Here is a 57,671-nt window from a genome sequence, read left to right on the forward strand (position 1 = left end):
GTCACGTACAAAACCGAGTCTTTATAATTATGCGCGGTGGGGGCGTTAGACCCCTCAAAATACCATTTCTCCGGGCGGACAAACGTCCAGTTGTGCAGGTCGGGCGAGTACCAGTAGCCCATGGAGCGGGTTACAAACATATAGTAATCACCACGGAATTCCACCACGGTGGGATCTGCGCCCGAGCGGTATGACAGACTGTCAAACCGCGTGGCGTATGCATAGTCCAGATTCAGCGGATTGCAGTACGTCCGCTGCAGCAACGCTTGTGCCAATACGCCGTGAGCGATGCCAGACAAGGCCGCCGCACAGGCCATTATGATGATTGCCCGTTTCATCAGTAAGTCCCCCTATACAGGTGATCGATGCGCTTCTGATAAATTTTTTTCAGCGGAATCTGCATCCCGCCGGTTGATTCCAGCCAGTCCCAAAGCTCTTTCTTCAACTGACCGGCAATCTCCTGCGACTGGGGATCGCGGATCAGGTTGTTCATTTCATACGGATCATTATCCAGGTCATACAGCTCATTGGCATCCCATAGCCCGTGGTTAAAAATGTATTTGTATCGGTCGGTGCGTACGGCAAAGATAGTGGGCGTTTGCGGGAATGCCCATTCCCAATAATATTCGTAATACACCTTATCGCGCCACCCTTCGATAGACTTACCCTGCAGTAACGGCAGGAAAGAGTAGCCCTGCATCTGCTCCGGTTTTTCCATACCGATCAAGTCGAGGACGGTAGGACCGATATCGACATTCATCACCATCTGGCTGATTTTCGTTTGCGGCTTGACCAATTTCGGCGACCAGGCCAGCAGCGGTACCCGCATAGATGCCTCGTACGCGTTCCGCTTGTCTATCAGGCCATGTTCACCGAAAAGGAACCCATTGTCACCCATGTAAACCACCAGTGTATTTTCGGCGAGGCCCCGCTCCTCAAGCCAGGCGATAACAGCGCCGATGCTCTCATCAACGCTGCGGAGCGTCTCGCAGTACTGGCGATAGAAATCCTCAAATACGATCGCTCCATCGTACATATAATCCACGCCATGCCAGCTGTATCGTTGTTTGCGCACCCATTCCGGTATATCTTCCCGGTTCACCGGGCCATCGTAAGGCGTTTCGGTACCCACCCGCATGCTACTGTCTGTCGCGGTCAGGTACATGGAAGGCGGGGTCACAACCGGCATGTCTTTATAAGTCCCCCGGTGCCTTTCGGCAGGCTCGAACTCAGCATGCACGCCCTTGTGAGATAGGTACAGGAAAAACGGCTGCTCGCTGTCTAAGCTGTTAAGCCAGTCGATGGCATATTCGGTCAGCAGATCGGTCGTGTAGCTTCCTTCGGGCTGCTTCACTTCCTCCCCGTTGATATTGAACGTCGGCGAATAGTACACCCCCTGCCCCCTGAAGCTCACCCACTGGTCGAACCCGGGCTGTTTACCCGCACCTTCATTACCCATATGCCACTTGCCGAAAAACCCAGTTTTATACCCCTTTTGCTGCATATACTGCGGAAAGAAGGTGAGCCCTTCGGGCATGGGCGCATTGTTATCTACAATGGTATGCGTATGCGCATATTGACCGGTAAGAATAGACGCCCGGCTGGGCGAACAGAGGGAAGTAGAAACAAAAGCATTCTCCAGGTGCGCCCCTTCCCGCGCCATGCGGTCCATATGGGGTGTTTCCAGATGGGGTACCTTGTCCATGAATCCCATGAAGTCATACCGGTGGTCATCGCTCAAGATGAACACCACATTATACGGTTTGCCGGGCTGGGCATATCCTAAAACCACCGCCCCCCAAATACCCAAAAACAAAAAAATCCTTTTCATCAGTCGTTTGTTCTATTCAACCCGTTTTACTTCACTCCTCGCGGACACCCCGTTTTCATTGATCGCCTCGATGGCAAAGTAGTAAGGCTTTTGGCTGTCCATCGCCTTGTAATAATACTCGTTGGCACCATGCACCATGATGCAGTTGTACAGCTTATCCGGTGCCAGGCCGGTATAGATGTTGTACGCATACGCGTCGTCTACGGGGCTCCACTTGATCCACGCACTACGCTTATCTTTTTCCGTGCGCATGACGATAAAATCCTCCACCGAATCAGGCTTGCGGCCCTGCCCCCTCCCAAACACGCGAAGGCCGCTGATGGCAAATTTTCCGGTAGGCATGTGTATGTTTTCCAGCCGGATATACCGCGCTTGTACCGGAGCCTCAAGTTCCACGTAATCATGCGGGACATCGGTATCATTTTGGCTCTTATCTACCAGTATCTTCCAGCGTTTGCCGTCCTCCGAGTAAGATAGGATGTATTGGTGATATATGCCCTGCATTTTACCTAAATAGGCACTATCTGCATCCTGATCGGCATAATTAATCTGGACGGCGTGTACGGTACTGACGGCTCCAAGATCACTTTGTATCCATTCGCCCTTATCGCCGCTGGCGGCGCTCCAATAGGTCTTCATGCTCTCATCCACGGCATGGTTTGCCGGATACGCCGCGCCAAGGGTGGAAGACACTTGCACCGGCTTGTTGTAATTGAGCAGCATCCAGCCCGTAAACCTGCTCCGCAGATGATCAGTAGGTCCGTCGGGCAGATAATGCGGATAATCCCCAAATGCGGTGTTACAATACATCACACCGTCAGCATCGAACCCCGCGGGCCACATGCCCAGCCTCCGTTCGAAATTATTTTTTACGCCTAAGACAACGGTTGCCACATGCCAATAGTTGCCATCGTTATCCTGGAATGTCGCCCCATGTCCCGCGCCCCGCGAAAAGCCACCAGGTTTATAGCTCAGTGGGTCAGACTGTGTTGCAAACGGACCCAGGGGGCTGTCACCAACAGCCACCCCATCGGCATACCCGCTGAACTCAGTGCCCGGGGCTGCATATTGCAGGTAATACTTACCGTTGTGCTTGGTCATGTGGGCCCCCTCGATAAACGGGTCGAGAAAGGTATTATCCATGTATTCGCCGAAGCGCTGCCAACCGTAGCGCCAGTCTTCCAGCAGATATAGCTCCTTACGGGTGCCTATCGGTTCCATGGTCTGCCGGTTCAATTCGATGCCGTAAAGTGGATAACGGTTGCTGCTACCATTATACATGTAGAAGCGGCCATCATCATCTGTAAAAAAATCCGGGTCCCAGCCGCCTATGGCGAACGAGTCGACCAGCGGCTGCCACTCGTTGGCCTTGGGGTTGGTACTCATCCAGATGGTAAACTTGTCCGTATAGGTAGAGCCGAATACAAGCATGGTATCGCCCACGATTCCCACAGCCGGTGCACAGAGCTCATCATACACATCCCCGTTCCACGGACGCAAAAATTTCTTGGACACAAAGTTCCATTTCGACAAGTCGCTGCTCCACCAATAGCCCCACTGATTGGTGCTAAAGAGATAGTAGTCGCCCTTGTAGTTCACAATGACGGGATCAGCCGTGGCGCGATGCCGCCCCCATTCCGAAAAATTAGGAATCGGTGTATAACCATAGTCGATATTTATCGGATTGCAGTACGTGCGCGGTACCTGGGCGCGGATGGTTCCGCTGCATAGCAACCAAGCTCCAATAACCAACCAACCATATTTCCAATGATGTTTCATGCTTTTTATGCTGTATGCGTTATGCCTATAGCTTACGGTGTTCTGACCACTCATCACTGCTCACCGACCATTCACCACCGATCACGGATCACCAACTACCCATTAAATCTCCGGGCTTTCGAATCCCAGCTTTTTCAATCCTTCTTTAATTTCTGGTGCCCCCATAAACAGTTTCCAGAGCAACCCACTGCGGTAGTTTTCAATCATCACAGGTATCGGCCCCTGGTCGATTGCGAGGTAACGTTGGGGGAACCAATCGGCTGTTTCGCTGTACGCATCATAAAATCCGTATTTGCCCCACACCTTATCCCCCAAGTGCTCATACAAGTAGCGTATTACCTCCATACTGTATTCGGGCGTGTACGGAAAAGAAGACAGCGCCGCCGTAGGCGCAATGACACCCAAGTCTTCGTCGGGATTGTGAGCTGCGTACCCCTTTATGGAATAGCTTGCCGTGAGCCCCCAGGCATTGGGCCCATACCCTTTGAAACCCTTCGGGTTTTCGATACAATACTCACGATGGATAAGCGCATGACTCGTGTTGAGCTGCCAATAGTCGGCGTACCGGTCTTTCAATCCCTTGGGATTGAGGCCGAGGTACGAATAGTGCGACCAAAACAGCGGCCCTACTCCCGTGCTGTCCCTGACGTTGTGGCGCAACTCAATCGGGTGGCCATAACGTTCGGCATTTGACTTAATAGCGCCTCCACGGGCCCACCCTTCATGGTACACTTCAGCAGGGACGCCGTGGGTCGGCGAAGAGGCGGCCAATATATAGGTAATGAGGCATTCATCATAGCCCCTTATGGGATGGTTGGCGGCCCAGCCCGCCGTGGGGCTCCAGTGCCAGTACAGCACGTTTTGTCCGCCTTGGCGATACCAGTCCCATTCAATAGCTTTCCAGAGGGCATCGGCGCGTGCAGCCAATTGCTTTTCGTATTCATCGCCCTGCTGGAAATATTCCCTCACGCAGATCAGCGCCTGCGCCATGAAAGCGGTTTCTACCAAATCACCGCCATTGTCATTTTTGCTGAAAGGCTTTGCCTTACCCGTTGGGCCTTCAAGCCAATGTGGCCAAGCGCCATGGAAGCGGTCGGCTTTTTCGAGGTAACCAATGACCCGCTCAAATCGCTCGACACCTTCCTGCCGCGTGATGAATTCGCGCTCGATACCCACCAATAGTGCCATCAGGCCAAAGCCACTGCCACCGATGGTAACGACATCCTCGTCATTCTGCGGATATTCACCATCGATATGGATACGCTCTCGCGCCATACCCGACACCGGCTCGGCACCTTCCCAAAAGTATTGGAAAGTTTGGCGTTGCACCAGGGTAAGCAGGGAATCGTCGGATAGTGAAGTCGGTTGCCCTTCATTATTTGTAGGTGTTGTATGACAGGCGAGAAACAGCCCAAACAACGCAATTGATAACAAAACTCTCATTCGGATTAAGAAAATTAAATAAAAAGGACAGATGGATGTTACCAACACCGTCCTTGTCAAGGATTACCGGTAGTCCGGATTCTGCTCAAGTACTCCACCGGAACGGTCGATTTCGACCTGCGGAATTGGGATGAACCGATGCCGCGGTTGATAGCTCGTCTTACCCGCCGCGTGGAACGTCTCCACGTCTATACCCCATCTGACCAGATCATAGAAGCGTTCGTTTTCCATACCCAGTTCTACCTGTCGCTCATGCCGAATGGCTTGGCGAAGCTCCTCTTGATCGCGTGTAGTCACCGGCGGCAATATATCAACATTCGCTCCCCTGGCACGGGCCCGCACCTGTTCGAGGTATTCCAAAGCCAAATCCGTATTCCCCATTTCGTTTGCGGCCTCCGCAGCCATGAGCACCACATCAGCATACCGTATCACCCGAAAATTAAACCATTGCCCTTGGCGACTGCCGGTGGATCTCCGGATCGATGGATTTGTATACACCTTTTTGTTCCAGTAATCTCGTTCAAGTCCGCCGGGAATACGTTCGCCGTACGGCGCGTTCACACTGTCGGAATAAAGTACCGTGACATCCTTCCGCGGGTCGCCCTCTTCGAATGCGCTCAATAAGATTTCATTGGGCACATTCCAACCCCACCCCAGATCGAACTCGCCTGCTCCCCGAACACCCTGCCTGCTAGCCAATGTGATGCCTAGGCCCGTATTATTTTGCGTATAATGGGCCTGAATTTCAAAAACAGACTCCCTGCTGTTTTCGCTTTCCTCCCGGAATATCATATCGTAAGGGACACTTAAGTCGTATTCGCCAGATGAGATAACCGCTTCAGCCGCAGCTAATGCAGCGCCCCAACTCCCCCTCGCTAAATGCGTTTTTGCCTGCAAAGCCAACGCCGCGCCGCGTGTAATCCGTCCGCTGAACCGTTCTTCCCACCGATTGGGCAGTACGGCAACGGCAGCGTTCAGGTCTTCATCAATCAACGCGTAAATCTCCGCAATGCTCGATTTGGGTACGATGGCTTGATCTTGTGTATAGATCCTGAAATCTATCTTCGGCACTTCACCAAATGTGCGGACCAAATTGAAATAGGCAAACGCCCGGACAAACCTTGCCTCACCGACATTGACAGCAGTCAATTCCGTTGGGTTTTCCAGACTATCTGCATCATTGATCAGGTTGTTGGTCAGCGCAATCAAGCTGTAATGATTGGTCCAATAATTATTGATCAACCAGTAATCCAGCGGATAGCCAAAGTCATCAAATATCGGCCCTGCTCCTGCCTCGTCGCCGACACCTCCGCCGATATTGGCATCATCTGCCCGGATATTGTGGATAGCCACATACGGAAGGCCACTTGTACCTTCACTCCGCAATCCAGCGTAAATACCAAACACCTGTCCTTCCAACGAACCGGCAGGCATATCATCCTCGGTCCATCTACCAAGGGGCTCTCCACCAAGCCAATCTTCTCCACATGCGGTTACCAGGATTGTAGACAATATCCCCAGTGCCAGGTAAGTCAATCTTTTTCTTTTATATTGCGTTTTCATGTTCAATAGCTCTGTAGGTTAGAAATTCAGGTTAATACCAAATGTATAGATGGCGGGCACAGGATAGGTGCCATTATCCACGCCAAATTGGATGGCAGACCCTCCAATTTCCGGCGTATATCCGGTATTTTTAGCAAACGTGAAAGGATTTTGCGCATTGACAAACATCCGGACGTTCTTTAACCGCAACCGTGTTGCCACTTCTTGGGCCAAGTTATAGCCAAGCTGTATATTCCGGATACGTACGAAACTACCATCTTCAATAAAATACGAAGATATCTCTCGGTTGTTGGCACGCGATGTATTCAGTATCGGCTCCCAATTGGATGTACCCACACCATGCCAACGGTTCAGACGATCTGCTTGGAAGTTAAACTGCGCAAACTGATTACGGTTCCAATCACGAAAAATTTCATTCCCCTGTACACCCATCACCTCCACGCCGAGATCAAACTGCCGGAAGGTAACGCTTATATTGGCTCCATAGATGAAATCGGGTGTAGGATTACCAATCATTGTCCTATCGCTGGCATCAATCCGGTTATCGCCATTGATGTCCTTATAACGGATATCACCCGGCAAAAAAACGTTGTTGCCTGATCCCATAGCATTTGTGGGACCTGCGGCAACCTCAGCTTCATTTTGAAAAATGCCATCGTGGACATAGCCATAGAAGTACCCGATCGGGTAGCCTACCGTGGTACGTGAAGCGTTTCGCAAGATCTGATAGCCCTCATTCACCAAGAACGTCACTTCATTAGATAGGGTGGTTAGATTGGCCCCAACCGAGAATGACCAATCGTCATTAAGTTGTTGGTTCCACGAAGCTGCTAATTCGATGCCATGGTTTTTGATGGTTCCCTGGTTTGAAAGTCCAGGTTTCGTGCCCAAAATACCTGGCACCTCCACCATGATATGCCTCGTCAGTTTATTGTAGTAGTTGGCTTCCATCGTAAGCCGACTTGCAAAACCGGTAAACTCAAAACCGGCTTCCCAAGCTGTGACAGTTTCCCATTGCAAGTTTGGATCAGGGATATATTGCGGCTCATAACCGGGGAAAATATTGTTTCCAAATACAGCGGAGCTGTTTGCAACCAACAAGGGAAACATCGGATATCGATAATCATCACCGGTATTTTGATTTCCCAGCACCCCCCAAGAACCTTTAATTTTCAGGTTATCAATAAACGACGCCTCCGACAGGAAGTTTTCCTCACTTATCACCCACGCCGCGCCGACAGATCCAAAGTTTTGCCATGGATTACTTTCGATAAAGGCTGAGCTTCCGTCTCTCCTAAATGATGCATTGAGCAGATATTTACCTTGGTAATTGTATAGCACCCGACCTAGGTAAGAAATTGTCCTCCGTTCCCATGCGGTGCCGTTACTTTCCTGTGTATCCGTAGATCCGATGCCAACAAACCATTTATCCGGATCATTGGGTATCGGATCACCCGATCCCTGGCCGCGCCTTGCGGTTAGTCCTTCAAAACGGGTGCTATACGTTGTATATCCAACCAACGCAGTGAGGGAATGTTCACCAAACGTATTTTTGTAAGTCAACAACCAGTCTGTTTGCAATTTAGTCATGTTGTTTTGTCCTTGGTTCACATCGGTGAGCAATCCTACACGATCGGTTTTATCATCCCCCGTCAAATCAGGATTGTAATAATTCCTCAGCGGCGTATATGACCTATCCTTGTTAAAACCAAAGTCCCCGAGGAAGGAAGCCCGGAACGTAAAGTGCTGCAAAAAATCAACCTCACCGAATACACTTCCCACGCCGCGATATTCATGGCGGATAAAGTTACCACGCCGCAGCTCTACATTCGTCAACGGATTACTTATCTGTGCCCGCTGAAAAAGCGGCAAGGTGTGATACAGACCATATTCTTCATTAAATACCGGGGCGATAGGCGCTGCGCGCAATGCGCTACCTACCGCGCTTTCCATAATATCCTGTGGTGGAGGCAGGTCAGCGTGGTAGGCATTTAAGTTTACGCCCACCCGGAAGTTATCGGTTATGCTTAATTGATCGTTGATGGTAACGGTAATTTTATCCAGTTGCTCATGCTTGATTATTCCCTGGTCAAGGGTATATCCCAGCCCCATATAGAATTTGTTTTTTTCCGAGGCTCCGCTTACGCTGATGTTGTTGTAGTTAAGCATCCCCGTTTGAAAAATCTCATTCTGCCAATCCGTATTGGCTGTCCAGCCATTATAGTTAAACGGTGTAGACCCCTGGTTAGCCAGTTGCTCATCATAAAGCATCCGGAAGCCCGCAGCATCCGTCATCGCCATCCGGTCTACGACACTTTTGAAGCCTACCGTTGAGTTAAAATTAAAGTTAAGCTGACCGGCCTTGGCCTGTTTGGTTGTGATGGCAATGACACCGTTCGCACCCCGTACACCAAAGATGGCCAACGAAGAAGGATCCTTCAGGATTTCCATAGACTCGATATCTGCCGGATTCAAAAAGTCAATGTTGTCATTTAGGATACCATCTACCACATACAAGGGCCTCACGTTATTGATGGAGTTCGTACCCCGGATTCGTACGTCCGGCTCCTGCCCTGGCCTACCAGAGTTAGTCACTTGCACGCCCGATACGCGTCCTTGCAATGAAGCCACCGGATTTGCTGCCGGCCTATCTGCAATGTCAGCTCCGCTCACTCGAGCAATCGATCCGGTCAAATCCCGTTTTTGGGCAGTACCGTAACCGATGACCACCACCTCTTCCAGTTCGGTGCCCTGGTCCTCCAGTACAACATCCACCGATGTGCGGCCAGCTATAGCCACTTCCTGCGTAGCAAAACCGAGGGATCGGAAAATCAACGTATCCGTTCCTGCTGCCTCAATGGAGTAATTGCCGGTTCCATCTGTTTGGGTGGCTGCCGATGTCCCTTTTACCATAACGGTGACACCAGGTATCCCCCCCGACGTCAATGCGTCCGTCACTTTCCCGCTTATTCTGTTCTGCTGCCCGTACACCCAGGCAGGCAACATATACAGCAACAATAAGCAGCATGTAAATAAATTCCTCATGTCGTTACTCAATTAAATTGGTTACTTAATCTTTCTTTAATATAGTGTGTTTCATGACCCGACTTTACGAGTTCAATTGGTTTTAAAAAATACAGCCCGCGAGCAGTATTGTTTTGCAAAAGTCTGATGTATGGCCAAACCCAACAAAAAAACAACTTACACATCCCTACATCACTCCTAAAATAATTTCTCATTAAGGAAATAAAATCGAAACAAAAAATTAACAATCAATACGTTACAACATAAGCCAACCTGCTCAACCACTGTTAATGTGTGTACAATTTACACTATAGGAGATGAGAGGTAATGATGTAGTAGGTGAGGTGCGATTCCGACGCATTTAGAGCTCCAGAAGAAACTCCGTAAGGTTTTTGTTATGGGGAATATTGAGTTTCTTCCGCAGCCTGTACCGTCTGATTTCCACGCCGCGTGTCGTGATATTGAGTAAGGATGCTATTTCCTTACTGCTCATATTCATCCGCAAATAGGCACACAACTTTAAGTCATTAGGTACCAATTCGGGGTAATCAGCTTTAAGTTTTTTGAAAAAATTTTCATGCGCTTCGTTGAAACTCTCTTCGAAGACATTCCAATCCCGTTCGTCGCTACGTGCATCTTCAATGATTTTATTGATTTTGCGAAGCTGATCATTGGATAATTTTCGCCCGTCGCTATCCCGGAGCTGGAGCAGCTCATCATGCACGTTATTGAGGAGTTCGTTTTTGTATACGATACTCATTGCTGTATTAGCCAATTCGCGGTTTTTGCTGGCCAGCTCCCGCTCCAATTGCTCATTTTTGAGCTTCATGAGCCGTTGTTCATTTTGCTCGGCCTCTTTTGCCAGTGCTTCCCGTTGCTTTCTATCCATATTGGCTTGTATCAGCTCCCGGTGCTTTTGGATTTTCTGGCGATACCATCCCCTTCCCGCGAGGAGGATAAGCACGAACGACAGTGCGTATACCATCAGGGCTATCCAAGATAGGTACCATGGCGGCAGGATGGTAAATCTGAATTCGGTAATACCGGATTGCATACCGTCGGGAGCCATAGCCCGTACCTTGAAGACGTAATCTCCGTGCCGCAAGTTGGTAAAGTCCTTTTGGGCGGCTTCATCCCATTCAGACCATGTACGGGAGTAGCCTTCCAGGTAAAACTGATAGCGCAGGGGAATCGCGCTATACCAGGGGAGCGCGTAGCTTATTCGAATATTGTTGTGCCGATAGGGGATTTCGGGAGCCGCATCGGCGGTATACTGTGCACTGGAGAGGCTATCGGTAATGTTACTCACGGTACGGATAAGCGGAAGCGGCAGGTGGGGTTTAGCCGCCACCGAGTCGACTGTTTGGTAAATTGCAAAACCATCGTCCAGACTGATCAGGTACACCTTATTTTTGACTCGGTTGATGCTTTCATAGAAATTCATCATCCGGCCATTGAGGGTTGCAAACTGCATGGAGTCTACTTGAATCGATCCTTTTTCCCCGAAATGGACCCATGAAATACGCCCGCGATTGACAAACCAGTACCGATTAGCGCCCGCATGAATGATTTTATTTGAAGCGGCGAAAGATCCCAGTTGCCCATTTAACTGGTCATAAGCATAAAATCTGTCGGTAATGTCATCATATCGATAGAAGCCGCTATCGGTAGCAAATACCGGACGCCCCGCTAACATAAACACATTGATAAAGGCGCTCTTCGGCAGTCCACTTGCCGAATCATACACCTGGGTATGCTGCACGCGTGCAAACGCGTTGTCCAATGTGAGCAGTCGCAGCCCTTGGTAGCCGCTTGCCCATACCCGGTTGTCCGATACCGGCTCGATAAATTGTGAGGGGTCATTATATCCGCTGATGCGGTGCGAAAATTGCCAGCCGCTCGCGGTTCTGTCAAACACCGCCAAGCCGGTATATGTACCCTGCAATAGCCGATCCGGCTGGTTCGGTAGTCGCCTAAGCGCCCAGCCTCCCGTCACAGATGACAGGGGTACCAGTTTATTGCCAAGCACATTGTACGTACCATCGTTGTGGCCACATAGCAGCTGGCCATCCACTACCGAGAGGTCCCACACCTGGCCCTGCGACCCTGCTACCAATGTAAACGTAAAAGGCTCGTAGCTTTTGCCAGCAGGCCACCGGCTGTAAAACAGCCCTTGGTTGGTACCCAGATAGATGTTACCCCCAAATATCCGGGCCGCATACACGGTGCCTATACTGCCACTGTTGTCTGCATAGTAATAAATTGGCGCGTTGATTTCGATCCGGTCGATGCCATTGTCGAGGCCAACCCAAATATTCTGCTGGCGGTCCGCATGAATCCCCAACACCGTGTTGTTCTGCAAACCATTTCCCTTATGAACATGCTGTACGATATGCCCCTGTTCGTCCATAATCACCACGCCTTGGAGTATGGTGCCAAATGCATAATAGTGCTGCAACACCCGCATACCATTATTCAGCTGGGCTGCCTGCAGCAAACCATCGGCGGCATTATGCCATTTGCGGATGGCGGATGTACTATCCATCAAAAACAAGCCCGATTTAGCGGTACCGATAAGCACCTCATCACGCCCGAAGGGCAGCATTGTCAGGATATTTGCCCCATTTAATAGGTCCTTATCCTTTAGGGCGACCAGTTCACCGTCCTTTAGCTCATGAAGGCCCGAAGGTATAAGCTCAATGAACATACGTCCCCGCACATGATGCAAAAAGAGGAATGGTTCGCCACGCCCTTTGATGGCCTGTAGGGCATTATCCTCATAAATATACAAGGTAGAAAACGACTGAAAAAGCACACGGTCGCCATCAATGATAATTTTCCATACCTCATCCCGCACCTGTTCATCACCTCCCAATAACCGACTTATGGACGTATAGCGCATCTGTCCATAGCCCGAATCCTCCCAATACCCAAACTCGGCCAATCCTCCGGTATATATCCGCCCGGCGCTGTCTACCGCCACGCTCCGTACCGTGCTCTTGTTCGGCAGGTGGTGCAACGCCCAGTATTGGCCATCGAAAACCAGCAATCCGTCAGCATTGGCAACATACATGATACCATTTTTCCCCGTAGCGACAGCCCAGTTTTGATTCCCCGCTTTGTAGTCCGATTTGGCATATTGCTGCACCAACGGCGAACCGATGCGCTGGATTTCCTGCGCAGGTGCCAGACCAACAGAAAGGAAGACAATGAGGGTGGCTAACGCTTTCAATATGCGAGCTCGGCGATGCATATGGCAAACATAAGGATTTCGGACGTGAACAAAAAACCACCGCCGATTCACATCAGCGGTGGCGAACCACAAATTTATATGCCCAAACACACTAAGGCATATTTATACGGCTTTTTTCCTCACTCTGACCATCATTACGGCGGGCGCCGTTTTTCATGTTGCCAAAGCTGTAGGTGAAGGTAAGCCGCGCAACCCTTGTCTCGTTCTTTTGATTGATAACCGTATTCAAGTTTGCATACTGCGTACGCACGTCCTGTACGCGGGTATCAAAGATGTCGCTTACGGAAAATTTCAAATTTGCTTTTTTATTGTAGAAAGACTTATTCAGCCCGGCATCGATAGACCATTGCGAACCGATACGGTAAATGCTATAAACCAAGGACGATTGGTAGTTGACCGATGTCTCGGCAGTCAAGGTCGGGAGAATGGTAAACGTATGGTTGCTTCTCAGCTGCCAGGCAAACTGTCCTTGGCTAAGGTATTCTCCACCCAGCGGACCATCAAAACCCATATAAAAGGCATTCAAATTGGTGTTGGTATTCCAGAATTTGGTCACCTTTACCGGCACATTCAAATTGCCATACCATATTTCCTGCTTAGCCAAATTATCGCGTGTCACCCATGTACGCTTAGTTACATCATCCTGTCCCATCGACTCGGCAATAACGTCATTCGTGCGGTTATATCCGGCGCTCAAATGGTACTTCTGCATGAGTGTATACGAAAAGTCGAAGGCATGGGTATATTCGGGCCTTAGGTAGGGGTTACCCTGTTCGGATGTATACTGGTCAAGAAAATACTCGAACGGATTGAGGTTGCCATAATTTGGCCGATTGATCCGTTTGCTGTACGAGAGGCCGGTCTGATGATTATCCGAAATGTTATAGTTGAGGAATACGCTTGGAAAAAAATCAAGATAATCCCGCTTGATGCGATTGGCCATGGTGATGGAGTTGCCATCAGACACCGTGTATTCGCTCCTCAACCCAGCCTGGATGCCCAGCTTGCCTAAGGTGGTGCTGTAATTTAAGTAAGCCGCGGCGACCTGTTCCTCGTACAAGAAATGGTTAGTGCGTCCCACGTCATTCTGCCATACACCGCCAACCTGGTTTTCAAACCGCATATCGTTGTCTGACGATACGTTGCTGTATTTCATTCCGGTTTCTATCTTGTTTTTATTTCCCTTTCCAAAGGGGTGGGTATAATCTACCTTAGCTACGCGAATATTGATAATCGTAGGCATATTGCTCCGCGACAGCAAAGGCTGCCCCTTGATATCGCCCGACGGCAAGTAAAATGTATTGTTGTAGTCGGCATCATTCCGGTTTGAAAAGCGCGATACATCGACGTCAGCTACCAATTTCCGTCCATTGCTATCAATGGTAAACTGGTTATTTGCGTTGATTGCAAAGCTACGGTAGCTACCGTCAAACAACGAAGAAGTAAACAACGTTGAATCCGGCGACAAGATGGTACGGCCTATCAACGTATTACTCGAATTATTATTGTCGTTCCCACTGGCGTAGCCACTTAGCAGTACGCCCACCACATTGCGGTCGGAGGTGTTATAGTCTACCCCTGCCCGGTAGGAGTGGTTTCTGTTCCTCCGGTTGAACTCGGTATATTGCTGGAAATCGGTGTTGACATCCTGCTGCACGATAGAACGGAAAATGCCTATCTCATTACCACCTTCGTTGTCCATGTAACTATAGGTACCAAACACGTTTAGCCGGTCCACTTTGTGATTAAGGTTCAACGACGTGTTTGCCTTATGGCCAAACCCGTATCCTGTGCCCGCGGTAAATGTACCATTCGTGCCTGCCATCCGGTTTTTCTTCAGCACGATATTGATCATGCCCGCCGTGCCCGAAGCGTCATATTTGGACGAGGGATTCGTAATCAGCTCAATGGATTTGATGGTATTGCCATCCGTATTGCGCAGAAAGTTGGCCAACTGCTCGGCAGACAGGTAGGTCTGCTTGCCATCGATCATGACGATCACACCCTGTTTTCCCATCAGGCTGATGTTGTCATCCTTGTCTACAGTCACGCCTGGTGACCGCTCCAAAATATCCATTGCCGTATTGCCGGCGGCCAGCGTGGAATTTTCCACGTTGACGACCATCATGTCGGGTTTCCGTTCTACCAGTGGCCGCTGCGGTGCTGTCACCGCCACTTCATCCAATACCGTATTGGTATTTTTCAGGACCAAGGGAGCAAAATTCTTTGCAGCTGTCGCCGACGCGATTTCTACGACTTCGCTCAAGGCGTCTTCATATCCCACCAATACGGCCCTAACCAAATATGTACCCTGCTGCACCCCGGTAAACATGAAGTTTCCGGTTTCATCGGGGAAAGCCGTTTTTACCACTGACGAGTCCCTTGCCGCCAATAAATTAACGGTGGCTAAATCCAGCGGTGCGTTCTTTTCATCGAGCACCCGGCCCGCGATAGAAGCCTGTTGGGTGTACGCTGCAGTCGCCAGAATTGTCGTAAGAAGAAAGGCTATAAGTGTGTGTTTAAAATGCTTCATGTTGCTTAGTAACTGTACAGAACCCCCCTTATCAAAAAGCTCACAACTTTTTAATTAATTGAAAAACTGTATTTTATATGATTTTTATTCTAGAACTGTATGGTGCTGTTTGTTATCTGTATTGTATCTGTATTTTTATTTTGTTCATATGACGCAATAAGTGGTCAAAAAGTTGCATGGTACGTTTTTATTTTTTTGCTACGCAGATACAAAGCACTTGATTTCGTTCACTATCACCAATTATTTTTGACGAAATGCCTATTTGGGGTGACGAACAGTCGTTTTTTCATCAGTTCGATGCCGAAGTGTCTGCGATACTGTCGACCTGCATGGTATCGACAGCCCCAGGGGCCTCTTCAATGGCCGACGGTGCGATCGCACATTTCAGGCCCGATTCAGCCATTATCCACTCTGTTTTATCGGGTGCATTTCCATCTGCATATCCATAAAGCCCTTCACATTGGTTAAACGGCAAATCCGATACGTGACGGCGCAGCTCCCTGTCAATAATAAGCCTTGTGCCTACCGGGATGTTCAGTTTGAGGTAAAGCCGTTGATCACGCATCAGCTCTTCATTTGCAATATTGAAATGACTGTCGAATATCAAGCTATCGCCCTGTTGCTGGAAGTGATAATCAATTTTACCGGCACGTTCGGCAGCCAATTCATAGGTAGCACCGCGTGCTACATATTCGTAGGTGACCGAAGGAGTCTGCGTGGAGTCGACTTTGACAATGCGCATGTGCATACGGCTTTGCCATTCCAGGAAGTTGCGGTTGCGGATGGTGGCACGGTGCCGGATGCGCGATGCCCTATCCAATGAATCATTTTGGAGCCGGATGACGGTGAGGTCGTTCTTGGACAGGTAATAAACCGGCTGCCTTTCCAGCGGCTGTTCTTCCACTACCGTGCTCTCCTCGCGGAAGTCATTGACGGTCCGCGTAGCATATACGATAGTGAATCCTGCCGCTATCAGCCATGCGGCGAGCAGTATGAATCCAGTATACTGGCCCATCACCGGTCGATTGAATAAGATACGGATAATTAATGCCACAAGCGCTATGAATGGAATCACTGCTACCACCAACGCGCTAATCAGCACGGGAGTACGGGAGCCCGGTTCAATGACGTTCAGCGGAAACATGGCCATATCCGTGTCCGCTCCGAGAAAGCCGAAGGAAGCCACGATACTGATGACCAGTACTACCAGGCCGCCGCATAAGCCTACGATAAACAATACGCCGATGACCTTAGCCAATACGACAAATGCCTTTACAAGAAAATTGCCGGCCGAGTCCAGACCCCTTCTAAGCCCTGCCTCGGCCCCGGTAAAATTTGATCGGAGGCCCTCCATTTCCTCCTGAAAACTGCGTTTGAAATTCTGCAAATTGGGCGCTTCGCCCCGCATAGCCATCCGATCTGCACGCGTACGGGCAAGCGGCATGACTATCCATAGGATGATATACAGCAGGAGACCAGTACCCCCAAAGACGAACAACAGCACGAGGATAAGCCGTATCCAACGGGCCTCGATACCGAAGTAATGCCCAAGGCCGCTACACACCCCGCCGAACACCTTATCGTCAGGGTCGCGCATCAGCTTCCGTTGCCCGCTCATATGGGGTATCTCGTATGATGCTTCGGTGTAGGCCTCTTGCTGGTCGCCGGTCTCGAAGTCACTCACGCGTCCCATTTGGGCGATAACATCGTTGACATCCTCCATAGTGATGACTTCCTTCTTACCCTGGAAAATCCGCTCATTAAACATTTCGGCGATCCTGTTTTCGATATCGCCGACAATTTCGTGGCTGTCAGCCGTGTGTCCGAAGTGCTTTTTTACATCGATCATATACGAGCGAAGCACTTCATAGGCATCTTCCTCGATGTGGAACACGATGCCGTTTATATTGATGATGATGGTCCTGTTCATTTTCTTGTGGTTTTTATCGTTTACTGTCTGATGTCTGTTACCTGTTTATTTGATGATGTTTCCTTCCTACTTTCCTTCACCCTGCCGACCTTCCATGGATGTCTGCACGGCAAAGACCAGCTCTTCCCAAGTGCTGTCTAATTTTCCAAGCACCTCTAGCCCCGCTGGCGTAATTTGGTAATATTTACGGGGTGGGCCCGATGTCGATTCTTTCCAACTGTAGCTCAGTAAGCCGTTATTTTTAAGCCGCGTCAGCAAAGGATATAAAGTACCCTCTACCACCAGCAGTCTTGCTTTTTTGAGCTCGCCGATGATGTCTGAGGCATATATCTCGCCTCGCGAGATAATGGAAAGGATACAGTATTCCAGTATCCCTTTCCTCATTTGGGTCTGCGTGTTATCTACTATCATAATACAAAGATATATGTTTTGGTTTGTACTATGCAATACATAGTAGTATATAAAAAATCAAAACCCTGATTATCAGCAACAAAATTTTGCAAATCCTCAGCAATCATAAAAAAACGCCCCGAAAAACATTCGGGGCGGTTACATGTCCGGATAAGTTATTCTCGTTCGTTTAGCCTTTATTCTTTGCTGCTATCAATATCCAGGATTCTGTTGCAGATTTGGATTGACCGCTATCTGTTGGCTTGGGATGGGGTATACCAAACGATGTGGTTCCGAAGCAGTCGTCCGTACCTGCCCCGGTTCCAAGAACTTACCAAAGCGGATCAAATCCTGCCTCCGCCAGCCCTCCCAATAAAGCTCCCGGCCGCGCTCATCAATTAAATCATCCAGCGAAAGCGTGGCAAAAGGTGCTGCACCACGATTGGTCCGTATCGTATTCACCAAGGCAAGTGCATCGGCGGGGGTACCTGTACCACCGCGAAGTATCGCTTCTGCTTGCATCAACAGCACGTCGGCATACCGGAAGACCACCCAGTCGTTATTACGCTGTCCCGAAAGCACACTGTAGTCAAATGCATACTTCATGACGCGGATGCCTGCGGTTTCCAGGGTAGCTCCAGATGTGCGGATGGTTACTTCCCGTGTAAACGATAGCGGTTGGCTGGAAGGATTCCTGGCGTTCAACGGGCGGCCGGTACTCATGTTGTATTGTTGGCCGATGAAAAAACCTACATTCCGCCGCCGATCCGGGTTACTCATTGTGTCTGCCGGATATTCGTAGTAAATCCCCAGCCGCTCATCACCTTCATCATATAAATCATAAAAATCCGAAAGGGTACACCAACCGTTCCAGCCACCGGGTACCATGTTGTAGTGGGCCACCGTATTCCACGTCCGATCGACGGCCCCACCCCGTACTCCGTTTTCGTTGTACAATGTAAAGATGTTTTCTGTGGATACGGCATGGTTATTTGGCGCAAAATTATCGAAGTACCTGCCAGGAGCAGAGACGGTATAGCTGTTGCTGGCCGTAATCTGATTAGCCAATTCGATCACCTGATTCATATCGGCCGCCTCGAAAGTTGGGTTTTCCCTGTTCAGGAATACACCCTTATTCAGGTATAACTTCATTAACAACGTCCTCGCCGCATTCTGGTTGGCTACATACGCTGCACTTGAGCTGGGGAGGTCTCCCATGATCGCATTCAGTTCGCTGGCAATAAAATCGATGGCCTCCTGCGTTTGCAATGTCGTAGGATTTGTCCGAAAATCATCCAAATCTTCCCGGTAAGGCACCACACCCCAGAGGTTCAGCACATCAAACATGCTCAGTGCCCGGATAAACCGCGCCTCGGCGGCTTGCTGTGCCGTCGGGTTGTTGCGTAATACGTTGGAGGCCTGAAACTGTGCTGTTAACAAGTTAACGAATGTATTGTTCATGTACGCGTTATCGGCGTTCCATGTATGGAGGTGGATAGCCCGATGCATCCCATTGTCATCCCAGTCGCCGCCACGAGTAGGCGCGATGGCCGCATCGGTAGATATTTCCTCCAACACCCAACGTTGCTCCTGTTGGTAAGGCGTATTCAAGGCCAGATAGGCTCCGATCAATAAATCCGAGGTATTCACGTCTGTCCCACCTTGTTCCAACTCACTTCGAAGCTGTTCGTCCAAGTCGGTACAGGAAAGTGACAGTCCCGCAATGACCAATAAAATGGTACGATATAATTTAATTGTGTTCATGATTCCAAGTTTTGCTACAATGAGAAATTAACACCTAAAAGAAACGTTCTGGCAGGCGGGTAAGGGAGATACTCAATACCCAACGAAGGCACTCCATTGGTTGTACCGTCGGTATTCACTTCAGGATCGAATCCGTTGTAACCGGTGAGTACAAACAAGTTCTGCCCCGTGAGCGATACATTCAGATTTCTGATGGTGTTGCCGATGTTGCCCACGTTATAGCTCAACGTCATATTCGACATTTTCAGAAAATCTCCTTTTTCCAGATACCGGCTGGAAGGTGCCGCCGAATTGGAGGTCGATTCTCCCGCCTGCATATCAAAGAAACGGCGGCCAATATTCCGGTTAGACAGGTTATTCACGCCCAACACCGTGGCCATGGTATTGTTGAACAGGTAGTGGCCAAACGCACCATGCATGTTGACATTGAGACTAAACCGTTTATAGCTAACGTCGGTGGAGATTCCCAGTAAATACTTAGGATTGGGACTTCCCAAATAAAACTTGTTTAGTGCAGGATCCACATCCGTGCCCACCGTCCCATCGAGGCCTCTATATATGCTGGTTCCGGTTGCGGGATCAATGCCTTCAAACTGCGCTAGATACCACACGTTGAGCGGCTGCCCACTCACCATCCGTTGTCCCAGTACACCGGAAAATCCCTGTCCCCGAAGGGCTGCGGTTTCATAATAACCAAGTAGGCCGTCCACCCGGTTCTCCAGATAAGTCGCGTTCACGCCCAGATTCCAATTCCAGTTCTCGCGTTGGACAACATTGCCCATTAGTGCCAATTCCACACCCTCATTAATGATCTCTCCATCCAAGTTGACCCATATCCGGCCGCTGGGAGCTGGTTGGGCGAGGGTTTGTTCAAACAGGGCATCCGTGGTTGCCTTGCGGAAATAGTCGATTGAGCCGGAAAGCCTGTTTTGGAACAATCCAAAATCAATGCCGGCATTGATGGTAGCCGAACTCTCCCATCGTAAATCCGGGTTACCGTAATTGGCTTGTGCAATACTCTGAGCACTGAACACATAACGATCCCGCGAAGCGCCCGATGGAAACTCCTGATTACCCGTCTGACCCCATCCCAAACGTAGCTTCAAGTTGCTGAAAAGTCTATTCCCCTCCATGAATGCTTCGTTGGAGATGTTCCATGCGAACGCGAGGGAAGGAAAGTTGGCGTATCTATTGTTCTCGCCAAATTTCGTAGAGCCGTCTCGCCGAATCGTCCCGGTAAACAAGTAACGATCCTGGTAGTTGAAAGTTGCCCTTGCGAAGTACGATTGAAGTTCATTGGTCGGACTCCTGAAGGAGTTGGCATTTCTATTATTGGCAATGGAATACTGTAAATAGTCAAAATAGTCGAGCCCTTCCAAATCAGAGAAGCCACTGCCGCTCACTGAATTCCACCGGGTATCAAAACTCAAATATTCATAGCCCACCACGGCATTAAGGCTCAAGTCGTTTGTAATTTCCTTATCAAACGACAGCGTATGCGTGAGCTGGTGATTGGTTTCGGTGTCGTTTCCGATAAAAGCAGAGCCGTTGTTCACATCGGTTGGATTGATCATTCCGGCAATAAACCGCCCCGTGCGTCGCCCAGCTTGGTGGGTGAGGCTGTACATGAGTTTATACTCTAATTCATCGGTAATCTTGAAGGACGGAGCGATGCTGGCCAAAATAGTATTTACCTTGGTAATATCTTTATATGCGGTCAACGTTGTGAGCGGATTTCTCAAATCGGGCGACTGAAACGCCAACTCGCCGTTGCTATCCCGCAAGGGCAATGTCGGGTTCCATTGGAGCGCTTGGGAGATCACGTTGCCTGTAAAGCCCACATCCACATCCAAGGGTGCATTATTTTCATCCGTCTGCGCCGCCAAAATATTAAAATCCAGCCGTAACTTCTTACTCTCCAAAAACCGGAAGTTTCCACTCACGTTGGCAGTGTACTTTCTCAATCTATCGGTCTCTATGATTCCATTTTGATCCAAGTAGCCGAGCGAAATCCGATACCGGCCATCCTCATTACCGCCCGAGATGTCCATCGAATAATTCTGCGTAACTGCGGATCGGATGATAGCATCGAATGCATTTTCATTGCCGCCGAAATCTGAGGTATTATCTGGCGTATAGAATTGTAAAGCCTGCCTGAACTCGTCAGCATTCAGCACCTCCGGCTTTCTCAGTACGTTGGATATACCGGTCGACGCGAGCACGTTCAGCGTAGGTGAACCGGCTTGGCCACGCTTGGTGGTAATGAGTACCACGCCGTTTGCACCACGCGAGCCGTATATCGCTGTAGCAGACGCATCTTTCAAAATATCCATGCTTGCGATATCATTGGGGTTAAGGTAATTAAGTGGATTGCCTCCGTCAGAGCTATATCCCCCCTGTCCCCCTGGACGCGCAGAGGTACCAGATAAGGGAATCCCATCCACCACAAACAATGGGTTGTTCCCTGCACGGATGGACGAGTTCCCCCGAATCCGCACGGTGGTGGAGCCACCAGGCTTACCAGTATTGTTGATGACCATCACACCTGCCGTCCGGCCTTGCATTAACTGGTCGGGGGCAACGATCACCCCCTTGTTAAAATCCTTGGGCTGCAACGACGCGACCGAACCGGTGACATCCTGCTTTCTGGCGGTGCCGTAGCCAATGACTACCACTTCATCCAGGCTTTCGCCACTGGATACCAGGTTGAAATCAACCAGTTGCTCCGCGCTTGACACCGTCACACTGCGCTCCATGCTTTGGTAGCCAATAAATGACACAGACAGGGTGTATGTCCCGTAAGGGACGTTCGTAAACGAATAGAGTCCTTCGGCGTTGGTACCCGCCTGCCTGTCCAGCTCTTTGATCACCACAGAGGCTCCCGCTAGCGGCTGTTGGCTTTCGTCTACTACTTTTCCTTGGATGCCTCCTGCTTGGGCATACCCAAGAATTGGACACAACAACGCCAGCCACAGCAGGGCAATGCCGACGCTTGATTGTCGATTAGTTAATGGAAATGTGCTCATAATTTATTGCGTGTTTTGTTTAATTAATTGGCTAAGCATAGCGGTTCATTATAACCGGACAGGGCTATTAAACGCGCACCGCGTTATATAGCTGACACAATAACAAATGATAAGAATTATTGTTTTCGGGTTAGGTGATTTTTTTGTAGCCGGTTAACCCTGCTTCCTAAGCAAGTACTTCCGGTAGCGATGCAGCACGAAGAGGGCAAGCCCCACGGCTACCGCACCGGTGGTAAGCGGATGTCCCTGCGGCAGCACGAGCAGGCAAATGATACAGAACACGACGACAAAAAGATATACGTAGCTAAAATAAGGGTGGGTGATGATTTGTTGTAATTTCTTCATGGCTCGTACAATACAACTAGTTTACCGGAGTTATCCGAATGCCTACATCGGCGACCTCGCGAAGCGGATTTTCACGCATGTTCTGCTCGATGACAAACACATAATTGCCCGTATCCGGAAATCGTACAGCTTCCTTGATTAGCTGTTGGTGGGCGTACAAGCTTCCGCCGCCACGACCCAGCCAACGGCCGTCCGGTTCGGCAAGGCGCAATTCAAAGCGTTCGGTTGTATCGCTTCCATCGGGGTGATGTTGGTGCAGGAGCACGAAAATATTGGAATACTTATAATCCGGCGTATGCCGGAGATTGAGATAGATGTTATAGTGCTTGCCGGCATCCGTAATATGCGCCGTCAGGCGGGGCTGATCATCGTAATGCCATGCGCGATCAGTAATGGGCACGTTTTGGTCCAACACCGCCGTATCCGTGCAGGAAGCGGCAAATATCATCATGCCCAATAATCCGTACCGTGCAGTCAAAAGGTAGCGCATCTGTCGTTAGCTGGCTTGTCCATTGGGTTGCTGCCCCCCTGCTTTTCCTTTCCGGTTACCCCGAAAGCGTCTTTTCGGTTTAGCAGGCTTTCCGTCTTGCGTTTGATTTTCAGGCGTTTTAGGCGTAGCTGCCTGCTTCTTCGCCGGTTCCTTCCGGCTTTCGGGTTTGTTCCGGCTTTCAGGCTTATCCTGTTTTGGCTGTTCCTGCCCCGGCTTCGGTTTCTTCCCTTCTGGCTTACGTTTATTCTTTGCCTGCTTACGCTTTTTCTTGTTCCGCTCATCCAGTCGCGTCAGGCTATCCTGCCCCACTACATTTTCGTAGTCATAATTGACCACCTTCTCCGCCACGGCCTCGATGACAACGGCTCCGATATCTTCCGGTTTTATTCCCTCTTTGTTCAGGTGGTGGATTTCCTTTACCCTATCGGTTGTTAGTGGAATCCAGTTTTCTTCGCCGGGGTAGCTAAACCACATCAGTTTCTTGAAAATATCGGTCTTCTGGAGGAAAGCCACACCTTTCTGGGTCTCTATCCGTTCGATGTTGTTGGGAATATCCTTCAACGCGTCCATGTAGCTGTCCAGCTCGTAGTTGAGGCAGCATTTCAGTTTCCCGCATTGCCCCGCGAGTTTCAGCGTGTTGAGCGACAGGTTTTGATAGCGGGCGGCCGACGTGGATACCGTCTTGAAGTCGGTAAGCCACGTAGAGCAGCAGAGTTCCCTACCGCAGGATCCGATACCTCCCAGCCTGCTGGCCTCCTGGCGCATACCGATTTGGCGCATCTCAATCCGGATACGGAATGCCTCGGCCATGCGCTTGATCAGCTCACGGAAGTCCACCCTGCCGTCCGCGGTATAATAAAAAGTAGCTTTTGACTTATCGCCCTGGTAATCGACATCGCTGATTTTCATGGACAGTCCCAGGTCGAGCGCCAGCTTACGCGCCCGGTGCATGGTTTCCCATTCGAGGTCCTTGGCAGCCTGCCATTTCTTGATGTCGGCGTCGGTCACTTTCCGGTACACCTTTTTCGTCACGCTGGCTGGGTCTACGTTGTTTTTCTTCAATTGCAGCCTGACCAACTCTCCCGTCATGGACACATGGCCAATGTCATATCCCCCGGTATTGGGCTCTACGGCCACCATTTCGCCCATCTCGAGGTAAAGGTTTTCGTGGTTAACGTAAAAGTCTTTCCGAGACCCCTTAAACCGCACCTCCACGATATTGAAGGGTTTATAATTTGTTGGCATGTCCATGTCGGCCAGCCAATCGTATACATCCAATTTATTGCATCCGCTCGTCATGCAGGCGCCGTTGTTTTGACATCCTGCCGGTGTACTTCCACACCCTCCGCCGGATGAGCAACTGCTACATCCCATAGTTATCGCTATATGTTGAGTCCGCCAGCTGGCGGAACGTTTGATATTTATATATTAAAACCAGTTGCAAAGATAAATCTAAAAATAATATTTTCGGATTCGCGTTGCGTTCGACATGATAGTACGCCTCCTCAAACAGGCTGATAGCCCGTTCGATCTGCGTCAGCTGGTAATGCTTGCTAAACTTCTGTGCAAAATCCCATTCGGCACCGGGCAGGTGGACCAATCGAGTCATCCCTTCCTTCAGCAACACCACCTGCCGCATCATATTGATGGCGTAAAGTAAGAAACTTTTTTGGTTTTCACGTCCCATTTTCGATAATTCTTCATCACAGGTTTTGATCAGCGCAGCCCCGGCGTCTGTCACACAGTAGCGTAGCCAGCGGATCATCAAATCAAAATGCCCGTTTGTATCGTCGCCCAGCAGGTTGAGCGCCTGTTGCACACTGCCATTGCTGATGAATGCGATTTCGTCGGCCTGCTGCTTGTTTAACTGCCGGCTATTCATCAGGTAGCTGCTGATCTCCGCATCGGCAAGGCGGTTTATCTTCACCAATTGCGTTCGGGAGATGATGGTGTTCAATATTTTTTCCTGCTGTTCGGCCACCAGTAGGAACAGTGTCTTTGCCGGCGGCTCCTCGATGAGTTTCAGCAAGGCATTGCCCTGCGTATCGAGGTATTCGGGCAGCCACATGATGAGCACCTTATATTCGGCCTCATAAGCTTTCAAGCTTAGTTTTTTGATGATATGATGGGCCTCGGCAATATTGATATTGGCCTGTTTATTTTCGGCATCAAGCTGACTGCGCCAATGGTCAAGGCCAAGGTATGGATTATTCAAAAAGGCCTTCCGCCACGCGTCCGCGTACGTTGCTGCCGTATCTTCCTTGTGTTTGGCAAAGAAGGGATAAGAAAAATGCAGGTCGGGATGGATAAGCTTATTGTACTTGCGGCAAGAGGCACATTCGCCGCAGCTGTCATCAGGCTGTTTGTTGTCACAATTGAGGTACTGCGCATAAGCCACGGCCAAGGCTAAGCTTCCACTGCCCTCCGGCCCAAGAAAAAGCTGTGCATGGCTGACGCGGTTTTCTTTTACGGTGTTGATGAGGCTTCGTTTGATGACTGCCTGTCCGATAATCTCGTTGAATAGCATTCGGTATCTACGCTTTCCTCCTATCAGTTTCCAATTCCATTCATCGCTGTCAAGATAATCGGGGGGCCATCGGTCACCACAATAGTATGCTCGTGCTGAGCTACAAAACCACCTTTATCTCCCACCAAGGTCCATCCGTCGTCTGCCGTTACAGCGTGTGTAGAGCGGCTTGATATAAACGTTTCGATGGCCACGGTGGTGTTTTTCCTAAACCGGTTTCGATTAAACCGATCATAGTAGTTGGCTATCTCATGGGGTTCTTCATGTAACCCCCCGCCAACGCCGTGGCCTGTCAAATTTTTTATGACGGTATACCCCGACTTTTTCGCTTCGGTTTCAATCAACCGGCCAATATCAGCGATGCGCACCCCACCCCGGATATGGGCGATCGCCTTTTGCAAAATACGTTTTGAAGTATCTACCAACCGTTGATGCCCATGGCTATCCTGCCCCAAGACGAATGACCCGCCGTTGTCGGCCCAAAAGCCGTTGAGCATTGCCGAAACGTCTATATTTACCAGATCACCCTCTTGCATGATACGATGCTGGCCAGGTACCCCATGCGCTATTTCGCCGTTCAGGCTAATGCAGGTGCAACCCGGGAACCCGTAAGTCAAGGTCGGTGCCGGTTTTGCCCCCTGCGCTTCCAGGAGCCGCCGACCAAAATCGTCCAGCGCCTTGGTCGTCATACCGGGCTTTGCATAATCGCGCATCTCCCGTAGTGTTGTGGCGACCACCTCACTGACGTTTTTCATCCCAATCCATTCCGATTCACTCGTGATTGACATCGTTTTTATCCTTTTTGGTATTCAATAAATGAGCCCAACGGGGCCAAATTTTTCAAAGGTACTAAAAAGCAATGACTACACCACATGGATTTCGCCGACCAAATACCGCCTTGCCTGCCCGCTTATCTCCACCCTATCTCCTAAGTATCTGCATTGGAGCCATCCTCCACGGGCCGAAAGCTGCTTGGCTACCAACGTGTCTTTACGAAGCTTGTCTGCCCAATATGGGATTAAGGTCGTATGTGCAGAACCCGTCACCGGGTCTTCATCAACGCCCGATTGCGGGCCAAAAAAACGGGAGACAAAGTCGACCTCATTGCCTGCGGCCGTAATGATGACACCCCGGGCTGCCAACTGTGCGATCCGGCCCAAGTCCGGCTTAACCGACCGAACTTGGGCTTCGTTTTCGAATACCAGCATGTAATCGGTTTTTCCCCGGTAGGCGGCAAGGGGCACGATGTCAAAGCCTGCCGTCAATTCAGCGGTCAGCGCAGCTGGCTCCAGCACGTCGGTCGGAAAGTTAAGGGTAAGGTACTCGCCCTCACGCTTCACCGGGAGCGTTCCGCTGCGTGACGAGTGAAAACGAATGGTATCTCCGCCATAGCCTTCGTAGTTGAACAAGACGAAGGCTGACGCCAACGTCGCATGGCCGCAAAGGTCAACCTCCACGGTTGGGGTAAACCACCGGATTTCGTAGTCACCTCCCCGGCGTACATAGAAAGCCGTCTCTGCTAGATTATTTTCCATAGCAATTTGCTGCATGAGCGTATCGTCCAGCCAGGCATCCAATGGACATACCGCAGCGGGGTTGCCGGAAAATACGCGGTCGGTAAAGGCATCGATTTGATAAATTTTTAGGGTCATATGCTAAGCTAATGGAACAAACTTAGGTAAATTCGGTTTTATCTCCAATACACTCACCCTTCCGGATAATTATCATCCGGCTCATGCAAGCCACATCGCCATTCAGCAAACAGCTACCGGATGCAGCTTGATGATACCGTAATGTTAGCCGATTATAACCGTTTATAAACGGATATATCCGTTTATCATCCGACTAATTGCCTTTCGGTTGCCCATTTTTGCTCCGTCGATGGCATTGGAAGTCCATCGTTCGTTAATCGCTTGTTTCACTAATTTGTATTACTATCATGAACACGTTAAAAAACAGTGTACGCCTCACGGGATTTTTAGGTAGCAATCCCGAAGTCAAAACCTTCAGCAACAACAGAAGCTTGGCCCGCGTCTCCATTGCGACCAACGAGCGGCATCGCAACGGCCAGGGCGAGTGGGTCTCGGACACGCAGTGGCACAACCTCGTTTTTTGGGGTAGGCAAGCAGTCTTCGCCGAGAAGAGCCTCACCAAGGGTTCTGAGATTGCCATCGAGGGCAAACTCGTCAACCGCCAGTACGTAGATAAGGAGGGGATCACGCGTTATGTCACTGAAGTCAATGTAAATGAAGTGCTGTTGCTCAGCCGCAAGCCCGAGTGAGGTCGTAGCGACAAGCCTGCCTGCGGTAAGCAGCTCTGCTTACTGCAGAGTGAACTCGCGCCAACGCGCCCGATGCCTGCACGCTTGCAGGCATTGAGGCACATTGGCCCGCGGCACGTGGTTCATCTTTCTTTTTGATTGGCAATTCGGGTAGGTTTCATTAGCTTTGCCCCGAAACAAATCGCTTGCATCCATGATTAAAAACACCGCCCTCACCGACGTACACGTAGCCCTGGGAGCCAAGATGGTCCCTTTCGCCGGTTTCAATATGCCTGTCCAGTATTCGGGCATCAATGACGAACATGAGACCGTCCGCAACGGCGTGGGCGTGTTTGACGTCAGTCACATGGGCGAATTCATCCTCAAAGGCGACCGTGCAATGGATCTGGTGCAAAAGATCAGTTCCAACGATGCATCCAAACTTTATGACGGAAAAGTACAATATGCTTATATTCCCAATGAGACCGGCGGCATCGTGGACGATTTTCTCGTTTACCGCATCGACGAGAAGACCTACTTCCTGGTCGTCAACGCCTCCAATATTCAAAAGGACTGGGACTGGATCGCTAAATACAATACGTATGGCGTGACAATGAAAAACATCTCGGATGAAACTTCTTTATTTGCCATACAGGGGCCAAAAGCCGCGGAGGCACTGGCCAGCCTTACGGATATTGATCTGGCCACCATGGAGTATTACACGTTCAAGAAAGGCACGTTTGCCGGCGTCGACAATGTCCTAGTGTCCGCTACGGGCTACACAGGGGCCGGCGGCTTCGAAGTCTATGTGGCTAATGAACACGCTAAGGCCGTATGGGACGCCATTTTTGAGGCCGGTGCCGACTACGGCATCAAACCCATCGGGTTGGGGGCACGTGATACCCTACGGCTGGAGATGGGCTTTTGCCTTTACGGCAACGATATTGACGACACGACGTCGCCCTTGGAGGCCGGGTTGGGCTGGGTGACCAAGTTTACCAAGGATTTTGTCAATGCCGAGGGGCTAAAAAAGCAAAAAGAAGCTGGCCTAAAACATAAACTGATTGGGTTTGAGCTGATGGACCGCGGCATAGCCCGCCATGGCTACGGCATCGTGGATGCCAACGGCAACCCCATCGGGCGGGTCACGTCAGGTACGCAGTCGCCCACGCTTAAAAAGTCCATCGGCTTGGGGTACGTTGCCATTGACCATGCCAAGGAAGGCAGCGACGTTTACATTGAGATACGAAACAACCGGGTGAAAGCCGTGGTTGTAAAACCTCCGTTTGTCAAATAACGCATGGCCCCTAAAAGCATCCGTGTTTGCCTGAGCCCGGCGTTATTGCCCTTTTATCCGCTTGATGACACCATTGCTGTCGTTATCGACATTTTCAGGGCAACCTCGTCGATATGCTACGGGCTGGCGAACGGTGCAAAAGCAATCATCCCCGTTGCCGAAGTTGAGGCATGCTTGGCCTATCGGGGAAATGGCCACCTGCTAGCAGCTGAGCGTGACGGCGAAGTGGTAACAGGCTTTGATTTCGGCAATTCACCCTTTTCCTACACTGCGGACAAGGTAGGCGGAAAGACAGTCGTACTGACCACCACAAACGGTACCCGTGCCATTCAGTGGAGCGCCGGCGCTACAGCTGTCGTTGCCGGATCATTCCTGAACATCAGCGCCTTGTCACGCTGGTTACAAAGCCAAAACCACCATGTACTCATGGTCTGCGCTGGATGGAAAAATCAGTTCAGCCTGGAGGATACGGTCTTTGCAGGCGCATTAGCCAACAGCCTTAACACCGGCGGCATTGAGCTGGACGATGCAGCACATGCCGCGGAAAGCCTGTACTTGGAGGCCAAGGACAATCTGAAGGCCTACCTGAGTAAAGCCTCGCACAGCAAACGCATGCAGCGGCTTAATATTGACGCAGACATCTCCTTCTGTTTGCAGCAGGATACCGTATCGGTAATTCCTATCATGAATGGGCACGAACTTGTCCGCCTAGCGGAAACTACCTAAGCGGCATACAGCCAATCACCTCTTGTTGGTCATTTGGCGTACCTGTTTTAGTAGCCGGTATTTCAAATAGACCAGCACACACACGATCACGACAGAGATGGCCAGCACCGGATACTGCTTGCTGTTATAAGCGGCCACGGCACTGAATATCATCAAGATCAGCCCAATATTCAGCAAGGTGTTATATAAAAAATGCCTTTTCATGGCGCTCCCGTAGCCGATTAATACACTTGCATATCGGGATCAAATGCGTCACGCCACGCCAGTATCCCACCCTGCAAGTTGTATAAGTTGTCAAATCCTTCCCTTTCGAGCAATAGGATAGCTTGCGCGCTCCGTTTGCCGCTACGGCAGTGAACCACCACCGGTTTATCACGGGCTATCTTATCTTTCTCGAGCACGACCTCCGCCAAGGGGATATTTTTGCCATTAAGGTTTGATGTTTCATATTCAAACTCCTCGCGCACATCTATCAACTGGAAGTCCTCATTCTTGTCTATTTTCTCCTTGAGCTCTTCGACCGTAATTTCTTTCATGTCTTATCAATATAAGGTTATCCTACAAAGCTAACAAGATAATCAGGAAAATGCATACATTTGGCTATTCAAAATCGTCATTATGCGTAGGATAGTCACCCCTTTTGTCGTAGTTGCATGGCTTTTAGCCGGATGCGCCGTGCGCCAGCCGTTGGATCAGGTCGTAGATACGAAAGAAGTGGCCCGGATATTAAACACATTGGCAGCAGACGAGATGGAGGGCCGAGGTTCCTTTACGCCCGGCATTGAACGGGCCGCCCAGTTCATCGCCACGGAATTCAGAAAAATCGGGCTAGCGCCCTATGTCGGTGATGACTATCGCCAGACATTCCTGGTGACGCGGATCAGTCCGGCCACGTGGGAGGTCACCTTTGACGGCACAGAAATTCCACAGGAGCATATCATCATATCGAGCAACAGCCCGGGCATGAACTGGAATACCGAACCGGGGGTATCGCTTGTGCAGATCAAGGCGGGTGAGGACTTCGCCCAACGCTTCCGCGACGTATCTACGGGGGGCAAAGACGCCATCGTCGTGGTTGATCCCAGTTTTAGCCAATTGTTCGAGCGGTATAGGGGCATTTTAATGCGCGGCCGAATCAACCAGCAAGCGGCCGCTTCACCGACCCCTTCGGTCGTGTACGTACTGGCCGATCAGATCCCCCAGTCATTCCGTGTGAGTTTTACCAATACGATTGAAGAGCTGCCCCTATTTAACCTTGTGGGTGTGTTACCCGGCAAATCCAAGCCTGATGAGTATGTCATCTTTTCGGCCCATTATGATCATATCGGTATCATCCAGCCGGTGGGGCAAGACTCCATTGCCAACGGCGCGGATGACGATGCCTCCGGTGTATCGGCCGTCATCAGTTTGGCAAGCTATTACAAGAAACGCAATGACAATGCGCGCACGCTGCTGTTTGTAGCATTTACCGCCGAGGAGCTCGGTTTGGTGGGATCAAAGTACTTTTCGCAGCAGATCAATGCCGATAAGGTCGTGGCCATGATCAATATTGAGATGATTGGCAAAGATGCGCCTTTCGGACCCAACTCGCTATACGTGACAGGATACAGCCAGTCCAATTTGGCTGAACTCATGCAACAAAATGTCAAAGGAACGGATTTTACTTTCCATCCGGACCCATATCCTACCCAAAATCTTTTCTATCGCAGTGACAACGCGTCGTTGGCGGCATTAGGTGTACCTGCACATACCTTTTCAACGGTTCAGATTGATCAGGACCAATACTACCATACGGTAAACGATGAGGTGGAAACCCTAAATGTTGAAAATATCGCTTCTTCCATCAAGGCCATCGCCTTAGGGGCGAAGAGCATTGTCACGGGAGAAGCCACACCAAATAGGGTTCCCAAACTCGAACATTAATGGATTAGCTCACCATTCGATGGTGGCTACCAAATCATCCCATCGCAGGAAGGTTTGGTAATACCCGTATACCATTTCGGGATTAGGTCTTTGTGGTTCCTTTCCTGATTACGGTTTTGCTGCAGCCTGTCCGTTTTCCTCTCGCTTTTTTTTCTTTCGTTGTTCTTCGCTTGCTCCGCTGCCTCGAACGGATGTGCAACTTTTTCGTTTTCAATCATGGTAGTCATTCCTCTTTACCGGGCTAACAATGTTGCTTAACATTTTGTTTATAAAAATTCAATCTGTTTATCAGTTTTTTAAAACAATACGGTGCTTTAAAACAAAATAAAAACGCGGCTGTTGGTTTTAGTAATAAAAAATGTTAACAAAACGAGTATCGATATGGGAACTGATAGGCATGAAAACGACATCCGGCGGAAGGGCAGACCAGCAGGCCGGGGCAAAGGCGGCACCAACCTCAGGGATGCATTCGCGGTGACCAATCCCGAAGGCGAGCAGCAGGTGACGGACCGCTATTTGGAAGATGAGGAAACACCGGCGCAGAATGTCCGTGTCAAAAATCCCAACCGCAATCCGGACAAAGGCACACAAGATTAGCTATAACTAATATCACATTTCTTGAACCATGAGCACATCCAAGCAAACTCACGACCACGACGAGATAAAAAATTGGGCCGCCGAGCGCGGCGGAGTTCCGGCAAAAGTAAAAGATACAGGCGGCAATTCAGACGACGAGGGCATCCTTCGTATTCATTTTCCTGAAAACAGCGAAAACCAGGATACCCTGAAAGAAATCCAATGGGAGGATTTTTTCCAGGAATTTGATGAGGAAAACCTGGATTTCCTGTACCAGGAGACGAAAGCCGACGGCGAGGTCAGCACGTTCCATAAGTTTGTCAAACGGCAATAAGCGGGCTGTCGCGCTCACTTTACCGCGATAGACCATTCATTGGCCCGATGGCAGCTGGCGCAGGTAAGCGGCTGTTCCTTTTTGGCCACGACTTTTCCGCAGTGCCCACATGCTACCTGTTCGGAGTCCGTCTCCATGGTGGCCAGGAAATCTTTGTCCCAGCTGGGAATCACGGGCAACCCCGCAGTTGGCTCCGGATTGGGCTTCAGGCTGAAGGTGCCATTAGCTTCCAGAAATAGGCGACTTACCATCCCCAGATGCGTGATTTGCGAAGCCCGCAGTTGGGCAAAAAGCCTTCCTCTGGATAATCGGCTTTTCTTCATCCCCTCCAGGTTGAGTACACCATCGGTAATAAGCAATTCCACATTGCCCTGACTTATCCGTTCGAACCGCTGGTCGGTGGCCGCACGCGCGGCTATGACGCTCTGAAAAAGCATGACCACGAAAGCGATCACAAAAATTGGCAAGATGCCGCGACTGGGATCCTGCAGCGGCACACCGATAGCCGCTGCAAGCGACACCATCGCCGCCATTTCATTCCTGCCAATTTGCGAAGCCATTCGTTTTCCCATCAGGCGCATGGAACCCATTAGCACCAGGTAAATGATGGCTATTCGGAAGATCACCTCCACGTAAAAGATGCCCGGCACTTCCCCAAACAGTATCCGGGGCAGGTCTGACAGTTGAATATCTTGTTTTTCCATAGCGTGGTTTTTATCGAATCGCTGTTATCCATCGTATGCTTCCGCAGTTGGTGCAGCACGTCCCTTCTTCCGGCTTATGGTCGCCAAACAACGTCCCACACGTATCACACACATAACATTGCCCTTCTTCCACAGGCCGCGTATACACCTCTTCATCCATTTCGTACATCGTTGGCATCCCGGGCTGCGGCTTGTCAAACGTAAAGATGGAAAACAAGCCTGCCGCTTCCAGGTATACGCGCTTTACTTCCCCCAAGTTAAAGATCTGCTTGTTTCGCAGTGCCGCAAACAACTGCTGGCGCGAAATTTTGTTTGCTTTCATGGCCTCCATCTGTAAGACACCGTCTTTTACCAGCAAGCTTTCGCGGCCTTCTGCGAGCTGCTCCGCCCGCTTGCTATACAGCTGCCAGTAGTTGATGCCTTGGTGAAACAGCAGCGCACAAGATAGCACGAGCAACCCCAGCAGTACACCGCGGTCTGCCAGTTGCATGGGTACGGACACAATTGCCCCGAGTGTAATCATCACGGCCATTTCCGTAACAGACAGCTGACCGGTCATCCGTTTGCCCATCAAACGCAAGGCCAGCAGTAACGCACAGTACACAACAATGGTTCTCAGCAATACTTCCACCAGGAAGATAGCAGGAGCATCGCCAAGGAGGATACGCTCCCAATCGTTGATTTTAATGTCTTCCTTATCCATGCACCTTACCTGTAGTAGCCTCAGCTGTCCAACTTCAGGTTCCAACGGCATGCCAGATTTCCGCCCACTTGGTCTTCGCGCGCCGTACAACCGAAACTTCGCCAGAATCCTTACGAAAGGGAGCCGATCGTCGTCAAGTGCTGCTACTGCGCCGTCCGCGAAAGGAAAGGAAGTACAGTTGTCTTGACAAACACACCACAAAAATGGACAGTGGCTCGGACGACAAGCAGGTCATCCGGCATTCCTGCAACACCAGGGGCCACCTATTCCGATTAGGCATGAAAAATGATAAACACACCAACAGCAAACCGAGACATCATGCAACAACTGCCAATCATTACAACAGGAGCCCATCTTCGGCCCGACGGGACGTGCTTTTTCCGTGTGTGGGCACCATTAAAGCGAACCATGACCCTCCATATCGTTTCCCCGGTGGAAAAACGCATCGCCATGATCAAGAGCGCCGATGGTTATTACGAGGCAACCGTCGATGACTGTTCGCCCGCCACCCGCTATTACTACCAGCCCGACGGGGAAGGTGACTTTCCAGATCCGGCCTCCCACTTCCAGCCGGAAGGTGTTCATGGCCCTTCCGCGGTGGTCGATCACGGTGCCTTCCGGTGGTCGGATCAGGCATGGGAAAATCCAGCGCTCAGCGAGTTGGTTTTGTATGAGCTTCACGTGGGCACGTTTACCGAAGCCGGGACGTTTGATGCCATCATCCCCCGCCTGGAAGATCTCGTCGCCACCGGCATCAATGCGATTGAAATCATGCCCGTAGCCCAGTTTCCCGGCACACGCAACTGGGGATACGACGGGGTGTTTCCTTACGCTGTGCAGGCATCCTACGGTGGCCCCGATGGGCTGAAGCGACTGGTGGATGCCTGCCATCGCCATGACATCGCCGTCATTCTCGACGTCGTGTACAACCACTTGGGTCCGGAGGGCAATTATTTCAATGCGTTTGGACCGTATTTTACCGATGCTTACCAAACACCTTGGGGGTCAGCCTTGAATTTTGATGGCCCCTGGTCAGATGGTGTACGCGATTATTTCGCGGCCAACGCACTCCATTGGTTTCATCATTTTCACATCGACGGTCTGCGGTTGGACGCCATTCACGCCATCATTGATACGGGGGCCATACATGTGCTGCAATACATCAATGAAGTGGTCGAGTGCTATACGCAGCACGCGCAAAAACCGGTGCATATGATCGCCGAGAGCGACCTCAACGCCCCCCGGGTCATCCAAAACGCCAAAACCAACGGTTATGGGTTCGACGCCCAATGGCTCGACGACTTCCACCACGCTTTGTTCGTCTTGCTCTATCCGGAGGGCAAGGAACGGTATGAAGATTTTGGCACCGTGCACCAGCTGGCCAAAGCTTATACTGAAGGTTTTGTGCACAGCGGCGAGTACGTCAAGGCTCGGCAACGGAAATACGGCGCTTCATCAGCAGGCATCCCCGGGTTCAAGTTCATCTCCTTTATCCAAAACCACGATCAAGTGGGCAACCACAAAAACGGTGAGCGCCTATCGGTGTTGCTTACAGACGCCCAATTGCGTGTTGCCGCGGCGGCCACGCTCTTATCGCCCTACGTCCCCATGCTATTTATGGGCGAAGAGTACGGTGAAGACAACCCTTTTCTCTACTTTACCAGCCATAGCGACCCCGAGCTGGTAAAGCTGGTCCGAGAGGGCCGAAAGCGTGAGTTCGCACACTTTCTTGGCGACGAAGAACCGCCCGATCCGCAGGCAGAGGATACCTTCCGGGCATGCATACTCGATTGGTCTAAGCGCACATGGGGCAACTACCGGCTGCTGTTGACGTGGTATAAGCGGCTCATCCATCTTCGTCGCACGCACAAGGCCCTGCAAAACTTCAACAAAGCCGGCACTCGAGTTGACGTCCTCAGCGAGCGCGCCTGGAGTATGATCAGGCAGGACGAAGCCGGGCAATCAACGCTGGTGGCACTGTTTAATCTCGGGGATCAACCGCTCCCCTATACGCTTCCACCAAACACAACGTGGATATGTTTGTTAGACTCCACGGTGGCAGACCTGCAACACGGCGCTGCCGCAAGCCCGGATGCGCTTGCCCTACCACCGGTAAGTGTACTGGTATTTGCTTCAACAACATAAAACGATAACGCGATGAAAACACTAATTTTAGCAACGATCTGTTTGGCCTTACTTTCATGCACGCACACACCGCCACGCGGGGACGACCCCGTGCGCCGGGACAGTGTCGGCGATTCCATTCACCCCCTGGATACCAGCGTAAACCGTCTGGATCCGGATTCGGTCACCGATACGCCTGAGGTAAGGTTCTAGCAAACACAGCGCTCATGACTTCATTGACAACCCATTCGCCTTGGTGGAAAACCGGTGTCATTTATCAAATCTATCCGCGCTCGTTCTACGATGCGAATGGAGATGGCATTGGTGATTTGCAAGGGATTATGCATCGGTTGGATTACATCCAATGGTTAGGTGTACGCGCCATTTGGATATCTCCGTTTTATCCTTCACCCATGGCCGATTTTGGATACGATATCGCCAACTATACGGATATCGATCCGCTGTTTGGCACAATGGACGATTTCGAGCAGCTTCTGCAGGGAGCACACCAACGCGGCCTGAAGGTTATTTTGGATTTTGTGCCCAACCACACTTCAGACCTCCATCCCTGGTTTGTCGAATCAAAGAGCTCAAAAGCGTCCGCCAAACGCGATTGGTATATCTGGCAAGACGGCAAGCCCGACGGCGGTGAGCCCAACAACTGGAAAAGCGTATTCGGCGGCAGCGCTTGGGAGTGGGATGCCCATACGCGGCAATACTACTACCACGGGTTTCTCAAAGAACAGCCGGATCTCAATTGGCGTAATGAAGCTGTGCAGGAAGCCATGTATGATGTCATGCGTTTTTGGCTGGATAAAGGTGTCGACGGTTTCCGTGTCGATGTGATGTGGCACCTTATCAAAGACGCCCAGTTGCGCGACAACCCGGTGAATCCGGATTATACCGAAAGCCAGCCCACTTACGATCAACTGCTGCCCGTTTACTCGACCGACCAACCTGAGGTGCACGCGATTGTTGCCCGTATGCGGGAAGTGACTGACGCGTATGACGAGCGTGTCCTCATCGGCGAGGTGTATCTGCCCATACAGCAGCTCATGACGTACTATGGTGCGCAAAATGACGGGGCACATATGCCGTTCAATTTCCTGCTGGTGCGGTTGCCCTGGCAAGCTCAGGAGATTGCCGCAGCGATAGACCAATACGAAGGCGCGCTGCCCGCTAATGGATGGCCCAACTGGGTTTTGGGCAATCATGACAATCCACGCATCGTCAGCCGCGTGGGCGAATCCCAAGCACGGGTAGCGGCCATGCTGCTGCTCACCCTGCGAGGCACACCCACCTTATATTACGGCGATGAAATAGGCATGCGTGATGTAGCCATTCCGGCCGAAGAAATGCAAGACCCGCAAGGACTTAATATGCCCGAGAAAGATTTAAGCCGCGACCCCTGCCGCACGCCTATGCAATGGTCTGGCGAGGCACATGCCGGGTTTTCCACGGCCAAGCCGTGGCTTCGGGTAGACAAGCGCTATCGCCGTGTCAATGTGGAGCGGCAACGTGACGACCCTTTCTCCATGCTTTCCTTGCACCGCAAGCTCATCGAATTGCGAAATTCGGAACCGGCATTGAACCAGGGAAGTTACACGCCGCTGTTTTCCAACGATCAGGTAATAGTTTACCGGCGTGATTCACCGGATGGCGACAGCTTTCTGGTGGTCTTGAACCTGACGTCGCGCCCTTGCCGATACCGGCAAAGCCAGCAACCCTACCTCCACGGACAGGTGGTCGTCGCAACATCGCCGGAGATGGAAGACACGATAATTAGCGAAAACATTTACCTCAATGGAGATGAAGGCATTGTCGTACGGCTGGAGCACCGCGACGACGCCACCACTTAACTTGTAAATCATGGACGAACGCTATCACGCCGTATTGGAAAAACTTTGGCACTGTGCACTGAGTAGTGAAAAATGTGCGGCCGCTTGCTTGGCTTCCGAGCGCGTCGGTGCGTTGGCTACTTGCATTCGCTTAAGCCAGGATTGTGCCGACACGTGTATGCTATTGGTGCGCTCGATAAAGCGGAAATCGGTACTCGTACCGTCTTTACTTGCCGTTTGCGACTTTGTTTGCAAGCTTTGCGCCGAGGAATGTGACAAGCAGGAAGAAGACTATTGCCAGCAATGTGCCGCGGCATGTTTGCTATGCAGCGAGGCATGCCGCCAATTCATCAATGACCACTAAAACACACCCATCATGCGATTCATTAGTAGACCCGTACACGCCGTACTTGATTACCTTTCTGGCATCGCCATGCTGGCCAGCCCCTGGCTCTTTGGTTTTGCCGCCATACCAGCCGCCCGAAATATCATGATGGCTTTGGGCTTTATGGTGATTGTCATGTCGTTATTCACCAACTACGAAGGTGGAGTTTCCAAAAAAATAGCCATGTCTACCCACCTATGGGGCGACCTCTTTACGGGTATCTTTTTGGTTGCTTCGCCTTGGTTATTTTACTTTTATGAAGACACCTACATGCCGCATGTAGCGTTCGGTCTGTTGTCTATCGTTGCCAGCCTCCTGACTGTTAATTCATCGCAGATGAAACGGCACATCCCCGTTGATTTCGTTTATAGGCGCTCTTAACGGCTAGCGCCAGCCCTGGCCCTGCGCAATGCACCGCACCAGCGTAGTCAGGCTATAAATCAGCAAGCATTGATTCAGTACAGGATTCCGGCTATTTAACTTGCCGATACACGTGAACGGCTCTGCCAACGATTTGCACCGTATCGCCAGCTTGATAAGTATCTCCGTCAGCGTCATCCGCTTCCAAAGCTGTATCAATCACCTTTTCCCATGCGCGGCCGTATTTCTTGTCTTTGGGCAACACAAAATCCAGCGGTTCATGGTAGGCATTGAAAATCAAGTAAAAGCTATCATCGATGATGCGCTCTCCTTTCTCACCAAGGGAGTGGATACCGTGGCCACTAAGGAATATCGCCAGCGAGCGGGCGAAGTCATGGTCCCAGTTTTCGTCTGGCATTTCCCGGCCGTCCGGCAGAAACCAGGCAATATCTTCCACGCCGATGCCCTTGATAGGCCGTCCGGTAAACCACTTCCGGCGGCAGAACACCGGATGCTTACGGCGGAGGGCGATGACTTTGCGGGTGAATTGCAGTAGTCTCTCATCCAGCTTGTCCCAATGGAACCATGAAATTTCGTTGTCTTGGCAATACGCATTATTATTCCCCTGTTGCGTCCGGCTCACCTCGTCGCCTGCCAACAGCATAGGCACGCCTTGCGATAGCAGGAGTGTCGTCAGGAAATTGCGCTTCTGCCGCGCACGCAGCGCGTTGACCTCCACATCATCGGTCGGACCCTCAGCACCGCAGTTCCACGAGCGGTTGTGGCTCTCGCCATCGCGATTGTCTTCGCCGTTCGCTTCATTATGCTTATCGTTGTAAGACACCAGGTCATTCAGTGTAAATCCGTCATGGGCGGTCACGAAATTGATGCTGGCTGTCGGCCGCCGGTAATCATCCTGATACAGGTCCGAGCTCCCCGTAAAGCGCTCCGCAAATTCAGATAGCGTACTTTCTGCGCCACGCCAGTAATCACGTACGCAATCGCGGTATTTGCCATTCCATTCGGCCCATCCGGGCGGAAAATTACCCACTTGGTAACCCCCTTCGCCGAGGTCCCAAGGCTCAGCAATGAGCTTCACCTGCGAAATCACCGGGTCTTGGTGGATGATATCAAAAAAAGCACTCAAACGGTCCACTTCATGAAGCTCGCGTGCCAGCGTGGCCGCCAAATCAAAGCGGAAGCCGTCAACGTGCATTTCCGTGATCCAATACCGCAGGCTGTCCATAATCAGCCGTAAGACATTGGGCAGATTGACATTCAACGTGTTGCCGGTTCCGGTGTAATCCATGTAATACCGGCAATCGTCTGTTAACCGATAGTAGGCGGCGTTGTCAACGCCTTTGAAGCATAGCGTAGGCCCCAAGTGGTTGCCTTCCGCGGTGTGGTTGTATACCACATCTAAGATCACTTCGATGTTCGCGGCATGCAGTGCCTTGACCATATTTTTAAATTCTTGCACCTGCTCGCCCATGGTCCCGGAAGCCGCATAGCGCGCTTCAGGAGCAAAGAAACCGATAGAATTATACCCCCAGTAATTGGACAGGCCGTCCGCCTGCCGATCGTTGACAAACTGGTGCACCGGCATCAACTCAATGGCCGTAATGCCCAGTTCTTTGAGGTAGCGTACCGTTGCCGGATGACCCAGCCCGGCGTAGGTACCACGTAGTGCTTCGGGAACTTCCGGATTGAGCTTGGTCAATCCTTTTACATGGGCCTCATAGATGATGGTTTTATGGAAAGGAATATTGAGCTGCGTATCGCCCTCCCAATCGAATGCCGGATCAATGACTACAGATTTGGGCACATAGGGTGCACTATCCACCTTGCTGAAGCTCAAATCACTATCAGGGTGGCCCACTTCATATCCCAGGTGCGCCTCATGCATATTGACCACACCGGATACCGCTTTGGCGTACGGATCGAGCAGCAGCTTGTGCGGATTATACCGATGCCCAGCATGCGGGTCAAAAGGTCCGTGCACGCGGTAGCCATACCGTTGGCCCGGCGGCAGGCCGGGAATGTAACCATGCCACACCTGATGGGTGCGTTCCGTGAGGGTGATACGTTCCTCACGGGCATCCACCGCATCGCCATCGAACAGGCAGAGCTGTACTTTTGTAGCATTTTCGGCAAAAAGGGAGAAGTTCACTCCTTCGCCATCCCATGTGGCTCCTAATGGATAAGGTTTCCCCGGATAGATTGAGCGTTCCATAACCAGACAACTATAAAGTGATAGTTTTTGTTTCAAATATTATCGGCCGTAGAGCTGCACCCACTCGCACAGCTGCCGCTGCAAACGGGAGGTCAGCTGTTTGGCCTCCAGCCGCCACTGCCAATTAGCCTGCGGCGCAGCGGGCACGTTCATCCGGGCCTCGCCACCCAATCTCAGCAAGTCCTGCATCGGGATGAGGGCCAGTTGTGCCGGGGAAGCGTAAGCCATGCGGCACAGCACATCGCACGCCTGTTGCGGATTCAGGCGCCCCGTGCCGGCGTAAGCGCTCAACTGTGCCTTGCCTTCGGCCGGCAACTCATCACGATACCATCCCGCAGCTGTGTTGTTGTCATGCGTGCCGGTAAACACCACATCGTTGGCAGCGTGGAGGTGAGGCGCATGGAGGTTTGTCCCCACATCATCGCCGAAGGCGAACTGCAGCACCTTCATGCCCGGGAGGCCCAGTCCGTCGCGCAGTTGGTAGATACCGTCATGGATATCGCCCAAATCTTCCGCGATGAAAAACAGCTCGCCTATTGCCTCCTTTACCGCATCGAAGAGCGCTGCTCCCGGTCCGACCCGCCATTTGCCCTGCTTGGCGCTATTGGCCCCTTTGGGAATTTCCCAATAGTCATGAAATGCCCTGAAGTGGTCGAGCCTCAGCAAATCATACAACTCCATATTTTTGCGTATGCGCGCTATCCACCATCCATAGCCTTGCGCGGTATGGTTTTCCCAGCGGTAAACCGGCATACCCCAGGCTTGCCCGTCGGCGTTGAAATAATCCGGCGGTACACCCGCCGTGCCCACCATGCGACCACGGCTGTCCAGACTGAACAGTTCGGGATGTGCCCATACATCCGCCGCATCGTGGTTGATATAGAACGGCAGATCCCCTATCAGCCTGATACCGGCTTGGTGGCAATGCGCCTTCAAGCGCTGCCATTGCCTATAAAACTGATATTGTAGCCACTTCACCTGCTGGCGTGCAAGTGCATGCTTACTTCGGAATGTGGCTATCGCCTGTTGTTCCCGGTTGCGGTACGCCCGTGGCCAGGCATACCAGGGTTTGCCTTGGTGAAGCTCGCGGAGCATCACGTAGTCCGCATAGTCGTCCAGCCAGTCGGCCTCACGTGCACAAAAGTCGCCGAAACCCGGCTCCTCCTTGCCATTCCATTGCTGCATATAGTTGCGGAACGCCTTGCCCAAGAAAACATGCTTCAACGCTTCGGCATTCGCATAATCCACACGGGCAGATACGGAACGGCGGTTGACCGCCAATTCACTTTCGGTAATCCAGCCTTGCCTCCCGAATTCATCAAGGCTCAGCAGCAGCGTATTGCCGGCCATCGCCGATCGGGTACTATAGGGCGAATACCCCACGCCCTCGTCCGTCGGGTTATGAGGAAGCATCAGCCAATAGCGTTGCCGCGCCCCACGCAGGAAATCGGCAAACCGATGAGCCTCGGGGCCCAGATCGCCAGCCCCATAGGGCCCTGGAAGCGAAAACAGCGGCAGCAGCACGCCGGCACCACGCTTGCTTTCGCGCGGTATATCCGAAGCTGTCCACACCCCCACCGGCAACCGCCGGAAGGCATCAGCAAGCCGCAAAGCACCTTCTACCTCATAAGTCTCACCCGTGATGGCATGCCGCCATTTTTGCGGAGCACCTTCGGGTAGTTGTATCCGTGTATTGCCCCAATCGATTTGTTTTGCGCTATAGGTGCCGGAAACCATTGTCTCCCGCAAATGAAGTGGGACGGCCACCAGCAACCATTCATTGCCCTGCCGCCGTACAAACGAAAGTACATGGTCGCGTCGTCTGCCAGCCGCTGTCACTGGTTCATAGCTGCCTGTCCCGAAGAGTGTCTTATGCGACAGCCGCAGCTGTGCCAGACGCTCGGTGACGGCATATTTCAACAGTCCGCTGTAGCGATCTGCCCACCATTCATCCACCATGGCTGTTCCCTGCCGTTCCGCTCGCAACTTCTGCTGCCATTTGCGCCGCATATCAAAATCCACGGCGCGGCGATTGTCCGGATCCACAAACGACAGATCCCATCCCTCACAGCCCTGATAGATGTCAGGTATCCCTGGGCACGTAAACTTAAGCACTATCTGCACAAGCGAATTGACGATAGCTACATCTGCCCATTGCGCATGCAGCGCACGAAACTCCTGGTAGAAAGGCGTGCCCGGCCGCAATATGCGCCGGATAAAACGGACGGTTGCCGACTCATACGTTTGATTGGGGTTCGTCCAGTCGGTATATCGTTTTGCCTCACGCAGTGCTTTGGTTAGGTAAGCCTCCAATCGCTCGCGGTACCCTTTGATCGGCTGGCCCGGCATCGGGAATGTTCCCCACAGCGTTTGATAGCAAAAATATTCATCGTTTACATCCGGCATCCCCTCGGTTTTATAGGGTGCGTTCAAACGCATCCACGCCTTTACCGTCGCCGTCCAGACGCGCGGGAATGCCGTGATGGTTTGCAATCGTGCCCTTACATCTTCGCCACGCTTGGTATCGTGCGTTGCCGTCGCGTTCAATGCATCCGGGTACTGCATGGCGCGCTCTTGCATAAACCGGTGGAAGTCGGCCACAGCAACGCTGTACATCGCAGGCGTACCGCCTACCTCATTTGCGCCGATATAACGGTGGTACCTGTACATGAGCGTATCTTCGAGCCCCTTGGCCATAAGTGCACCGGTAAGCTGCATGCACCGCTGGTAAAATGTGGTCATATCCTTAACCCGCCGTTTGGTACCGGATAAAAAAGCCGGGACCAGCTGGCTTTCCAAAAAACTCAGCGCCTCCCGCAATTGCGGTTCGCTTGCGGCGGCTTGCTGCAACGTATGCCGTACCGCGTCCGCTTCCGGCTCACTCAGCGGAAACGTGCGCCCATACCAACGGTACACTGGGCAGTGAACCACAAATGACGCCAAAGCTACCTTAAGCGCAGGCTCATCCACGTTTCCTGGCAGCTCACTGCCGTTCAGTATCCCATCGCGGAAAAAATGAAACAAGTTGTCCAGCTCACCCGCCATCGCGTCATGCAACTGTTTGCGCTTTACCTCGTGCAGCAGCTGCGATGGGGGTGTCTGCCCTACCAGCTTATCATAAAAACGTGACATCCGGCGTTCGCTGCTGCCATCGGCCAGCAAGCCGTTGACCATAGCCAGGAATTCATAGCCCGTGGCGCCCTGTATGGGCCAGTGGCTGGGGAGCGCCTCATCCTGCTGAAGAATTTTTTCGACCACCAGGTAAATATCTTCACCCACCAGTTGCCGCAGCCGGAGCAGGTAGCCCGTCGGGTCAGCCAGACCATCCACATGATCAATACGCAGCCCGGTAAATACGCCATCCTTTACCAGCTTGGCCAACAGCCTGTGCGTGGCTTGAAACACGCGGTGATCCTGCACATTCACCGCAATGAGGCCATTCACCGTAAAAAACCGTCGGTAATTAATCCGATGCTCCGTTTCCTGCCAGTGGCATGGCTCATAATACTGGCAGGCGATCACTTTACGGATAAGCGACTCCTGCCATTCAGGGGGCAGATTGCCGTCCTGCCCAAGGTGCGGGCGGATAAGTGCCTGTCCGGCTGCATTAATGGGCCATTGCTGTCCGTTGTGGTCAAAGACCAGCTTGTTGCCTATGGCTTGCACCTTCAGGCGGCCCGCAGCAATCACGTCATCCAGCGGCGCATCAAGAAATGGCAGCATCAGGCGGCCCGAAAAATAGTCCGGAAACGCTATCGGCGTATCGAAAAAGCGGCTAAACCGCGAGTCGGATCCATTTTCCAGTACATCCCAAAGCCAAGCATTGCCGGGATGAAAGGCCATATGGTTGGGCACAATATCCTGTATCCAGCCGATACCTGCAGCCGCAAGTTGCTTAGCCACATTCTTCAATTGTTCGAGTGTACCGATTTCCGGATTGATTTGCAGGGGATTTGTCTGGTCATACCCGTGCGTGCTGTCCGGCACAGCCTCGAAAACCGGTGATGCATACACCGCACCGATGCCCAGGTGCTGGAGGTAAGGAATCAACCGCTCCAAATCCGAAAGCGTGAAGTCCTTATTTAGTTGAATCCGATAAGTCGTAGCAGGTACATTCTCCATAAGTAATGGGTTAACCCACCAATCCGATGATTGTTCGGAATAGTTTTTTAAAAAAAGTACGATTTTTTGTATCCGATAATCAAACAAAATGACCCACCCCGTGTTGGCCAAAGAAAGGGAGTACCATGAAGACGCTTGACAGGCACCAACTTGAACTGATGGGATTCAATCCACCTGAAGGCCCTTGTTTCGCCAACGGCCGTTTACTTCGCTTTTTTATCCTGCGCAGCAAACCCTGGCTTGGTGTGGAAGAATATTTACCGGCGGCAGGCGATGCCAAGGAAGAGGGTGACAGCGAAGTGTATGCTGTCAATTACGGTACCCACCGCGTAGAACCTATTCACACACTGGAAGACCTACAGCATTTTCTTTATCAACAATATTAATCAAACTCGGTGCGCCAGCGATATGTTCTGTTGCCTGCTGTGGCATAATCACTGCGCGCATACAACCATCTGTCCGCCCATTGAACAGTTCGTAGGCCTTTGGTCCATCACGGAGTGGGGTGGGGTGGGTAAGCATAAAAGCGGGATCTATTCTTCCTTCGCGGATAAGTTCAAACAACAGGGGCACATAACGTTGGCCATGCATCTGGCCACCACGCATGGTCAACCCCTTATTCAAGAAGAGTCCCAGAGGTATCTTATCCGCAAAGCCGGCATACACCCCTACTACGGACACGGTGCCTCCTTTTCGGCAAGCCGCAATCGCCTGTCGCAGCACGGCAGGCCTATCGGTCTCCAATTTTAAAAACTGCTTGGTCCGGTCATAGTAATGTTCTATGCCCGTACTGTTGGCCTCCATACCCACAGCGTCAATGCAACAATCCGGCCCTCTGCCGCCAGTAGATTCCTTGAGCACATCCAGTACATCGGCATCCCGGTAGTTGATCACTTCTGCTTTGCTATGGGTAGCTGCTGCTGCCAGCCGGTAGTCAACGCTGTCAATGGCGATGACGCGCTCCGCCCCGAGGTGATAGGCCGCCTGGATGGCCATCTGCCCAACACCCCCGGCGCCCCATACCGCTACGACATCGCCTGGCTTAATGTCCGCCATCTCTGCGGCCATGTAGCCGGTGGGTACACCATCAGACACAAATACGGCCTTCTCGTCTGGTATGTCATCCGGTATTTTAAATGCGCCGTGGTCTGCAAAGGGCACCCGGATGTACTCGGCATGGCTGCCAGCATAGCCGCCAAAAAGGTGCGAATAGCCAAAAATGCCTGCGGTCGGATACTGGAATACTTTCTTTTGCAGGATGCCATTGGGGTTGGAATTGTCACAAAGCGACCACAGTTCATCCTTGCAGTATTCGCACTCCCCGCAGCCGATGATAGACACCACCACTACGCGGTCGCCCACTGCCAACTGGCGCACCTCGGGTCCCACCTCGACAATCTCTCCGATAAACTCGTGCCCCAGAATATCCCCCGCTTGCATTGAAGGAACGAACCCGTTGATTAAGTGCAGGTCAGAGCCGCATACGGAACTCATTGTCACTTTCACGATAGCGTCCCGCTCATTCAGTATTTTAGGGTCGTCGACCTTTTCAACTTTTAGGTCCTTGACCCCATTCCAACACAGTGCTTTCATAACAGCTTATATCAGTTTCAGTTTTCCGGTTCGCTTTCCGGCAGGCTGTCCATCAGTGGTAGGTATTTCGCCAGCCTCCATTACGCGTTTAAAGTTGTAAATTTCATTTTCGATCACGCCTTTGAAAAGCGGGTTCAGCAATTTTGCCGCCGCGGTGCCTAGTCCGCCAGCAGGCGGGTGGTAACTAAAAATCACCCGCATCTCCGTGCCTCGTCTGGGGGCATCATAAAATTGTACTTTTCCGGCGTTTTTGACAGGCGATCCGTTGATGGATTGCCAGCCGATCAATTCATTAGGCTCATCTTTGACAATTTCGGCATCCCACTCGATTTTGCCGCCCATGCCCGGCATCTCGGCAATCCAGTGGGAACGCCGTTCGTCTATCTCCGCCACCTCGTGCAGGTGGGGCATAAATGAAGGAAGGTTGGCCAGCGCCCGCCAATAGCGGTACACTTCTTCCCTGGGCTTATTCACGGTCATGACTGCTTTGACGTTGATGGCAGGGTTGTGGATGTCCTTTTTGCCCAGCCACCGACTGATTGGGCAATAGCCCAGCCCACCACGAACAAACAGGTACCCGCTGGCCAGGAGTGCTGGTACCGATTGGTAGCGTAGATTTTTAAGGCCGTTATACCCCAAGTAGGCACCGAGCGCAATGGAAACGATGCGCTCGGTTGTGCCTACATTTTTCACGATTTTCCTACTCATGATTTTACGGATTGATCTGCGCATTCAACGCACGCGCGTCCTCCAGATGTGCCCGCAATGTCGGCAGCTTGCCTGCGGCCCATTCCCTCAACTCTTCATCCAGCACCCCTTCCGGACCGGAGGCACGCTCAAACAACGAGACGGCCTCTTCATGGGAGATCACCATCTTCCGTGCAAACTCCTGGTCGAATGCCGCGCCTTCGAGTACCATCAAGTCTTCCAGCATTTCGCGCTCTTTTTCTAATAAGTCGTTCGGCATATTCCAGCCTTTAGCGGTTGCCAACGCCGCGAGCTCTGTACCTGCCATGCCGTGGTCCATCACCATATGGTTGCCATATTCAATGACGCGGTCATCAGCTCCCTGTTCACCAGCCAGTTCTCCCGCCTCTATCTCGAAGCGATTGCTACTTGCCGCAAGCGTCACAAACTCCTGATTTTGCATGCGGTCTACCCTATCATCGTCGTCATCATCACAGGCTCCCGCTAATAGGACACATGGCATCACTAGCCACAACAAGTTGATCTTCTTCATTTGTTTTTTCTCCTTCTTCTTCATGTGTTTTATCTTTAATGATATTTCCGTTTACTGCCGTTTACGTTGCCAAGTCCGTTCCAAAGCTGTTTTCCGGCACAATGCCAGCCATTAGCTACACCATAGCTGGTTGTCGGGGCGAGTGCCACGGTTGTGATGTAAACGGATATGGAACGCACTTCTTCAAAAGCAAACAAGCGGTCGCTGATTTAGGACACTAACATGCGTCGCAGCCGCCTGGGCTTCCTGCGTTAATTTGGCGTGAATTTTTCGTTACCCACTGCATATAAAAATAAGTGTTGTACTAAACAAAAAGATTATGAGATTCATTGGCCGAAGATTTCATGCCGTATTGGATTATATGGCAGGATTACTACTGATTGCAGCCCCTTGGCTGTTTGGGTTTACGTCCATCGCGGCAGCAACTTGGGTGGCCGTCATCATCGGGGTGGCGATTATCGGGATGTCGCTATTCACCGACTATGAGGGAGGCGTGGTGAAGGAAATTCCAATGTCAACCCACTTGGCGATAGACGTTTTTGCCGGATTAGTGCTTGCTGCTTCGCCCTGGCTATTCGGGTTTGCCGACCAGTTTTACGGGCCTCACCTCATCTTGGGAATTTTGGAAGCTGGTGCTGGATTGTTTACGGTATCGGCGTCACAGCATGCCCAGCCCCGGAGGCCAGGTCGCCAGGGTAGCGCACTGCGGGGAACTACTCATTGATGCCACATGTGCAGGACGTACAGCACATGTCTTAAACTCGGGCATCTGGCGAATGTATGACGCCTCTGCGGTCGGCACCTTACATCTACCGGATGCCCTTTTACTTAATCAGGTTAAATTAACGATAAACCATGAATTTGGGCAATGACATACTAAAAATTTTGGACAAGCAATATGCTCCCAACACCTTGGTTGAAACCAGCTACAAAAACCTGGACCTCGCTTTCAAGACCGACGCTACCGGGGCGCCCATTCTTTTATTCCTCGGGAAAAAAGACGAGCAAGGGCAGATTAAAGGCGAGCGATACGTCAGGCGGCTAAAGAAGTCGGAAGACGGTAAGCTGTTGAAAGACCACTGGGATCTTAAAGGAAAAGCAACGTAACATTAAAACGAGTAAACCATGAAAACACACCAATCGGGAAAACTCCTGCCACTTATTCTGTGCGTGCTGATCAGTGCCTGCAGCACATCCACACGCATTACCGGATCGTGGAAAGATCCGGCCGTAGACGTCAGTACCGGCGAAAGCAAAAGCGTACTAATCACTGCGCTAAGCCGCAATATCGAAGTACGCACCAAATTGGAAAACGCATTGGCGGCCAAGGCCGCCGAACTGAACATCAAAGCGGTAAAGAGTTCGGACATCTTTACGCCTGACTTTTTCCACCAAATTCCGGCGCGTGACGAATTATTTGCCAAAATACAGGAAACCGGCGTGGACGCCATCCTTACGGTGTCACTCATCGATACCGAAGCTAACACCCGGTATGTGCGCGGCACTGCCCGCTATGCCCCCTTTCCGATGTACAATTGGTATGGCGGCTTCTACTCATACTTCAATTACTGGCATCCTATCATGTATGATCCGGGCTACTACGTGACGGACAAAACCTATTTTCTGGAGACCAACCTCTACAATGCAGCAACCGATCGGCTGGTTTGGTCGGCGCAGTCCGAGACAGTCAACCCGGCAAGCATCGATGCCTTTGCCAAGGAATATCCGGAGGTTTTATTGGAGCGGATGATAAAAGACGGTTTATTAATGGCACAACCGGCAGATTGACAATTGACCAAACAAAAAAAGATTCCCGCCCCGGCTTAATGCAGCCCGGGCGAGAATTTTCAGTTAAAGGATTTTATCGAGTTGCTGCTCCTTCTGTGCATAGCCCTCTTTTATCGGCGGCGCCAACACCGGTTCGTCTCCCATGGCCCGGATATGTTCAAACGTAAACTGTCCCTTGCCGTCTATGGATGCGCCAGTACTCCACCGTGCATTCGGATTTTCGGGCCGTTCGATATTTGTCGATACAAATGCATAATTGACACTTTGGTTTTCAAGATCCTGCGGGAAACTGTTGGGGATGGGATGCACACCTTCCACACCACCGAGATCTTCCAAGACAGCGAGCCACTGATTTTGATGCATGTTATCCCGTGCTATCAAGAAGGCAAGCATATCTTTCATGCCCGGGTCGGTGGTCGATTGCCACAAGCGGGTAGCCAACGTACGGCCAGTTGCTTCGGCCATCACATTCGCGTACATATCTGCCGCCAGGTTGCCACTGGCCACCACCCATGAACCATTGAACGGCACGCCATTAGCGTCAGTAGCCATTGCCGCCAATCCGGCGGAGAGGTAATGGCGCGGGTCCATACCGCCCATAATCTGCTCTACCACGGGATTTTCAGACACCACCTGGTCGATGACATTCCCTTTTGCGCCCTCCAGGTTGAGCGCCACAGCGGTGCACAGCATTTCGATATGCGATATTTCCTCGGTGCCGGTTTCGAGCAACATATCGCGGTATTTAGCAGGCCCCCGGTTGCCCCACGCTTGAAACAGGTATTGTAGACATACCCGTATCTCCCCTTCGATACCGCCGATAGCCTGTTGCAGCAGGCGTGCAAATTGCGGGTCCGGTTTGTCCACCCGCACTTGATACTGCAGTCTTTTTTCGTGATAAAACATAATGATTCATTTAATTGGTAAACTGATAGGGTTAATACTCCAACATAGCGTTGACAACCACTATTCCATAACCCCCCGATAACCCCGGTAACCTGTGACAACTGACAAAAAGCCCATCATCCGGGCATAATCGATCAGAAACCTGTTAGCAATGCTTCCGGCGGGTGTACTGAAAACAGCATATCCTGTTCAGAATACAAGATAAGGTGGCAAAGTCGCGCTACACTTCCCAGATCTTATCAATCGGCCGGCAGCGGCGCCGACACCCATTCTTTCGCCGTCTGAAAATCATCCAACGGATAACACCGTATCTCGCCATGTACCAGCGGGCTCAATGCTTCGTATGCCATCCGCAGCCAGCGCTGGTCCGATACAATGGCCATGCGGTTCCACTTGCTGAAATGCTTGAAGCTGATTTTGAGGTAGTCAACGAACGCCGTCAAACTGTAATTTTCCATCCCTGTTTCCAAAAAAACGATGAAATTAATCTTCCCGTAGCGTGCGGCCACCTCGTCTACCCGCGCCATTACCACCGCTTCGTATTCATCTTTTGTCACGGTCCCGGCTGCCCGGTAAGCCACCACGTGGTCGGGGAAATTGGTCATCAAGGTTACCATAGTCTTATCTTTTTGCTATCAGAATGACAATTCCATACCACTTCGGCGCACCCCTCTGCCCAAGAATGGCATAGCGATGGCAACGAATGGAAAAAACAATGTTATGAGCTACCGGGAATCACCACGCTTCATTGCCGCCGGTATTGTGGCGACCAGCACGATGACCCTATTCAGCCACCTGGCCTCACGAGCGGCGCGCGACAATTTCAACGAACCTCTGTTACTGGATCACCTGCTGCGTGGCACGTTGCTACCCCGCAAAAGCGGCATCGCGCGACCTGCCGGTTGGGCGACCCATTATGCGATAGGTTGTGCTTTGGCTGCGGTGTTTTATCATAGCTGGAAATATATGCGCGCCAAGCCCACACTGTCCCATGCCCTGTTATATGGTTGGTGTGGTGGCCTTACGGCCGTCATGTGGTGGCATACCGCCTTCCGGTTGCATCCAGCCCCACCGCGAAACGGACGCACTGCCTTTTACCTCCATCTGCTTGCCGCCCATCTGGTTTTCAGCATATCTGTAGCGCGCGTATGCTCAGCGCCTATGCCATTATTCACCAAGCATAAATCGCTATGAAACAAAGCACCTTTTATTGGTATGCCCTTGCCGTCCTATTGCTTACCGGTTGCGGTACCGCCAAGCTTGGCCCTTCCGGCCAGAAAAAAATCCACGGAAAGACGTTTGTCATTATTGGTGCCTCCAGCGGCTTCGGCCGTGGCGTGGCCGAACAACTGGGGGCCTACAAGGCTAATGTGGTACTTGCCGCTCGGCGGGGATCGGTACTTGAAGAAATAGCTGCCGGCATACGCCAAGCCGGCGGCACGGCCTTGGTGGTGCCGATGGATATCAGTGACCCGCAAGCCGTGGAACACCTGGCCGAAGCCGCGGTAACCCGGTATGGTACCGTAGATGTATGGATAAACATGGCCGGAGTAGGCGCCATTGGGCGGTTTTGGGAAATTCCGCTTGCTGATCAGGCCCGTCTGGTAGATGTCAACCTTACCGGATTCATCTATGGTAGCTATGCCGCCATCACCCTATTCCGTAAGCAAGGATATGGTACACTGATCAATATGGGATCGGTAGAAAGCAACAGCCCCATTGCCTACCATGCGTCTTATGCTGCCACAAAAGCAGGCATATTGAATTTGGGGCAGGCCATCAACCAGGAGCTCAGGCTGAGCGGCCATAAGCAGATAAAGGTCGTAACGATAAAGCCTTGGGCCGTAGACACTCCTTTTTGGCGGCACGCTGCCAATTACAGCGGCGGTACCCCCCGGATGGCCGCCATGGATCCGCCCGAAAAAGTGATCAATGCGGTTATCCGCCGTGCTATTCGGCCGCGTAAACAAGCTGCCGTGGGCGGCAAGGCAAAGGTGGCGGTTATTTTCCACCGGCTGTTGCCCCATTTTACCGAACGGATATCAGCAAATATTGCGCATAAGTACCAAGTCGAAAATGCGCCCCCAGCCCCTCCCACTTCCGGCAGTGTACATGAACCCATGGAAGCAGGAACCGGCGTCGATGACGGTGTGCGCCAGCGGATGAAGAAAGAAAAGGAGGCGCGCCGCAAGTCACAGCCATAGTTCCTGCGGCAGCGCCTTGTGTTTTTTAAATCTGCTGTTGGTGCGGCCTGATTTGCATTTCCACCACGTCGCACCGTTTTGGAGTAGACAAGCAGTAATAAATAGCCACAGCGATGTCTTCGGCTTTCAGCATCTCCAGCTTTTCTATCTGCTCTTCCTGCCCCTCGCGGGGTTGCATGTCCGTACCCACCGCCCCAGGCTCGATGAGGGTCACCTTAATGCCCAGGTCGTTCACCTCTTTCCGTAGGGACTCAGAAAATCCCTGAATGCCCGACTTAGTCGCCACATACACAGAGCTGTCCTTCTCGCGCACATCGGCACTCATCGACCCGATATTGACAATATGGCCCTCGCCACGGGCGCGCATACGATCGATTGCCTGGCGGCTGCATGCGAGGTAGCCCAACAGGTTAGTGTTGAGAATATACGCCCAGTCGTCATAACTCCCTTCTAAAATGCTGTTGAAGGCGAGCCCTGCGTTATTGATGAGCACATCCAGCTGGCCGAATTCCTCATCCACGCGGCTGAAAAGCCTTTCGATATCCTGCGGGTTTACCAAATCGCCCACCTCACCGGCCAGGCCTCCCCGCGATTGAGTCGGTTGCCGAAAATCGCTGAGTGCATCCTCCAGCTCTTGCTCATGCCGGCCTACTATCATTACCTGGTTTTCACGTGCCAGCAGGTGGGCAGTAGCCCGCCCGATACCCGTAGTCCCTCCGGTGATCAAAATGCGCTTGCCTTTTACCGGTTGGATCAGTTTGTCCTCATAGATTGCTTTGACTGCTTCCATAATAACTTCGTTTTTTTCGTTAACAATTACTGCCTGAATTCGTTACTGCCCCATTTTGCCGGCAAATATTACCAGCTGATCACCACATGTTGTTTGCCATGCACCTCGTAGCAAACGGTATCACCCCCAACGGTTTGAGGTTTGATGCCCCCCTGTTGCGCCGCCGAGACTGTGATATCCAGTGATTCGCCCGTGCCTGACCGAAGGATATACAACTTGCACGACAGCCGCTCATCGCCCAGCACCTTGAAGCGCAGCTCCCGGTTTTCTGCGGCCCTTTCTGCGATAGGGTAGTCGACGAAGAGCAGGTATGCCCCACCTGCAATTTTCATGTAGTGCCTCGGGATGACGGCAAACGGAAAAGCCGCGCCATATACCTCCTGCCCCACACTGCCGGACTTGTCCCACCCTGGATTGATATCCTCCAGTGGCACCCACAAATTGGGGTCTATCTCCCCCGTTTTGACATCATTGGCCAGCATCTCCCGCGGCAATACCGTAGGGTAATAATGTACCATCCGGTGCAACGCGTAGCGGATGAATTCGGCAAGGAGCAGTGCATACGAACGCGACAAGGGCGTATCGTCCGCCTGCGATAAATACTCATGCACGGCGGCAAACACCTCCACCTCTTCGTAGACTGCCATGTAAGGCGCATCATTCAGTGGGAAGACAGCGAAAAACAGCGGGAAATGATTCCCATATCCGTACCGGCAGTCCCACAGCGCCAGGTTTTTAAAGACATTAGCCATGAGGAGATAACCCAAATCGAGGTACACTTCATCCTTGGTGGCCTTCCATAGGCGGAGCATCGCCCCAGCGGCAAACGCCGTATTATTAGCTTGGTAGAAAAGGTCGAAACCCACCGACACGAGCGATTTGGCTGCTTTCTTAGCCTCCCTCAGGTACTTGTCATCGCCGGTGAGATCCCACGCTTGCAGCATCACATGTGCATAGATCCCACCGACGTCCTTTTCGCCACCGGCTCCCGGCTTTGTCTCGGCCTTGACCACCTCCAATGTATCCATCTTATAAAACACCGGCCATTTATAGTCAAAGTGGTGAGCCACCTGGATAGCGTAATCTAGTGACTTCAAAAATAGGTCTTTTGCTACTTCGTCGCCGTGAAGCGCCATGCGCGAAAGGTTGAGTAGTGGGTGGTGCAGGTACCAGGAGTCCATGACCAGCACCTGCTTCTGCTCTTCGCTGCCGTCCAACTGGTGGTCCGCAGCGGGCAGCCAGCGCCTGACGGTGCCGACGTTTGCATCGTAAAACTCGGGAAGCCCCGCTTCGATCTCGGCGATCAACGGCACGTCTTCGCCCATCCACTCCTCATACTCTTTCAGCGGCAGCAGCACCGCCAGCTGCACCATGATTTCGGGCGGCGTTTTATAGTCGCACACATAAGCATTGAGGTAACTATGGCCCTGGTGATGCGACCAGCAGCCCTTATGGGTAGCCAGCTCCTGCAACGCCTTGGCTGCAATGCCCACGTAATCATGATATGCCGTTGGCGGTTTGGGCAGTTGCACATAAAGGCCGGCGAGCAAATCTGTAAACTGCTTTGCCTTGTCAAATTGATCAGTGGGCACCCGGTCGGCGAAGGCGACAAACGCATCGCCGATGGTGTATTCTTTACCACCGCACAGCGGCTTGTCGGTTGTCGCCGGCGGCGCAAAGCCGAACTCGGGCCATTTGCCATCTACCGTACCGGCCACGGAAGTACCGGTATCCGCGCAATAGTTGTTTAGTGCGGTCAGGTTTTGCAGGTACAGCGCCGATCCCTCCGCTGGCTCCGTGATACTGAAATATACCATGCCACTGCGAAGGCCCAGCTGTTCCACGTGGATATTGGCTTCTACACCACCTATGCCGCCGTCAGGATTGAGTATCAATACATCTTTCGGCCAAAACGGGATACGGAAATCGTCCCGCGGGGTGAAGTGCGTGACATAGCGCAGCATCGGCACCTGCTGGATGGTATCCATCCAGATGACCACCCGGTAGCGGCCAATCGCAGACCGGAGTGTATAGCTTAGCTCAGCGCCTGCTGACCGGCTGTGGGCGATCGTCAAATCTGCCGCCGGCGTATACGCTGCCCGGAAAACCAGCTTAGTACCCTTCGCCTGGTGTACGCATACCGCCAGCGCATCGTCGGTTCGGATCACCTGCACTGTCCTGTTTGAAAGTTGTTTTTCTGTGACGACTGAGGCAGCTTGGCTCAAAAGCTGCTGGGTGAGATGCAAGCTCCAAGGTGATACATTATCTTTCTGTTTCTTCATGTAAGTTCAACGCATTTAACCGAAGTGTTAAGCGTTTATTACATAAATCACTCCAACTGCTACTGGGCGACATGCGCGTTATCGTTGTCCGAATGTTACGCTAAGATTGTCCGCTGCTTTGCGCAAGCATGTTTAAAAAACCGAATCAGCCGTCCTAATTTTTAAACGGCTGGCTTTCCGCATGGTGCTTTCAGACTATTCAGGTGTATAACGTGGTTTGTATCCATCCCGTAAGCCACGAGCCCAATTATCCGGCAACGGCTTCATCCCGTTCGGTCAGGCGCGGGGTGACCGGATCATTGGCCTTGCCATTGTCATAGAGCGGCAATGCGAGGAAAAAGACAGAACCTTTGCCCAGTTCACTTTCGGCCCAAATCTCACCGTTCAGCCGGAGTGTAAGCTCACGGCATAGAAACAAGCCCAGGCCTATTCCTTTTTCGCTCTCCGTGCCATAGGTTGACTGGATATGACCGTTGAAAATCCGCTTTACATCCTCATCAGTCATGCCCACCCCGTCATCGCGCACCGAAATCATACATTGTCCGGTTGCGGCATCAGCCACGACAGACAGCGTTATCGTGCCGTTTTGGGGTGTAAATTTCAAAGCGTTGCTTATCAGGTTTCGGATGATTACTTCCAGCATTTCAGCATCTGAAATCACTTTAATGCCCTTTTCGATACTCAGTTGGATGGCTATTCCTTTCTTTTCGGCCATGTAACGCTGCACGGCCAATATACGCTCGATGACGCTGCAGGGTTCCACCCAGGTAAGCAGGGGGTGAATACCCTTGATCTGCCCGGATACCCAAGCCAGTACATTATTCAACAGGTCGGACGTATTGTGTGCAGCCATCAGCAAATCCTCCTTAAGCTTTTTGGTTACGTCGGGAGGGAGTTCCTCTTTGGTCAGAATTTCAAGTGTACCGATGATGGCATTCATCGGATTCCGCAGGTCATGGCCGAGGATGGATATCAGCTCTACCTTTTCGCGGTTGGCAGCCGTCAACAATTCATTCTGCAGCCGGATGCGTTCATTCTGTTGCTCAATATGCTTGGCATGTTCTTCGGCCGCTGCCCGTTCGCACTCATACCTTTTGCGGAAGTAGCTTGCTGCCACAAAGGTGCAGATGACGATGATGGGAATCGAGGTCATGAGATCGGCAAAGCGGGCACCCCTGGAGTCGTAACCATTATAGATGACCGATGGGTTGACGTATTCCATCGCCAGCAAGCTAACGGGCAACAGGAAGTGCAATATCGTCCATACCCACTGCAGCCGGCTGCTGGTAAACGCAATGAGCAGCTGATAGGTGAGCAAAAAAAAGTAAAGCGCCGGTCCGGCACTCCCATCGTTGTAGAAGTAAGTAAAGATGACCAGCAGGTAG

The 57,671-nt window shown here is 51.5% G+C and carries 50 protein-coding genes (2 of these 50 cut by a window edge); 17 read left to right on the top strand and 33 right to left on the bottom strand.

The window, feature by feature from the left end; translation table 11 throughout:
• The 18 genes from B5X72_RS12785 to B5X72_RS12870 form a co-directional block, all read right to left on the bottom strand.
• On the bottom strand, nucleotides 1-338 hold the start of the coding sequence (locus B5X72_RS12785) for a family 43 glycosylhydrolase (protein ID WP_079717306.1). The gene continues 1,393 nt to the left of window position 1, outside the view; only the first 338 of its 1,731 coding nucleotides appear in the window; it begins with the start codon at nucleotides 336-338; its stop codon lies beyond the left edge, outside the window.
• Nucleotides 338-1,831, bottom strand: coding sequence for a sulfatase family protein (locus B5X72_RS12790; RefSeq protein WP_079717307.1), 1,494 nt, complete (start codon nucleotides 1,829-1,831; stop codon nucleotides 338-340). The genes B5X72_RS12785 and B5X72_RS12790 overlap by 1 nt, the downstream gene beginning before the upstream one ends.
• Nucleotides 1,832-1,843: 12 nt before the next feature.
• A complete protein-coding gene (locus B5X72_RS12795) occupies nucleotides 1,844-3,610 on the bottom strand; it encodes a family 43 glycosylhydrolase (protein WP_079717308.1) in 1,767 nt (588 codons plus the stop codon).
• Between the two features lie 102 nt (nucleotides 3,611-3,712).
• Complete coding sequence (locus B5X72_RS12800; protein ID WP_079717309.1) at nucleotides 3,713-5,053, bottom strand: glucoamylase family protein; 1,341 nt, start codon at nucleotides 5,051-5,053, stop codon at nucleotides 3,713-3,715.
• A gap of 63 nt (nucleotides 5,054-5,116) precedes the next feature.
• Entirely contained in the window at nucleotides 5,117-6,616 is a 1,500-nt protein-coding gene (locus tag B5X72_RS12805) for a RagB/SusD family nutrient uptake outer membrane protein (protein ID WP_079717310.1), read from the bottom strand.
• Nucleotides 6,617-6,634: 18 nt separating this feature from the next.
• A complete protein-coding gene (locus tag B5X72_RS12810) occupies nucleotides 6,635-9,661 on the bottom strand; it encodes a SusC/RagA family TonB-linked outer membrane protein (RefSeq protein ID WP_079717311.1) in 3,027 nt (1,008 codons plus the stop codon).
• A gap of 340 nt (nucleotides 9,662-10,001) precedes the next feature.
• Nucleotides 10,002-12,893, bottom strand: a complete 2,892-nt coding sequence (locus tag B5X72_RS12815; protein ID WP_079717312.1) for a triple tyrosine motif-containing protein — start codon at nucleotides 12,891-12,893, stop codon at nucleotides 10,002-10,004.
• A 91-nt stretch (nucleotides 12,894-12,984) separates the two neighbouring features.
• Entirely contained in the window at nucleotides 12,985-15,426 is a 2,442-nt protein-coding gene (locus tag B5X72_RS12820; protein WP_079717313.1) for a TonB-dependent receptor, read from the bottom strand.
• 289 nt (nucleotides 15,427-15,715) lie between these two features.
• Nucleotides 15,716-17,356 (bottom strand): PspC domain-containing protein, encoded by a 1,641-nt coding sequence (locus tag B5X72_RS12825; protein ID WP_079717314.1) that lies wholly within the window; start codon nucleotides 17,354-17,356, stop codon nucleotides 15,716-15,718.
• Between the two features lie 66 nt (nucleotides 17,357-17,422).
• Entirely contained in the window at nucleotides 17,423-17,767 is a 345-nt protein-coding gene (locus B5X72_RS12830) for a PadR family transcriptional regulator (RefSeq protein WP_079717315.1), read from the bottom strand.
• A 192-nt stretch (nucleotides 17,768-17,959) separates the two neighbouring features.
• Complete coding sequence (locus B5X72_RS12835; RefSeq protein ID WP_079717316.1) at nucleotides 17,960-19,510, bottom strand: RagB/SusD family nutrient uptake outer membrane protein; 1,551 nt, start codon at nucleotides 19,508-19,510, stop codon at nucleotides 17,960-17,962.
• A 14-nt stretch (nucleotides 19,511-19,524) separates the two neighbouring features.
• Nucleotides 19,525-22,536, bottom strand: a complete 3,012-nt coding sequence (locus tag B5X72_RS12840) for a SusC/RagA family TonB-linked outer membrane protein (RefSeq protein WP_079717317.1) — start codon at nucleotides 22,534-22,536, stop codon at nucleotides 19,525-19,527.
• Between the two features lie 153 nt (nucleotides 22,537-22,689).
• The gene (locus B5X72_RS12845; protein WP_079717318.1) at nucleotides 22,690-22,881 is read right to left on the bottom strand and encodes a hypothetical protein; all 192 of its coding nucleotides are present in this window, start codon (nucleotides 22,879-22,881) and stop codon (nucleotides 22,690-22,692) included.
• Nucleotides 22,882-22,897: 16 nt separating this feature from the next.
• Nucleotides 22,898-23,371, bottom strand: a complete 474-nt coding sequence (locus B5X72_RS12850; protein ID WP_079717319.1) for a gliding motility lipoprotein GldH — start codon at nucleotides 23,369-23,371, stop codon at nucleotides 22,898-22,900.
• A 6-nt stretch (nucleotides 23,372-23,377) separates the two neighbouring features.
• The gene (gene ricT / locus B5X72_RS12855; RefSeq protein ID WP_079717320.1) at nucleotides 23,378-24,670 is read right to left on the bottom strand and encodes a PSP1 domain-containing protein; all 1,293 of its coding nucleotides are present in this window, start codon (nucleotides 24,668-24,670) and stop codon (nucleotides 23,378-23,380) included.
• Nucleotides 24,671-24,734: 64 nt separating this feature from the next.
• On the bottom strand, nucleotides 24,735-25,898 hold the full coding sequence (locus B5X72_RS12860; protein WP_079717321.1) for a DNA polymerase III subunit: 1,164 nt from the start codon (nucleotides 25,896-25,898) through the stop codon (nucleotides 24,735-24,737).
• Between the two features lie 23 nt (nucleotides 25,899-25,921).
• The gene (gene map, locus B5X72_RS12865) at nucleotides 25,922-26,686 is read right to left on the bottom strand and encodes a type I methionyl aminopeptidase (RefSeq protein ID WP_079717322.1); all 765 of its coding nucleotides are present in this window, start codon (nucleotides 26,684-26,686) and stop codon (nucleotides 25,922-25,924) included.
• A 75-nt stretch (nucleotides 26,687-26,761) separates the two neighbouring features.
• The gene (locus tag B5X72_RS12870; protein WP_079717323.1) at nucleotides 26,762-27,550 is read right to left on the bottom strand and encodes a PhzF family phenazine biosynthesis protein; all 789 of its coding nucleotides are present in this window, start codon (nucleotides 27,548-27,550) and stop codon (nucleotides 26,762-26,764) included.
• Nucleotides 27,551-27,837: 287 nt separating this feature from the next.
• Here B5X72_RS12870 and B5X72_RS12875 point away from each other — a divergent pair, with 287 nt between their 5' ends.
• The 3 genes from B5X72_RS12875 (at nucleotide 27,838) to B5X72_RS12885 (ending at nucleotide 30,181) form a co-directional block, all read left to right on the top strand.
• Entirely contained in the window at nucleotides 27,838-28,179 is a 342-nt protein-coding gene (locus tag B5X72_RS12875) for a single-stranded DNA-binding protein (protein ID WP_079717324.1), read from the top strand.
• Nucleotides 28,180-28,375: 196 nt separating this feature from the next.
• Nucleotides 28,376-29,455, top strand: a complete 1,080-nt coding sequence (gcvT, locus tag B5X72_RS12880; protein ID WP_176146209.1) for a glycine cleavage system aminomethyltransferase GcvT — start codon at nucleotides 28,376-28,378, stop codon at nucleotides 29,453-29,455.
• Nucleotides 29,456-29,458: 3 nt separating this feature from the next.
• On the top strand, nucleotides 29,459-30,181 hold the full coding sequence (locus B5X72_RS12885) for a 2-phosphosulfolactate phosphatase (protein WP_079717326.1): 723 nt from the start codon (nucleotides 29,459-29,461) through the stop codon (nucleotides 30,179-30,181).
• A gap of 15 nt (nucleotides 30,182-30,196) precedes the next feature.
• Here the strand turns inward: B5X72_RS12885 and B5X72_RS12890 are convergent, their stop codons facing one another.
• Complete coding sequence (locus B5X72_RS12890) at nucleotides 30,197-30,385, bottom strand: DUF6358 family protein (RefSeq protein WP_079717327.1); 189 nt, start codon at nucleotides 30,383-30,385, stop codon at nucleotides 30,197-30,199.
• A gap of 17 nt (nucleotides 30,386-30,402) precedes the next feature.
• On the bottom strand, nucleotides 30,403-30,717 hold the full coding sequence (locus B5X72_RS12895) for a rhodanese-like domain-containing protein (protein ID WP_079717328.1): 315 nt from the start codon (nucleotides 30,715-30,717) through the stop codon (nucleotides 30,403-30,405).
• 82 nt (nucleotides 30,718-30,799) lie between these two features.
• On the opposite strand from B5X72_RS12895, the gene B5X72_RS12900 reads away from it, so the two are divergent.
• Nucleotides 30,800-32,104 (top strand): M20/M25/M40 family metallo-hydrolase, encoded by a 1,305-nt coding sequence (locus tag B5X72_RS12900; RefSeq protein WP_079717329.1) that lies wholly within the window; start codon nucleotides 30,800-30,802, stop codon nucleotides 32,102-32,104.
• Nucleotides 32,105-32,130: 26 nt separating this feature from the next.
• Here B5X72_RS12900 and B5X72_RS12905 read toward each other — a convergent pair whose 3' ends face one another.
• Nucleotides 32,131-32,331, bottom strand: a complete 201-nt coding sequence (locus tag B5X72_RS12905; protein ID WP_139378680.1) for a hypothetical protein — start codon at nucleotides 32,329-32,331, stop codon at nucleotides 32,131-32,133.
• Nucleotides 32,332-32,485: 154 nt separating this feature from the next.
• Between B5X72_RS12905 and B5X72_RS12910 the strand changes: the two genes are divergently transcribed.
• Together B5X72_RS12910 and B5X72_RS12915 are read left to right on the top strand one after the other, a co-directional pair.
• Nucleotides 32,486-32,701, top strand: a complete 216-nt coding sequence (locus B5X72_RS12910) for a hypothetical protein (RefSeq protein WP_079717331.1) — start codon at nucleotides 32,486-32,488, stop codon at nucleotides 32,699-32,701.
• Between the two features lie 28 nt (nucleotides 32,702-32,729).
• The gene (locus tag B5X72_RS12915) at nucleotides 32,730-33,014 is read left to right on the top strand and encodes a hypothetical protein (protein ID WP_079717332.1); all 285 of its coding nucleotides are present in this window, start codon (nucleotides 32,730-32,732) and stop codon (nucleotides 33,012-33,014) included.
• A gap of 14 nt (nucleotides 33,015-33,028) precedes the next feature.
• Here B5X72_RS12915 and B5X72_RS12920 read toward each other — a convergent pair whose 3' ends face one another.
• Both B5X72_RS12920 and B5X72_RS12925 read right to left on the bottom strand, forming a co-directional pair.
• Nucleotides 33,029-33,718 carry a DUF421 domain-containing protein gene (locus B5X72_RS12920; protein WP_079717333.1) on the bottom strand — a complete coding sequence of 230 codons (690 nt, stop codon included), beginning with the start codon at nucleotides 33,716-33,718 and terminating at the stop codon, nucleotides 33,029-33,031.
• A 10-nt stretch (nucleotides 33,719-33,728) separates the two neighbouring features.
• Nucleotides 33,729-34,466, bottom strand: a complete 738-nt coding sequence (locus B5X72_RS12925; RefSeq protein ID WP_176146197.1) for a DUF421 domain-containing protein — start codon at nucleotides 34,464-34,466, stop codon at nucleotides 33,729-33,731.
• A 273-nt stretch (nucleotides 34,467-34,739) separates the two neighbouring features.
• Between B5X72_RS12925 and treZ the strand changes: the two genes are divergently transcribed.
• Genes treZ through B5X72_RS12950 form a run of 5 tightly spaced genes read left to right on the top strand, consistent with a single transcriptional unit; the run spans nucleotide 34,740 to nucleotide 39,149 of the window.
• Nucleotides 34,740-36,566, top strand: coding sequence for a malto-oligosyltrehalose trehalohydrolase (gene treZ / locus B5X72_RS12930; RefSeq protein ID WP_079717495.1), 1,827 nt, complete (start codon nucleotides 34,740-34,742; stop codon nucleotides 36,564-36,566).
• 12 nt (nucleotides 36,567-36,578) lie between these two features.
• Complete coding sequence (locus B5X72_RS12935) at nucleotides 36,579-36,758, top strand: hypothetical protein (protein WP_079717335.1); 180 nt, start codon at nucleotides 36,579-36,581, stop codon at nucleotides 36,756-36,758.
• A gap of 14 nt (nucleotides 36,759-36,772) precedes the next feature.
• Nucleotides 36,773-38,404, top strand: coding sequence for an alpha-amylase family glycosyl hydrolase (locus B5X72_RS12940; RefSeq protein ID WP_079717336.1), 1,632 nt, complete (start codon nucleotides 36,773-36,775; stop codon nucleotides 38,402-38,404).
• A gap of 10 nt (nucleotides 38,405-38,414) precedes the next feature.
• Nucleotides 38,415-38,747, top strand: a complete 333-nt coding sequence (locus tag B5X72_RS20605) for a four-helix bundle copper-binding protein (RefSeq protein ID WP_139378681.1) — start codon at nucleotides 38,415-38,417, stop codon at nucleotides 38,745-38,747.
• 12 nt (nucleotides 38,748-38,759) lie between these two features.
• Nucleotides 38,760-39,149 carry an SPW repeat domain-containing protein gene (locus B5X72_RS12950; protein ID WP_079717338.1) on the top strand — a complete coding sequence of 130 codons (390 nt, stop codon included), beginning with the start codon at nucleotides 38,760-38,762 and terminating at the stop codon, nucleotides 39,147-39,149.
• 91 nt (nucleotides 39,150-39,240) lie between these two features.
• Here the strand turns inward: B5X72_RS12950 and glgX are convergent, their stop codons facing one another.
• Both glgX and treY read right to left on the bottom strand, forming a co-directional pair.
• Nucleotides 39,241-41,361 (bottom strand): glycogen debranching protein GlgX, encoded by a 2,121-nt coding sequence (gene glgX / locus B5X72_RS12955; RefSeq protein ID WP_079717339.1) that lies wholly within the window; start codon nucleotides 41,359-41,361, stop codon nucleotides 39,241-39,243.
• A 39-nt stretch (nucleotides 41,362-41,400) separates the two neighbouring features.
• On the bottom strand, nucleotides 41,401-45,483 hold the full coding sequence (treY, locus tag B5X72_RS12960) for a malto-oligosyltrehalose synthase (RefSeq protein WP_139378682.1): 4,083 nt from the start codon (nucleotides 45,481-45,483) through the stop codon (nucleotides 41,401-41,403).
• A 125-nt stretch (nucleotides 45,484-45,608) separates the two neighbouring features.
• Between treY and B5X72_RS12965 the strand changes: the two genes are divergently transcribed.
• A complete protein-coding gene (locus B5X72_RS12965) occupies nucleotides 45,609-45,869 on the top strand; it encodes a hypothetical protein (RefSeq protein ID WP_079717341.1) in 261 nt (86 codons plus the stop codon).
• On the opposite strand, the gene B5X72_RS12970 is transcribed toward B5X72_RS12965, so the two are convergent.
• From B5X72_RS12970 to B5X72_RS12980, 3 genes are read right to left on the bottom strand one after another with little or no spacing between them, the layout of a single operon-like run.
• The gene (locus B5X72_RS12970) at nucleotides 45,820-47,076 is read right to left on the bottom strand and encodes a zinc-dependent alcohol dehydrogenase (RefSeq protein WP_079717342.1); all 1,257 of its coding nucleotides are present in this window, start codon (nucleotides 47,074-47,076) and stop codon (nucleotides 45,820-45,822) included. The two genes, B5X72_RS12965 and B5X72_RS12970, sit on opposite strands and share 50 nt — an antisense overlap.
• Nucleotides 47,077-47,082: 6 nt before the next feature.
• Complete coding sequence (locus B5X72_RS12975) at nucleotides 47,083-47,784, bottom strand: SRPBCC family protein (RefSeq protein WP_176146198.1); 702 nt, start codon at nucleotides 47,782-47,784, stop codon at nucleotides 47,083-47,085.
• Nucleotides 47,785-47,788: 4 nt separating this feature from the next.
• Nucleotides 47,789-48,316 (bottom strand): DUF4142 domain-containing protein, encoded by a 528-nt coding sequence (locus B5X72_RS12980; protein ID WP_176146199.1) that lies wholly within the window; start codon nucleotides 48,314-48,316, stop codon nucleotides 47,789-47,791.
• A 319-nt stretch (nucleotides 48,317-48,635) separates the two neighbouring features.
• Between B5X72_RS12980 and B5X72_RS12985 the strand changes: the two genes are divergently transcribed.
• From B5X72_RS12985 to B5X72_RS12995, 3 genes are all read left to right on the top strand, one after another.
• On the top strand, nucleotides 48,636-49,040 hold the full coding sequence (locus B5X72_RS12985; protein WP_079717345.1) for an SPW repeat protein: 405 nt from the start codon (nucleotides 48,636-48,638) through the stop codon (nucleotides 49,038-49,040).
• Between the two features lie 131 nt (nucleotides 49,041-49,171).
• On the top strand, nucleotides 49,172-49,423 hold the full coding sequence (locus B5X72_RS12990; RefSeq protein WP_079717346.1) for a hypothetical protein: 252 nt from the start codon (nucleotides 49,172-49,174) through the stop codon (nucleotides 49,421-49,423).
• 18 nt (nucleotides 49,424-49,441) lie between these two features.
• A complete protein-coding gene (locus B5X72_RS12995) occupies nucleotides 49,442-50,104 on the top strand; it encodes a hypothetical protein (RefSeq protein WP_079717347.1) in 663 nt (220 codons plus the stop codon).
• 63 nt (nucleotides 50,105-50,167) lie between these two features.
• On the opposite strand, the gene B5X72_RS13000 is transcribed toward B5X72_RS12995, so the two are convergent.
• Nucleotides 50,168-51,010: a manganese catalase family protein gene (locus tag B5X72_RS13000; RefSeq protein ID WP_079717348.1), complete on the bottom strand. Its 843-nt coding sequence runs from the start codon at nucleotides 51,008-51,010 to the stop codon at nucleotides 50,168-50,170.
• A 239-nt stretch (nucleotides 51,011-51,249) separates the two neighbouring features.
• A complete protein-coding gene (locus B5X72_RS13005) occupies nucleotides 51,250-51,627 on the bottom strand; it encodes a SpoIIAA family protein (protein ID WP_079717349.1) in 378 nt (125 codons plus the stop codon).
• A gap of 103 nt (nucleotides 51,628-51,730) precedes the next feature.
• On the opposite strand from B5X72_RS13005, the gene B5X72_RS13010 reads away from it, so the two are divergent.
• Both B5X72_RS13010 and B5X72_RS13015 read left to right on the top strand, forming a co-directional pair.
• Nucleotides 51,731-52,204, top strand: a complete 474-nt coding sequence (locus B5X72_RS13010; protein ID WP_139378683.1) for a DUF2938 domain-containing protein — start codon at nucleotides 51,731-51,733, stop codon at nucleotides 52,202-52,204.
• Nucleotides 52,201-53,214, top strand: coding sequence for an SDR family NAD(P)-dependent oxidoreductase (locus B5X72_RS13015; protein WP_079717351.1), 1,014 nt, complete (start codon nucleotides 52,201-52,203; stop codon nucleotides 53,212-53,214). The genes B5X72_RS13010 and B5X72_RS13015 overlap by 4 nt, the downstream gene beginning before the upstream one ends.
• Nucleotides 53,215-53,239: 25 nt before the next feature.
• On the opposite strand, the gene B5X72_RS13020 is transcribed toward B5X72_RS13015, so the two are convergent.
• The 3 genes from B5X72_RS13020 to B5X72_RS13030 all read right to left on the bottom strand — a co-directional run.
• Nucleotides 53,240-54,004: an SDR family oxidoreductase gene (locus tag B5X72_RS13020; RefSeq protein ID WP_079717352.1), complete on the bottom strand. Its 765-nt coding sequence runs from the start codon at nucleotides 54,002-54,004 to the stop codon at nucleotides 53,240-53,242.
• Between the two features lie 68 nt (nucleotides 54,005-54,072).
• Nucleotides 54,073-56,286, bottom strand: a complete 2,214-nt coding sequence (locus B5X72_RS13025; protein ID WP_079717353.1) for a glycoside hydrolase family 88 protein — start codon at nucleotides 56,284-56,286, stop codon at nucleotides 54,073-54,075.
• A 247-nt stretch (nucleotides 56,287-56,533) separates the two neighbouring features.
• Nucleotides 56,534-57,671 carry the 3' portion of a sensor histidine kinase gene (locus tag B5X72_RS13030; protein ID WP_079717354.1) on the bottom strand. 284 nt of this gene lie beyond the right edge of the window, so 1,138 of the gene's 1,422 nt are visible here — the last part of the coding sequence; its start codon lies beyond the right edge, outside the window; its stop codon occupies nucleotides 56,534-56,536.

Source organism: Parapedobacter luteus, from assembly GCF_900168055.1.
In the GTDB taxonomy this organism is placed as follows: Bacteria; Bacteroidota; Bacteroidia; order Sphingobacteriales; family Sphingobacteriaceae; genus Parapedobacter; species Parapedobacter luteus.

Excerpts from the sequence above, each read along its gene's own strand:
- B5X72_RS12990 (WP_079717346.1), top strand. The coding sequence starts at position 49,172 with ATGAATTTGGGCAATGACATACTAAAAATTTTGGACAAGCAATATGCT.
- B5X72_RS12870 (WP_079717323.1), bottom strand. The coding sequence starts at position 27,550 with ATGACCCTAAAAATTTATCAAATCGATGCCTTTACCGACCGCGTATTT.
- B5X72_RS12900 (WP_079717329.1), top strand. The coding sequence starts at position 30,800 with ATGCGTAGGATAGTCACCCCTTTTGTCGTAGTTGCATGGCTTTTAGCC.
- B5X72_RS20605 (WP_139378681.1), top strand. The coding sequence starts at position 38,415 with ATGGACGAACGCTATCACGCCGTATTGGAAAAACTTTGGCACTGTGCA.
- B5X72_RS12895 (WP_079717328.1), bottom strand. The coding sequence starts at position 30,717 with ATGAAAGAAATTACGGTCGAAGAGCTCAAGGAGAAAATAGACAAGAAT.
- B5X72_RS12840 (WP_079717317.1), bottom strand. The coding sequence starts at position 22,536 with ATGAGCACATTTCCATTAACTAATCGACAATCAAGCGTCGGCATTGCC.
- treY (WP_139378682.1), bottom strand. The coding sequence starts at position 45,483 with ATGGAGAATGTACCTGCTACGACTTATCGGATTCAACTAAATAAGGAC.
- B5X72_RS12795 (WP_079717308.1), bottom strand. The coding sequence starts at position 3,610 with ATGAAACATCATTGGAAATATGGTTGGTTGGTTATTGGAGCTTGGTTG.
- B5X72_RS12935 (WP_079717335.1), top strand. The coding sequence starts at position 36,579 with ATGAAAACACTAATTTTAGCAACGATCTGTTTGGCCTTACTTTCATGC.
- B5X72_RS12830 (WP_079717315.1), bottom strand. The coding sequence starts at position 17,767 with ATGATAGTAGATAACACGCAGACCCAAATGAGGAAAGGGATACTGGAA.
- B5X72_RS12820 (WP_079717313.1), bottom strand. The coding sequence starts at position 15,426 with ATGAAGCATTTTAAACACACACTTATAGCCTTTCTTCTTACGACAATT.
- B5X72_RS13015 (WP_079717351.1), top strand. The coding sequence starts at position 52,201 with ATGAAACAAAGCACCTTTTATTGGTATGCCCTTGCCGTCCTATTGCTT.
- B5X72_RS12905 (WP_139378680.1), bottom strand. The coding sequence starts at position 32,331 with ATGACTACCATGATTGAAAACGAAAAAGTTGCACATCCGTTCGAGGCA.
- B5X72_RS12980 (WP_176146199.1), bottom strand. The coding sequence starts at position 48,316 with ATGAAGAAGATCAACTTGTTGTGGCTAGTGATGCCATGTGTCCTATTA.
- B5X72_RS13005 (WP_079717349.1), bottom strand. The coding sequence starts at position 51,627 with ATGGTAACCTTGATGACCAATTTCCCCGACCACGTGGTGGCTTACCGG.
- B5X72_RS12810 (WP_079717311.1), bottom strand. The coding sequence starts at position 9,661 with ATGAGGAATTTATTTACATGCTGCTTATTGTTGCTGTATATGTTGCCT.
- B5X72_RS12890 (WP_079717327.1), bottom strand. The coding sequence starts at position 30,385 with ATGAAAAGGCATTTTTTATATAACACCTTGCTGAATATTGGGCTGATC.
- B5X72_RS12995 (WP_079717347.1), top strand. The coding sequence starts at position 49,442 with ATGAAAACACACCAATCGGGAAAACTCCTGCCACTTATTCTGTGCGTG.
- B5X72_RS12860 (WP_079717321.1), bottom strand. The coding sequence starts at position 25,898 with ATGCTATTCAACGAGATTATCGGACAGGCAGTCATCAAACGAAGCCTC.
- glgX (WP_079717339.1), bottom strand. The coding sequence starts at position 41,361 with ATGGAACGCTCAATCTATCCGGGGAAACCTTATCCATTAGGAGCCACA.
- B5X72_RS12950 (WP_079717338.1), top strand. The coding sequence starts at position 38,760 with ATGCGATTCATTAGTAGACCCGTACACGCCGTACTTGATTACCTTTCT.
- B5X72_RS12885 (WP_079717326.1), top strand. The coding sequence starts at position 29,459 with ATGGCCCCTAAAAGCATCCGTGTTTGCCTGAGCCCGGCGTTATTGCCC.
- B5X72_RS12815 (WP_079717312.1), bottom strand. The coding sequence starts at position 12,893 with ATGCATCGCCGAGCTCGCATATTGAAAGCGTTAGCCACCCTCATTGTC.
- B5X72_RS12985 (WP_079717345.1), top strand. The coding sequence starts at position 48,636 with ATGAGATTCATTGGCCGAAGATTTCATGCCGTATTGGATTATATGGCA.
- B5X72_RS13020 (WP_079717352.1), bottom strand. The coding sequence starts at position 54,004 with ATGGAAGCAGTCAAAGCAATCTATGAGGACAAACTGATCCAACCGGTA.
- B5X72_RS12835 (WP_079717316.1), bottom strand. The coding sequence starts at position 19,510 with ATGAACACAATTAAATTATATCGTACCATTTTATTGGTCATTGCGGGA.
- B5X72_RS12915 (WP_079717332.1), top strand. The coding sequence starts at position 32,730 with ATGAGCACATCCAAGCAAACTCACGACCACGACGAGATAAAAAATTGG.
- B5X72_RS12965 (WP_079717341.1), top strand. The coding sequence starts at position 45,609 with ATGAAGACGCTTGACAGGCACCAACTTGAACTGATGGGATTCAATCCA.
- B5X72_RS12910 (WP_079717331.1), top strand. The coding sequence starts at position 32,486 with ATGGGAACTGATAGGCATGAAAACGACATCCGGCGGAAGGGCAGACCA.
- ricT (WP_079717320.1), bottom strand. The coding sequence starts at position 24,670 with ATGACGAGCGGATGCAATAAATTGGATGTATACGATTGGCTGGCCGAC.
- B5X72_RS12825 (WP_079717314.1), bottom strand. The coding sequence starts at position 17,356 with ATGAACAGGACCATCATCATCAATATAAACGGCATCGTGTTCCACATC.
- B5X72_RS12970 (WP_079717342.1), bottom strand. The coding sequence starts at position 47,076 with ATGAAAGCACTGTGTTGGAATGGGGTCAAGGACCTAAAAGTTGAAAAG.
- B5X72_RS12875 (WP_079717324.1), top strand. The coding sequence starts at position 27,838 with ATGAACACGTTAAAAAACAGTGTACGCCTCACGGGATTTTTAGGTAGC.
- B5X72_RS12790 (WP_079717307.1), bottom strand. The coding sequence starts at position 1,831 with ATGAAAAGGATTTTTTTGTTTTTGGGTATTTGGGGGGCGGTGGTTTTA.
- B5X72_RS13010 (WP_139378683.1), top strand. The coding sequence starts at position 51,731 with ATGAGCTACCGGGAATCACCACGCTTCATTGCCGCCGGTATTGTGGCG.
- B5X72_RS13000 (WP_079717348.1), bottom strand. The coding sequence starts at position 51,010 with ATGTTTTATCACGAAAAAAGACTGCAGTATCAAGTGCGGGTGGACAAA.
- B5X72_RS12975 (WP_176146198.1), bottom strand. The coding sequence starts at position 47,784 with ATGAGTAGGAAAATCGTGAAAAATGTAGGCACAACCGAGCGCATCGTT.
- map (WP_079717322.1), bottom strand. The coding sequence starts at position 26,686 with ATGTCAATCACGAGTGAATCGGAATGGATTGGGATGAAAAACGTCAGT.
- B5X72_RS12845 (WP_079717318.1), bottom strand. The coding sequence starts at position 22,881 with ATGAAGAAATTACAACAAATCATCACCCACCCTTATTTTAGCTACGTA.
- B5X72_RS12850 (WP_079717319.1), bottom strand. The coding sequence starts at position 23,371 with ATGCGCTACCTTTTGACTGCACGGTACGGATTATTGGGCATGATGATA.
- treZ (WP_079717495.1), top strand. The coding sequence starts at position 34,740 with ATGCAACAACTGCCAATCATTACAACAGGAGCCCATCTTCGGCCCGAC.
- B5X72_RS12940 (WP_079717336.1), top strand. The coding sequence starts at position 36,773 with ATGACTTCATTGACAACCCATTCGCCTTGGTGGAAAACCGGTGTCATT.
- B5X72_RS12805 (WP_079717310.1), bottom strand. The coding sequence starts at position 6,616 with ATGAAAACGCAATATAAAAGAAAAAGATTGACTTACCTGGCACTGGGG.
- B5X72_RS12920 (WP_079717333.1), bottom strand. The coding sequence starts at position 33,718 with ATGGAAAAACAAGATATTCAACTGTCAGACCTGCCCCGGATACTGTTT.
- B5X72_RS12800 (WP_079717309.1), bottom strand. The coding sequence starts at position 5,053 with ATGAGAGTTTTGTTATCAATTGCGTTGTTTGGGCTGTTTCTCGCCTGT.
- B5X72_RS13025 (WP_079717353.1), bottom strand. The coding sequence starts at position 56,286 with ATGAAGAAACAGAAAGATAATGTATCACCTTGGAGCTTGCATCTCACC.